We start from the raw sequence: 46,966 nt of genomic DNA, 5'->3' as shown, positions 1-46,966 counted from the left end.
GGCTGGTAATCGCTGCCGTCGCGGCCCTGAGCCTATTGCGCCAGCGCTCCACCCACGACGGTGCGTCGGCCACCCCCGCGCTGGCAGATAGATAATTCGGATAATAGTTAATTGACATAACTATATGGGCGGCGTAACGTCGCTTCACCGCTACAACAACGAACAAGAGGTGTGTGATGGGCAGCTACGACAACCGCTGGCAAACCGTGACTGTGCAGGTGGAAGACGGCATTGGCTGGGTCACCTTTAACCGGCCCGAAAAACGCAACGCCATGAGCCCCACGCTCAATCGCGAAATGCGCGACGTGCTGGAAACGCTCGAGCAGGACGCAGACGCCCGTGTAGTGGTCCTCACCGGCGCTGGCACCGCCTGGACCGCGGGCATGGACCTCAAGGAATACTTCCGCGAAGTCGACGCCGCCCCGGAAGTGTTCCAGGAACGTATTCGCCGCGACGCTTCGGAGTGGCAGTGGAAGCTGCTGCGCATGTATAGCAAGCCCACCATCGCGATGGTCAACGGCTGGTGCTTCGGCGGTGGTTTCAGCCCGTTGGTGGCCTGCGACCTGGCCATCTGCGCCGACGAGGCCACCTTCGGCCTGTCCGAAATCAACTGGGGCATCCCGCCCGGCAACCTGGTGAGCAAGGCCATGGCCGATACCGTAGGCCATCGCCAGGCGCTGTATTACATCATGACCGGGAAGACCTTCGAGGGGCCTGAAGCCGCCCGTATGGGCCTGGTGAACAAGAGCGTGCCACTGGCACAGCTGCGCGAGGAAGTGATCCTGCTGTGCCAGGACCTGCTCGACAAGAACCCAGTGGTGCTGCGGGCCGCCAAGAACGGCTTCAAGCGCTGCCGGGAATTGACCTGGGAGCAGAACGAGGATTACCTGTACGCCAAGCTCGATCAGGCGCAGTTGCGCGACCCTGAGCGCGGCCGTGAGCAGGGCCTCAAGCAGTTTCTGGATGACAAGAGCATCAAGCCGGGCCTGCAAGCGTACAAGCGGTAAAGCGAGGAGGGCGCCCCGAGCGCCCGGCCGCTGGCGATTCCCGACAACGATAACAAAGAGGAATGTCCATGTTCGAAGTGCCCCTGCTGATCGGCGGCCAGGCCCGCCCGAGCAGTGATGGAAAGACCTTCCAGCGTTGCCACCCGGTCACGGGCGAGGTGGTGTCGGTGGTGAGTGCCGCCACGCTGGAAGATGCGGACGCAGCCGTCGCGGCCGCCAGCCAGGCATTTGCAACCTGGTCGGCGCTGCCCCCTGGCGAGCGCCGTGCGCGGTTGCTTCGGGCGGCGGACGCCCTGCAGGCGGCCCAGCCACAGTTCATGGCGCTGGCTGCCGAAACCGGTGCCAAGGCCGACTGGTTCGGCTTCAACGTGAAGCTGGCCGCCAACATGCTGCGTGAAGCGGCTGCCATGACTACCCAGATCCAGGGGCAGGTTATCCCTTCGGACGTGCCCGGCAGCCTCGCCATGGCGCTGCGCCAACCGGTAGGCGTGGTACTGGGCATCGCCCCCTGGAACGCGCCGGTAATCCTGGCGACCCGCGCGATCGCCATGCCCCTCGCGTGCGGCAACACCGTGGTGCTCAAGGCCTCGGAAGCCAGCCCCGGCACTCATCGCCTGATCGGCCAGGTGCTTCACGAAGCAGGGCTGGGCGATGGCGTGGTGAATGTGATCAACAACGCCCCCGCCGATGCGCCGGCCATTGTCGAGCGGCTGATCGCCAACCCGGCGGTGCGGCGCATCAATTTCACCGGCTCCACGCGTGTAGGCCGGGTAGTGGGCGAACTGGCGGCTCGGCACCTCAAGCCGGCGTTGCTCGAGTTGGGTGGCAAGGCGCCGCTGCTGGTGCTGCATGACGCCGACCTTGACGCCGCTGTCGATGCGGCCGTGTTCGGCGGGTACTTCAACCAGGGGCAGATCTGTATGTCCACCGAGCGGCTGGTGGTGGACGAACGCGTGGCCGATGCATTCGTGGACAAGCTGGCGGGCCGTTTGCGTGGCTTGCGGGCAGGTGCGCCCGAGGACACTCAGTGCGCCTTGGCCTCTATGGTGGATACCGCCTCGGCCGAGCGCGTGGCGGGCATGGTCAGCGAGGCGGTGGCCCAAGGGGCCGTTGCCATATTGGAAGGCAGCCGCGACGGCAGCGTGCTGCAGCCCAGCCTGCTGGATCGGGTAGAGCCGCACATGCGGCTGTACCACGAAGAGTCGTTCGGGCCGGTGACGGTGGTTATTCGGGCGGCAGGCGATGAGGCCCTGCTGGCGGCCGCCAACGATTCTCCGTTTGGGCTTAGCGCCGCTATTTTCAGCCGCGATGTCACCCGCGCCCTCGCGCTGGCGCAGCGACTGGAATCGGGCATCTGCCACATCAACGGGCCCACGGTGCACGACGAAGCGCAGATGCCCTTCGGCGGTGTGAAAGCCAGCGGCTACGGCAGCTTCGGTGGCCAGGCAGCGGTTGAGCAGTTCACCAAGTTGCGCTGGGTCACGGTGCAGCACGGCCCCCGCCATTACCCGATCTGAGCCCTATTAAGCGCCGCCTGGCCGGGCCGGGCGGCAGCAGAGGTAGCGAAAAATGGACAGTTCCGTACTGGGCGCCCCACAGGCGCTCCAGGCGCCGCTGCGCGCAGTTGCCATCGGCCAGCCGGGCGTCAGCGTTCGGCGCGAAGGCGACACCTTGTATCTACATTCCACGCAAGCCCTGGCACCTTACCCGCAGCGGCTGATGGAGCGCCTGCGGCATTGGGCGCAGGGAGCGCCCGAGCGCACGTTCGTGGCCCGCCGCGACGCTACTGGCGCCTGGCAGCGCATTACCTATAGCGGCATGCTGGAACGGGCCCGCGGCCTGGGTGCCTGGCTGTTGGAGCAGAACCTGGGGCCGGAGCGTCCGCTGGTGATTCTCTCCGGCAACGACCTCGAGCATGTGGTGCTGGCCACGGCCGCGCTGTATGTCGGCGTGCCGTATTGCCCGGTGTCGCCGGCGTATTCGCTGGTTTCAAAAGACTATGGCAAGCTGCGGCACATCGTGGAAACCCTTCAGCCGGGGCTGGTGTATGCCGCAGACGGCGCCTACGAAGGTGCTGTCAGCGCCGTGATCCCCGAAGGCGTGCCGGTGATTCTCGGGAAGGGGCAGCTCGCTCATCGCCATACCTTGGAGTTTGACAATCTGGAGGGCGATAACGACCTCTCGAGGGCTGACGCGGCATTCAACGCGCTTACCGCCGAACACATCGCCAAGTTCCTGTTCACCTCCGGTTCCACGCATTTGCCCAAGGGGGTGATCACCACCCAGGGCATGCTCTGCGCCAACCAGCAGATGCTGTTGCAGACCTTTCCTGCCTTTGCCGAGGAGCCACCGGTGCTGGTGGACTGGCTACCCTGGAACCACACCTTCGGCGGCAGCCATAACGTGGGCATCGTGCTCTACAACGGCGGCACCCTGTATATCGACGATGGCAAGCCCACCCCGCAGGCGTTCGAGCACACCCTGGCGAACCTTCGCGAGATCTCCCCTACGGCGTACCTCACCGTGCCCAAAGGCTGGGAGGAACTGGTGAAGGCACTGGAAATCGACCAGGCGCTGCGCCAGCGTTTCTTCGCTCGGATCAAACTGTTCTTCTTTGCCGGGGCCGGCTTGTCCCAGGCCATCTGGGATCGCCTGGACCGGGTGTCCATCGCACATTGTGGCGAGCGGATCCGCATGATGGCCGGGCTGGGCATGACCGAAACCTCGCCGTCCTGCACGTTCACTACCGGGCCCCTGTCGCTGGCCGGGTATGTGGGGCTGCCCGCCCCGGGTTGCGAAGTGAAACTGGCCCCGGTAGACGGCAAGTACGAGGCCCGCTTTCGCGGCCCCCATGTGATGCCGGGCTACTGGCGGTCACCGGCGCAGAGCGAGGCGGCGTTCGACGAGGAAGGCTTTTACCGCTCTGGCGATGCGTTGCGCCTGGCCGACCCCGCCGACCCGCAGCAAGGCCTGATGTTCGATGGCCGAATTGCCGAGGACTTCAAGCTGAGCTCAGGCGTATTTGTGAGCGTCGGGCCGTTGCGTACGCGGGTGATCCTCGAGGGCGCGCCTTATGTGCTGGACGTGGTGGTGCTGGCGCCGGATCGGGAGCAGCTGGGGCTGCTGATTTTCCCGCGAATGCCCGAATGCCGGGCGTTGGCCGGGCTGGCTGAGGGGCGGCCGGACGAAGAAATACTGTGCAGCGCGCCGCTGCGCCAGTGGTTGGCCAACCTGTTACAGCGGCTGAACCGCGACGCCACCGGCAGCGCCAGCCGCCTGGCCTGGGCGGCTTTTGCCAGCGAACCGCCGTCGATCGATCGCGGCGAAATCACTGACAAGGGCTCGATCAACCAGCGGGCCGTGCACGAGCATCGCGCCCTTTTGATCGACGCCTTGTACGCCGGGGAGCACCCGCTGAGAGTCGAGCCTGTGTAAAGCGCACGCGGCTTCCCTGGCTACGCCAGGTCCCACAGGGTCCGAGCCAGGCGTGACTGCGTATAGGCCAGGCCTGCGAATTACGCGGCGTACACCTTGCGCAGCAAACCCAACAGCTGCGCACGTTCGCTATCGGTGAGGTTCGCGGTGGCGGCGGCATCGCTTCTGGCAGCGACCTCTTGCAACTCGCCCAGCAGCGTTTCGCCCGCCTTGCTCAGGTACAAGCCATACGAGCGTTTATCTGCCTTGCTGCGGATACGCGCTGCCAGGCCCATGGCCTCTAGCTTGTTAAGAAGAGGCACTGCCTGGGGCGGCTCGATGGCCAGCCCACGGGCAAGTTCTGCCTGGGTAATTCCTGGTGCGTCGTGAATGATCGCCAAGGCGGAGAACTGCGCCGGGCGCAAGTCATAGGCCGCAAGCTGCTCTACGAAGTGCTGGAATACCTGAATCTGCGCGCGCCGCAAGGCATAGCCCACGAGGTCATCGAGGCCGGGCACGGCGGAGGTGAGGGTGGGGGCAATAGCGTCAGCAGTCATGGGGCCAGGCTCGGGAAAACTCGTTATGGAGTGTAACGGATTTCCCCTGTATCCGCGCAAGCACTGGCGCCGGGAGTAAAAGCGGTTACCCTTGGGCACAGCATTTTCATCGGGAGCCCTCGCCATGCCGGATTCACTCTTGCAGCGCCTGAACATCACCGTGCCGATCATCCAGGCGCCCATGGTAGGCGTCTCCACGCCGACATTGGCCGCCGCAGTGTCCAATGCCGGCGGGCTGGGGTCGCTGGGGCTGGGCGCCAGCAGTTCCGAGCAGGCTCGTGCGATGATCGCCGAGGCTCGCGCGCTCACCTGCGGGCCGTTGAACCTCAACCTCTTTTGCCACGCACCTGCCCAGGCGCAACCGGAGGTGGATGCCCGATGGCTTCAAGGCCTGGTGCCTTTGTTCGCGGAATTCGGGGCTACCCCGCCCGCCACCATGAAGGAAATCTACCGGACCTTCGTGGGCAACCACTCCATGCTGGAGGTGCTGTTGGACGCACGCCCGGCGGCGGTGAGTTTCCATTTCGGCCTGCCGGGTGCCGAGGCGATCGAAGCGCTGAAAGCAGTAGGTGCCGTTCTGCTGTGCTCGGTCACTTCGCTGGAAGAAGCCGAACAGGCCGTGGCAGCGGGCGTGGACGCGTTGATTGCCCAAGGTTACGAAGCCGGCGGCCACCGTGGGGTTTTCGACCCTGCGCGGGATACCCAGTTAGGCACGTTGGCGTTGGTCCGCCTGCTTGCCCAGCGAGTGAACCTGCCGCTGATAGCAGCGGGTGGGATCATGGACGGCGTAGCCGCCCGCGCCTGCCTTGACCTTGGCGCTAGCGCCGTACAGCTGGGTACGGCGTTCATTCGCTGCCCTGAATCCGCCGCCAGCCCGGCCTATCGTGAGGCGCTGGTGGGGCCGCGAGGCCACGATACCCGTATTACCGCGGCCATCTCCGGCCGCCCGGCGAGGGGCCTGGTAAATCGCAACTTCACCAGCCTGGGTAGCACCGGCATTCCGGATTACCCGCTGGCCTACGACGCCCAGAAAGCCCTCGCCGCTGCGGCTGCCGCCAAAGGCAGCGGTGCCTTCGCGGTGCAATGGGCAGGCCAGGGCGCACCGCTGGCGCGAGCGATGCCGGCGGGCGAGTTGGTAAGGGTGTTGGTAGAAGAGATGTGGCAGGAGGGTAACCCTGTGGTCATAGCCCAGAGCGTCAGCTCATAGCGAGCAGGCGTGTATCGAGCGCGAAGCGTTCCTGGGAAACCAGTTTGAATTTGCCGGCAGCGAGCTCGCAACTCAGGAGCAGGTTCCAGGAGTGACGCGTGACAGCTGATGGAAGCAGAACGAATTCATGTTTGCTAGAAGTGCATCACCAAATTGCTGTTGACGCGTAAACCACGCGGCGACCGGGTGGGTTCCACCGCCCCCCAGTAACTTGAGCACCGATACCGCTCTTGCATGGCTTTTTCAGCCAGTCCTCGGCGAGTTGCTGTGTACCGAACACACGAGTGGCGTGCTCCAGGGTGTGGGCATACTGGAACGCGACGGTACTCTGCTGTTGATTCAGCCGAACAGCCTCGCCCCCTTTGGAAAGACGTTGGACAGTCCTGAGCGGCTTGCCCGTAATACGTTGAACCAGCCCATGTTCCATATAGAGCTGCGACGTGGAGAGCATATTGCGCACGTCGGTGAGGCTGAATCCTTCCTTGGTGTACTGGATGATGGCCTGACGGGTGTCGCCGCTTCGTCCATGAAGCAAAAGCTCCACCGGGTTTTTGCCGACCCGTTCCGTTCGGCTGCGAGCTGAGGGGTCAACTCTGCTGGTTTTCGACGCCGGGGTGCTGTTTCGCATGAACAGGTGCCTCGTTACGACATCTGACGCGATCATAACGCCAGATGGCAGAGCGGGAAGCCTAGATGTGTAACAGCGCCTGTAGTGATGTGGGCAGATCTGCAATTGATCCATTTACCCACCTCACCCACCCAAGGTAGCATCGCCCTGCAAACACCCCGCGCGATGCCTCCCATAATAATCAGACCGCACACGTGCTCTGGCCCATGGTCCATAGCGGCGTGCGCGTGCCCAGGCGTTGGGCGATCTTGTTCCGTCGTTCCGTACCGGCACTCCGCTGGGCGGGCCCTGATTCAGAGTGAGTAACATGAGTTCACAGGCAACGTCCGGCTCCGACAGCTGGCTGGGGGTTATCGCCCTGGCGCTGGGGGCATTCATCTTCAACACCACCGAGTTCGTGCCAGTGGGGTTGCTGTCCGCCATCGGTGGCAGCTTCGAGATGACCACTGCCCAGGTCGGGTTGATGCTCACGGTGTATGCCTGGATCGTGACGGTGATTTCCCTGCCGATCATGCTGCTTACTCGTAACATCGAGCGGCGACGGTTGTTGGTGATCATCTTCGGCCTCTTCGTGGTGTGCCACCTGTTGTCGGCGTTCGCCAACAGCTTTGCGATGTTGCTGGCGTGCCGGATCGGTATCGCCTTCGCTCATTCGGTGTTCTGGTCCATCACCGCGTCGCTGGCGGTAAGGGTGGCACCGCCCGGGCGCCAGGTGCAGGCCTTGGGGCTTTTGGCCACCGGCACGTCGTTGGCCATGGTGTTGGGTATTCCCCTGGGCCGGGTACTGGGCGAGGCCTTTGGCTGGCGCACTACCTTCGCGGCAATCGGCATAGCCGCCTGCGCCACCTTGGTGGTGCTGGTGCGCGCGTTGCCAGCGCTGCCCAGCCAGAATTCCGGTTCGCTGCGCAGCCTGCCGGTGCTGTTCAAGCGGCCAGCGCTGATGCTGCAGTACGTGCTTACGGCGCTGGTAATCACCGCCCACTTCAGCGCCTACACCTATATCGAGCCGTTCGTGGCGCTGGTGGCTCAGCTGCGTGGTGAAACCACCACGGGTTTGCTGCTGGTATTCGGCGGTGCTGGCATCCTCGGCTCCCTGCTGTTCAGCCGCTACAACAACCGCTTCCCGCGTGGGCTGCTGCTTACGGTCATCGGCGGCCTGGCGGTGTGTTTGCTGGCGATGGCGCCGGTGGCGGGCACCTTGCCGTTGCTGGCCTTGCAGAGCGGCCTTTGGGGAATATTCATCATGTGCTTCGGGCTGGTGCTTCAGGCTCGCGTACTGAACCTGGCACCGGATGCCACCGACGTGGCCATGGCCTTGCATTCGGGCATCTACAACATCGGCATTGGCGGCGGCGCCCTGCTGGGCAGCGTGGTTACCAGCCAGCTGGGTGTTGCCCATGTAGGGCTTGTGGGCGGTGCGCTCGCCGTGGGTGGGCTTGCACTGTGCGCATGGGCTACCCGGCGATATGGCGTACCCGTGCCGCAACCGGGCGCCGCGCCGGTCGCCTTGCACTAGGGTGTGGTTTTTTTTCTTCGACGCTGGCGCCTTGGCGCGGCCCCGCTACCGTGTAGGCATAGTCGGCGTTGAAGGAGAACAGCATGCAGCTTCACGGCAAGACCGCCCTGGTCACCGGGTCCACCAGTGGTATCGGCCTGGGCATTGCCCAGGTATTGGCAAAGGCCGGGGCCAGGCTGGTCCTCAATGGCTTCGGTGACCCGCAGCCCGCACTCGAACAAATAAGGGCGCTCGGCGCCGAGGCCATCCACCACCCGGCGGATGTAAGTAAGCCGCAAGATATTGCCGCGCTTATTGAAGCCACCGAAGCGGCCTTCGGCGGCGTTGACGTCCTGGTGAACAACGCTGGCATCCAGCACGTGGCCCCGGTGGAGGAGTTCCCCGTAGAGCGCTGGGACGCCATTATCGCGATCAACCTCTCCTCGGTGTTCCACGCCACGCGCCTATGCCTGCCCGGCATGAAAAGCCGCGGCTGGGGGCGCATTGTGAACGTCGCCTCGGCGCATGGCCTGGTGGGTTCAGCCGGCAAGTCGGCGTACGTGGCCGCCAAGCATGGCGTGGTAGGGCTTACCAAGGTAGTGGCGCTGGAAACGGCGCAACTGAACATCACCTGCAACGCTATCTGCCCGGGCTTTGTGCTCACGCCGCTGGTGCAGCAGCAGATCGATGCCAACGCGGCCAATGGCTTGACAGCGGAGCAGGCGAAAGCGGAGCTGTTGTCTGAAAAGCAACCGTCGCTGGAGTTTGTGACCCCTGAGCAGCTTGGCGAGCTCGTGGCCTTTCTGTGCAGTGACGCCGCCCGCCAGGTACGCGGGGCGGCCTGGAGTATGGACGGCGGCTGGACAGCCCGATAACGGTGCTAGCGCCTTTGCGCCCGGTTCGCTGAAACATTTTGATGCTACCTGCCGGCAAACGGCTCATCTTTCGCGCCGCGCTGCCGATCAACAGGCATCAAGAAGGAGCTTCGCATGCAACTCAACCGGTTTCGTATCGCCACCCGTGCCTTGGTCAGCTTTGGCCTGATTGCATTACTGATGCTCGCGTTCGGGCTGTTTTCCATTCACCAGATCACGCGCATGCGTGAAGCGGTGGTGTACACCGAAGAAACTTCGCACGCGGGCACCCGTTATATCGCGCAGATTCGTGATAACCAGTTGGGCATTCGGGTAATCACCCTGCGCATGATGATGAACCGCGACCCCGCTGTGCTTAAGCCCACTGTGGACCGGCTGTTGTTCCTGCGCGGCGAACTGGACAAGTCCATGGCTGCGTACCAGACGGTGAAGACGCCCGCGGCCAGCGAGGCCTTTGCGCAGATGCAGCAAGTGGTGGCGGGTTACAACACCCAGCTGGATGCTTATCAGCGCTTGTCTGAAGCCAACGACACCGACGGCATGCTCAAGGTGCTCAATGGCCCTATCCAGGATGCATCCAACAAAACCGGCGACCTCTTCAATGCGCTGGTGAAAATCAACGCCGACAATGCGGCGCGCTTCACCGAGCAGGCCCGTGCGGATTACGACGTGGCGGTCCGCGCCACCGTTATCGCGCTGGTAGTGGTGTTTGCCCTCACCGTATTGCTGGCGTGGCTGCTGACCCGCAGTATCGTGCGGCCGCTGAACCATGCGATCGACGTGGCACGGCAGATTGCCGATGGCCGCCTCACCGCAGCGATCCAGCCCGAGGGCGAGGATGAACCGGCGCAGTTGCTGCAGGCGCTGGCAGTGATGAAGCAAAGCCTGATCGACACCTTGCGGTTGATCGGCGATTCCTCGCACCAGTTGTCCGCGGCAGCAGAGCAGATGACCGCCATCACGCACCAGACCGCCAACGACTTGGGGCGCCAGCATCAGGAAGTGGAGCAGGCCGCCACGGCAGTGACGGAGATGACCACCGCCGTAGAGGAAGTGGCGCGCAATGCCACGTCCACCGCCGATGCCTCCGAGCACTGCGCGAAGTCCTCGCAGCAGGGTCGCCAGCGCGTGGACACCACGTTGCAGTCGATCCAGCGCATGAGCCAGAACGCGGTCAGTGCCTCGGGGCAGGTGCGTGAACTGGCGGGGCGCTCGCAGGAAATCGGCAAGGTGCTGGACGTGATCCGTGGCATCGCCGAGCAAACCAACCTGTTGGCCCTGAACGCGGCCATCGAGGCGGCTCGGGCAGGCGAGGCAGGCCGTGGCTTTGCCGTAGTAGCAGACGAAGTGCGCGCGCTGGCCGGGCGCACCCAAGCCTCCACGCGGGAAATCGAAGAAATGGTCGGCGCGATCCAGGCAGGCACCTCTACGGTGGTGGCCACCATGGAAGCCAACCAGCAGCAGGTGCAAACCACTATGCACGAGGCCCAGGTTGCCGGTACCGCCCTGGACGAGATGGCCAAGGCCGTGGGCGAGATCCACGAGCGCAACCTGGTGATCGCCAGCGCCTCGGAGGAACAGGCCTCGGTGGCGCGGGAAATCGACCGCAACCTGGTCAACATCCGCGACTTGTCGGTACAAACGTCCGAAGGCGCCGCGCAGATCGACGCGGCCAGCCAGTCGCTGTCTACCCTGTCGCACCAGCTGCAGGCCATGGTGGCGCGCTTCCATATGTAGCCATAAGGCTATTCCTGGCCGGCATCGGAGCAATGAAACCTTTCCATTTCATTTCTTCGACGCCGGCTTCTATGCTCAGGCTCCCTTCACCCACGGAGCATCGGCATGGTCGACAATCATTTCACCCTCTACGTGGATAGCCGCTTCACCAGCCCCTTCGCCTTGTCCGTGTATGTAGCGTTGCAGGAGAAGGGCCTGGCGTTCGATACCGTCACCGTAGATTTGGCCGCAGCCGAGAACGTGACTGGCGCGTTGGCCGAGCGCCTGCCAACCCGTCGCGTGCCTACGTTGGTGCATGATGGCTTTGCGCTGGCTGAATCCACCGCCATCACTGAGTACCTCGACGAACTCTTTCCGCAAGTGCCACTGTACCCGGCCGACCCTCAATCCCGTGCCCGCGCGCGACAGGTACAGGCCTGGTTGCGCAGCGACCTGGCGGCGCTGCGCCAGGCGCGGCCTACCGAGGTGATTTTCCGAGGCGAACGGCGAGGGCCGTTGTCTGCGGATGCCCAAACGGCGGCCACCAAGCTGATCGCTGCCGCCGAAGCCCTGTTGCCGCTGGGTGCGAGCCACCTGTTCGGCCAATGGAGCTTGGCCGATGTAGACCTGGCGCTGATGCTCAACCGCCTGGTAAGCCATGGCGACCCGGTGCCTGAACGGCTGCGTGCGTATGTGCTGGAGCAATGGCAGCGGCCTTCGGTACAAGCCTGGTGCGCCCTCGGTGCCTGAAGCATATGGTTATGCATTAAGGGTATTTAAATTTCGGTTCTTATGCTTCTAAGCTGGCGCCGCCCGCAGCGAGCGTGGCGGCGCGCTCGGCGCCTCTCATTCCACTACCCAAGAGAGCACCCATGGCTTCGGTACGTTCTATTGCCCTGCTGGCCGCTGTGATCGGCGGTATTACTGCCCAAGGCGTGCAGGCGGAAGGCAAGATCAGCATCGCCCAGCAATTGGGCATCGGTTACCTCATCCTGGACGTGATGCGCGACCAGCACCTGATCGAGAAGCACGGCAAGGCCGAAGGCCTGGACATCAGCGTGGACTGGAGCAGCATCTCGGGCGCCACCGCCATGAACGAGGCGCTCCTGGCCGGTGCGCTGGACGTGGTGTCTGCAGGCGTGCCGCCGATGCTCACCGTATGGGACCGCACCCGCGGCAAGCAGAACGTGAAGGCCATTGCGTCCCTGGGCTCGATGCCCAACTACCTCCTGAGCAACCGACCCGAGGTGAAAACCCTGAAGGACTTCACCGACCAGGACCGCATCGCTGTGCCGGCTGCCGGGGTGGGGTTCCAGTCCCGCACGCTGCAGCTGGAAACCGCCAAGGTCTTTGGCAAGGACGACTTCAAGCGCTTTGACAACCTGTCCATCAGCCTGCCGCACCCGGACGCCACGTCGGCCATGATTTCGGGTGGCCTGGAGATCACCGCGCACTTCTCCAGCCCGCCGTTCCAGTACCAGGAGCTGGAAAACCCCAAGGTGCACAAGGTGCTCAGCTCCTATGCCATCCTCGGCGGCCCGGCCACGTTCAACGTGCTCTACACCACCCAGAAATTCCACGACGAAAACCCCAAAACCTACAAGGCGTTTTATGCCGCGCTGGTAGAGGCCTCGCAGATCATCAAGGCAAACAAACCCGCCGCTGCACAAACCTACCTGCGGGTAGAGCAATCGAAGCTGCCGTTGCCGTTCATTGAGAAGATCGTTCAGGACCCTGAAATCGACTTCACCGTGGTGCCGCAGCGTACCTATATCTATGCCGAGCAGTTGCAGGAACTGGGCGTTCTGAAGAACAAGGCGGCCAGCTGGAAGGATTACTTCTTCGAGGAAGCCCATGGCGACGCCGGCAGCTGACCGTGATCGGCTAGGTGTGAGTCGCCAGCCAGTGGTGGATCATGCCGCTGAGGCGCTCGCCGGAAAAGCTTGGGAAATGCCCCCCGTGTACCGTTCGCACCGGCAAGGCGGCAAGCCGTTCCAGGCTCTGGCGGTATGCGTCCAGGTTTGAATGGTAGGCATCCTCGATCAGCGGGCCGTCATAAATGATGTCACCGCTGAACAGGGTGCCCGTGCTGGCTTCAAACAGGCTGATGCCTCCGGGCGAATGCCCCGGTGTGTGGATCACTTGAAGCACCCGATTGCCCAGGTCAATCACGTCACCGTCCTCGATCAGCCGCGTTGCTGGCGCTGCCCGGACCCGATACTCCGCATAACACAGTGGGCAATCCGGGTGCGCCTCGAACATCTCGTCGCCTATAAAGCTCGATGCCAGGGTGGCGTCATTGGTGGGGTTTGCAAGAATGTGCGCTTCGGCAGGATGCACCAGCCGCTCGGGGAATTCATGGTGGCCAGCGATGTGGTCAAAATGGGTATGGCTGGCCACGGCCAGCAACGGGCGCTCCGTGAGCCACGGCAGCTGCTCGCGCAGGCTGACCACGCCGGAGCCTGTATCCACCAGCACGTCCCGGTCCCGACCGCTCACGTGCCACAGGTTACAGCGATAGAATGGCCGCACCCAAGGCTCGTGAATCAGCTTCACACCGTCAGCCTTGCTGATCACTTCGAACCAGCTGTCACGCGTTACGATCTTCAAGGGCACACTCCGCAGATCAATGCTGTGAGGCGGTTTCGCCCGCCGTGTCGGGACGCTGGCCCGCCCAGGCCACCGCGCACAGAATCAGCCCTCCGCCAGCGACCATTGCCAGGGTAGGGCGGTCACCGAACAGCAGCCAGGCGCCCACAATGGCATACACCGGCTCCATGGCAATCACTACAGCGGCGGTGTTGGCGCTTACCACCTTGAGCGAGCCAATGAACAGGGTATACGCCACCCCGGTGCATAACACGCCCAGCCCGGCCAGTAGCAGCCAGTCCTTGGCGCTCAACAGGCCCCATTGATCGCCAGCGAAGGGTAACAGCGCAAGCACGATGCCTACCATTTGCCACACGCTCAGGTGCAAGCCATCGGCCTGGAGGTTCATGCGTTTGTTGGCGATGGCGATACCCGCGTAGGTGGCCCCGCTGAGCACGCCCCAGCCAAGCCCGGCAAGCGCGTTGTGGCTGGCGCCGCCGGCGGGCCCGACGAGCATCAGCCCCAGGCTGGCCAGGCCGATGATTGCCCAGTCCTTGCCGGCCATAGGGTGAGAAAACAGCAGGCGCTCACCCAGTGCGGTGAACGCCGGGAACGTGGCGAAACCCAAGGTGGCGACGGCAACCCCGCCTACCTGAATGGCAACGAAGAATAACAGCCAGTGCACGGCGAGCGCGGTACCCAACAGCACCAGCTTTACGCTGTCCCGGGGGGGCAAAGCGTGCCAGGGGGCGCTGCGACGCCAGGCACACAGGGGCAGCAATACCGCAAGCGCAAAGGCCGCACGGCCAAGCACGATCATTACCGGGCTGGCGCTGAGCGCCTGGCCGAACAGCGCCGACAGCCCGTAGAGCAGGGCGGCGGCATGTAGCTGCGCAAAGGCGTGGGACCGCTTCATCGAGAGCCCGCAAGACAGCCGCCCCCGCAGGGGCGGGAAGTGGAGTTACAGCAGGCCTTCTTCTTTCATCGCCTGCTGGACGGAGGGGCGCTGGCTCAGCCGCTGGTGGTAGGCCACTACGGCAGGCCATGGGGTGAGGTCGAATTTCGCCCGGCCGGCCCAGTTCAGCACGGTGAACAGGTAGGCGTCGGCCACGCTGAAATCAGTGAGCACAAACTCCCGTCCTTCCAGTTGCTTCTCCAGCCAGTTCAGGCGCTGGCCCAACAGCCCTGTCATTACCTCACGCCATTCCGGCGTTTGTTTCGGGTTGAAGAACGAGCCCATCGTTTTGTGCAGCTCGGTGGAAACGAAGCTCAACCACTCTTGCAGCTTGTAACGCTCGGCGGTACCGGCGGCCGGCGCCAGGCCGCGATCCGGGTGCTGGTCGCCCAGGTACTGCAACACCACCTGCGCTTCGGTCAGTACGCTGCCGTCGTCCAACTGCACGGCGGGTACGTAGCCCTTGGGGTTGATGTCCAGGTAATTCTCGCCGGTGTCCGTTTGCTTGGTGGCACGGTCCACTTTCACCAGGGTGACAGGCGTAGCGGTTTCGCACAGCACGATGTGAGGCGCCAGGGAACAGGCACCAGGCAGGTAGAACAGTTTCATGGCAAATCCTTGTTATGGGCGGTGCCGCGCGCGGCGGCGGGAGTGCTCGAGGCACAAGGGAACGCGCTGCCTTTGGCGAACTCTCAGCAACGAGGCCTTTTTTCTAGCCAGGAGCCCCATGAACATAGCGATCGATGAAGCGCATATCAATACAGCGGACCTGCGAGGTGCCGTTGAGTTGTGGCTGGTGCCGCCCGGGGCGGACCCTGAAGCCAGCGTGCACCCCAGCGGCCAGTGCCTGTGGCGGGGCCGGCCGGTGGTGAGCCATGACATGCTCAGCGAAGGCACCCACGAGCAGAACGTGCGCCGCGTGTGGTTGCGGGTTGCTCAGCCCGAGGCGCCGGAAACCGCAGCGCGTATCCGCCCTCTGGTAGAGCAGCGGCTGATGGAGCAAGGTTTGGAAGGGGAGTTCTTTCCCGCCGACGTAGCCGGCTGACCGGGCGGGCCTCAGCTCAAAGCTGTGGGACCCGGCGCAGCCGGGGAATACCCTTCAGGCTTCAAAACCTCATTGCAATCCCCAAAGCATTCGCGAGCTACCGCCCGCTTCCCACATCTTGTGGGAAGCCATTTGCCGTTTTGGTCCTGGCTCGTGAAGCATCAGCTGCGTCAATTCAGATAGTTGAATCAACCTCTCCCGCCGCAAATCAGGGCGCCATGATCCTCGCAAGTTCGCCGCGCTGCTTGAGCTGCTCGAACGCTTCGGTGGCGCGGCGCACCACGTCGTCGGGCGTGCCCAGGCTGAATGCCAGGTAGGCGTGGGCGGTGATCTGTTCCAGGGTCATCACCGGCTCGAGCGTGTAGAAGGGTATGTGCAGCTGCTCGCAGAACCGCCGGGCGTCGCGCGGGGAGAGCGGCACGAAGTCCACCTGGCCCGCCAGCAGCTTGCGCAGGTTATCCATGGGAGATGCCGAGATCACCAAACGGGTGAAGCCTTCGTTGCGCAAATATTGGTGACGGACGTCGTCCCGCACCACGCCCATGTTGAAGGCCTTGACATCGGCCAGTTCGTGCACATCCAGGCCGTCGTGGCCCTGGAGTTTGTAGAGCACGGTCTGGATTTCCTCGAACTCTCCCACCCACCTGAACAACCGCTCACGCTCCTGAGTGCGGATGATCGGATAGATCAGCACATCCGGCTCGGCCAGCGCAATGTCGTAGGCACGGGCCCATGGGTAGATCGCCATGGCGTAATCGGTAAGGCCGGCCTGTTTGAGGGTGGCCATCACCACTTCGGACGCAGGGCCGGCGACGCGGCCGTTTTCGAGGTAGCTGTATGAAGACTCCTCGGTGATCGCTTCCAGGCGCGCGGCCTCGGCGTGGCCGGCGGTCAATACCAGCGCAAGCCCGACCAGGCCTTTGCGCAAGCGTGATGTGATCATTCGCATACTCGGTTGCGGCCTCCATTCTTGGCCCGGTACAGCGCCTCGTCGGCGCGGTGCAGGAGTTGATCGAACACAGTCATCGCCGACGGCTCGAGCTCGGCGATGCCAATGCTTACGGTAAGGTACGGGGAGATGGGCGAGGCGCCATGCGGGATCTGCCGGGCCGCCAGTGCCTGGCGCAGGCGTTCCCCCGCCTGGCGCGCATGCGCGGCATCGCTACCGGGCAGCAGCACCGCGAACTCTTCACCACCCAGCCTGGCAATCACTTCGCCGCTGCGCATGAACAGGGCTTTCATGGTGTCGGCAACCAGGCGCAGGCAGACATCGCCGCCGCCATGGCCGTGGGTATCGTTGTAGCGCTTGAAGAAGTCCACGTCACACATCAGCACGGTAAGCGGGCGACCACTGCGCAGTGCGCGGTTGAATTCGGCATCTTTGAGCTCATCGAAATAGCGGCGGTTGGCAAGGCCCGTGAGCGGGTCCAGCCGGGACAGGCTCTGCAGCTGTTCATTCGCGGCCACCAGTTCGGCGGTGCGCTGTTCCACTTCCAGCGCCAGGTGATCACGGCTGGCGGCCAGGGCCAGTTCGGCCTGATGCTGCAATTCCAGGTATTGCGCCATGTTGTCCTGCAAGGCGTTGATGCGAACGGTCAGCAGGTCAAGCTCGTCATTGCGGTTGCCGAGGCGCCCCAGCCGCAGCCGCTCGGCAAGGTTGGCGGGGGTGAGCCGTTCGAGGTGGTGGGCAATATGGCGCACGTGCACGGTCACCAGGCCGTTGAACATCAGCATGGTGATGCCGGCCAGCGCCAGGGCCTGGATGATCTGGGTGAGCATGATGGTCCACACTTCTTTCCACAGGCGCTGCCGCAGCAGGCCTGGGTCGCCTTCGATCACCAGCGTGCCCACCGGCTGTACGGCGCCGGGGTAGGGCGAAACGGTCAGGGCCCGGGTCAGAACAGGGGCCGGGCCGGTACCGAGGAACCCTGCGCGCTCGCGCACCAGCACTTCTTCGGCCCGCTCCGGGCGCGGAATGCGTAACGTTACCCGGCCCACTGGCGCCGCCTCGACCACGCTTTTGAGCTGCGCTTCGAGGCTGTCGCGGTCCATTTCCCAGATTGCCTTGGACAGCGAACCCTGGAACACCTGATCGATCAGCGCCAGCTCGCTGTTCATGGTCTGTACGCCGCTGTTCCAGGCAAACCAGGTGCGCACGCACACCGTGGCGAAGGTAAACACAAGGCAAAACACCAGGGTCGCCACCACTAGCCGATGAGCCAGCGGGCGTTCGGCGTTCATGCTGGGGTGCGTGGGATCGTCGTAATGGTCTGTGTTCAAGGGGCTAACCACTTGTGCACGATGGCGTCGTAGCGGCCGTCGCTGCGCAGCCGCTGGAGGGCCGCGCGAAAGGCGTCTACTGTTTGCGGCGGCGTGGCAAGGCTGAAGGCGGCGCTGAAGCCACCGTCTTCGAGCTCCGGCAGCTCAAGGCTGCGGTGCAGTACCGCTGCGGCGTCGTCGCCCGCGTTACGAGCGGTGTAGGCCGCGTTGAGCTCGTCGGAAATCCACAACGCCACATGGCCGCGCTTGAGCTTTTCGTAGTTGAGCGCGTAGTGGTTGCTCTGCTGAAGGGTCTGGCCGATCTCGAAGTGGTGGCTCAGCAGGAACTGCTCGCCCACATCCTGGTTGACCGTGGCGATCTGATAACGCTTTTCCAGGGCCTCCTGCAGGCTGGTCAGGTCCACCGGCCGCGCCTCGCTGGAGAACAGGAACCAGCGCGTGGGTGCGATGGGGCCAGCCCATTGGAATAACGCTTCGCGTTCAGGCGTGCGGGTGATGGAGTAGATCATCACATTGTCGGCATGCAGGGCGAGGTCATAGGCCCTTGCCCAGGGCATGGCCTGGATCCGTGGCGCAATGCCCATTTCCTTGAATACCGCTTCCACCACCTCGGTGCTCAACCCGGTGATATCCGTGCCAGACGTCATGTTATAGGGTGGCAATTCCTCGGTGACCACCTGCAACGGCCCGGCCAGGCTCGGCAACGCCGCGCACAGCAGCGCGGCCGCGAATGCGGCGCGTAATCCGCGCAAGGGCCAGGCAGTGGGCATGATCGCTCTCCGTCACCGGGGTGGAAGGGGTGTGCCTAGGCTATCGGCATCCGGCCGCGCAACTTGACTGTTTACCTGCCCCTGCGTCAACAGGCCCGGCGCATGATGGTAAACTTCGCCACCCGGATATCGAGAGGCCCGACATGACCGAACCCGTTCGCTTGACCCAGTACAGCCATGGCGCTGGTTGTGGCTGCAAGATCTCGCCAAAGGTGCTGGAAGTGATCCTGGCGGGCAGTGGCGCGCAGAACCTCGACCCGGCGCTGTGGGTGGGCAACGCCTCTCGTGACGATGCTGCCGTTTACGGCATCGATGCCGAACGCGGCGTGGTGTCCACCACTGATTTCTTCATGCCCATCGTAGACGACCCATTCGACTTCGGGCGGATCGCTGCCACCAATGCCATCAGCGATATCTACGCCATGGGCGGCACACCCTTGATGGCGATCGCCATTCTCGGCTGGCCGGTCAACGTGCTGGCCCCGGAAATCGCCCGGGAGGTGATTCGCGGTGGCCGCGCAGTGTGCGACGCCGCGGGTATCACCCTGGCAGGGGGGCATTCGATCGACGCGTCCGAGCCGATCTTCGGCCTTGCAGTCACCGGGCTGGTCGAAAAGGCACACCTCAAGCGCAATGACACTGCGACCCTGGGCTGCCAGCTGTACCTGACCAAGCCTCTGGGCATCGGCATCCTCACTACCGCGGAAAAGAAAGGCCTGCTGCGCGAGCAGGACATCGGCCTGGCGCGAGACTGGATGTGCACCCTCAACAGTGCCGGCAGCCGATTCGCCCGGCTGCCCGGCGTACAGGCCATGACTGACGTCACCGGTTTCGGCCTGCTGGGCCATCTGCTGGAAATGGCCGACGGCGCTGGCCTTACTGCCCGGCTCGATGCCCAGGCGGTGCCTCGCCTGCCAGGCGTCGAACACTACCTGGCCCAAGGCTGTGCGCCCGGCGGCACGCTGCGCAATTTTGACAGTTATGGCGAGGGGGTAAGCCCCATGAGCGAAGACACCCGCCTGCTGCTGTGCGACCCGCAAACCAGCGGGGGGCTGCTGGTGGCCGTGGCCCCGGGGGCGGACGCCGCGTTTCTTGCCTGTGCCGCAGAGCTGGGGCTGGCGCTGCAACCGATTGGCGTGATGGTCGACCGCGCCGCCCACGCGGTCGAGGTGCTCTGATGGCCGAGAACACCGCCGACTTCCAGCGCTTGTTCCTGGAAGGCGTGCCGATGATGGACGTGCGCGCGCCGGTCGAATTCAACAAGGGTGCGTTCCCAGGCGTGGTGAACCTGCCGCTGATGAACGACCGCGAGCGCGAGCGGGTGGGTACTGCCTACAAGCAGCACGGGCAGCAGGCGGCCATCGAATTGGGCCACACGCTGGTAGCCGGCGAACTCAAGCAGGCGCGCATCGAGGCCTGGGCGCGCTTTGCCCGGGAGCATCCCGAGGGCTACCTGTATTGCTTCCGCGGGGGCTTGCGCTCGCAGATCACCCAGCAATGGATCAAGGCCGAAGCCGGCATCGAGTATCCACGGGTGTTGGGCGGCTACAAGGCGCTGCGCACCTTCCTCATCGACCAGACCGAAGAGGCCGTGGCCACCTGCGACTTCGTGTGCCTGGGCGGCATGACCGGCATCGGCAAGACCGAAGTGCTGGCCCAGCTGAACAACGCCGTGGACCTTGAAGCGCTGGCCAACCATCGCGGTTCCGGTTTCGGCAAGCGCGCCACGCCGCAGCCGGCACCGATCGCCTTCGAAAATGCCTTGGCCGTGGACATCCTCAAGCGCCGGGCCCGCGGGCAGCAGGCTTTCGTGGTAGAGGACGAAAGCCGGATGATCGGCAGCTGCGCCTTGCCGCTGTCGCTGTTCCGGCGTATGCAGCACAGCCCGCTGGTATGGCTGGAGGACAGTCTTGAATCCCGTGTCTCGCGCATCCTTCGCGACTACGTGGTGGACCTGTGCGCCGAGTTCGTGGCCCTGCACGGCGAGGAAGCGGGCTTGCTCGCCTTCGCCGACAGGCTCCGGCAAAGCCTGGCCGGGATCGCCAAGCGCCTTGGCGGTGAGCGCTATCAGCGCCTGGCTGCCATCATGGACGCCGCGTTGGCTGAGCAGGGCAACGATGGCGAGGTGACTGGCCACCGTGGCTGGATCGAAGGGTTACTCAACGAGTACTACGACCCCATGTACGCCTACCAGCGCGATGCCCAGGGGGACCGGATCGAGTTCGCCGGGGAACGCGAAGCGGTGATCGAGTACCTTCGCGCCCGGCGGTAGGCCTGGGAACCCAGGGTTACAACACCGCCAGCGCCACCAGCCCCCATACCGCGCCAAACACCATTACCAGCCCGCCGACGGTCCACAGCACGCGGGCATCGAAGGATTTGCGCAACATCAGCAGCGACGGCAGGCTCACGCTGGGCAGCGTCATCAGCAGTGCCACCGCCGGTGCGGTGCCCAGGCCCAGGGCCATCAGCGTTTGTACGATCGGGATTTCCGCAGCCGTGGGGATCACGAACAGCGTGCCCACGATGGCCATGGGTACCAGCCAGCCCAGGCCTTCGCCGAAGCCGCCTTCCACGTGAGGGAACAGCCATACCCGCGCCGCGCCCAATACCAGCACGGCCAGCACATACACCGGGATGGTGCTCCAGAACAATTGCCACAGGCTGACTGCCCAACGGCGCAGCAGGCTACCTTCCGGCTCGGCCGAAGCCGCCTGCACGGCATCCACCGCAGGCTCGGGCAACGTATTCGGGCTGGACAGGCGTTGGGCAATCAGCGCCACGCCCAGCACCAGCACCACGCCACCCACCAGGCGCAGCGCGGCAAAGCCCCAGCCCAGCACGAAGCCCATGAACACCAGTGTGGCCGGGTTCAGCACCGGGTTGGCAATCCAGAAGGCCAGCGCCGCGCCTACCGATACCTGCTGCTTGCGCAGCCCGGCGGCCACTGGCGCGGCGCAGCAGCTGCACATCATCCCCGGCAATGCGAACAACCCACCGCGCAGCGTGGAACCGAACCCCGCCTTGCCGAACGCGCGCAGCAGCCAGTCCCGGGGAATGAGCACCTGCAGCAGCGAGCCGAGGATCACCGCCAGCACCGCGGCTTTCCAGATCGCCAGGAAGTACACTTGGGCGTACGCCAGCGCGGCGGCCAACGGCGCAACCTGATGGTCGTCGATGATCGATGTGCCAATGCTGTGGTTCTGCGCTGCCACGAAGGACTTCAGGTAATACGGCGACCACTTCACGTAGTACAGGCCCAACACAGCGACCAGAACGAAAAGCAGAGGTTTCCACCAGAAAGACCAGCCGCGGGGCTGGGAGGGCGAAGGCAGGCTGTGCATGGCAAAGGTCCGAATGAAAAACTGCCGCATGATACTGGCTCGGCGGTGCTCAGGGACAGCACCTGTGGGCGCGCCGCGCCGACCGGTAGACCGCGCCATGGAGCGGCAGCCTTTCAGCGGGGCCGTCTGGGGCGGGCGTTTGGTCAAGACGGCGGAACCCTCGCCGAGGGGTGTACGTCTGCACATTACACTCACTACCAGAGGCGAATCGTATGACTGACACTTCCGACGCCCCCGAAAACGGCACCGACACTCATGGCAGCCCCGGGCAGCCGCCGTTCGCACCTTCCCGCCGGCGGTTACTGCAAGGCGCCGCGCTGACTGCCGCCGCCGCAGGATTGGCGGTGCCGGTCATGAGCGAAGCGGCTACCACCGGCAGCGGCGCCCCGGCCCCATTGAGCAACCCGCAGAACGCTTATCCCAAGCCACCGTTCAAGCAGCAATCGCAGCCTTGGCCAGGCCTTGCCGGCAAGATGGACCCGCGCCCGGACCACGGCGAAACCAGCTATCGCGGCAGCAACCGCCTGCTGGGCCGAAAGGCGCTGATTACCGGGGGCGATTCAGGGCTGGGGCGGGCGGTGGCGATCGCCTTTGCGCGTGAAGGTGCAGACGTAGCGATCAACTACCTGCCCGCCGAGGAGGAAGACGCACAGGAAGTGATCAAACTGGTGCGGGAGGCGGGCCGCAAAGCGGTGGCCATTCCAGGAGACCTGCGAGACGCCGCGTTCTGCCGCAGCCTGGTGGACCAGGCCATCAAAGGCTTGGGCGGGCTGGACATACTGGTGAGCAACGCCGCGCGGCAACACACGCAGGAGTCGATCCTGGACATCAGCGACGAGGACTTCGACTGGGTGGTGAAAACCAACCTCTATGCGATGTTCTGGCTGACCAAGGCGGCCATACCGCACCTGCCTGAAGGCAGCGCCATTATCACCACCGCCTCGGTCAATGCCTTCGATCCGTCGGCCAACCTGCTGGACTACGCGATGACCAAGGCCGGCATCGCCAACTTCACCAAAGGCCTGGCCAAGCAGTTGATCAGCAAAGGCATCCGGGTGAACGCGGTAGCTCCAGGGCCATTCTGGACCCCATTGCAAGTGAGCGGCGGGCAAACCATGGAAAACCTCAAGGGCTTTGGCGGCGACACCCCGCTCAAGCGCCCGGGCCAGCCGGCCGAAATTGCGCCTTTATACGTAACCCTGGCTTCCACCGAAGCCAGCTACGTTACTGGCCAGGTGTTCGGTGCCTCGGGCGGCAAGGGCCAGCCCTGAGCAACGCCACGTCAGGCCTGTCAGCGCCCTGGCAGCATGCCCTTGAGTACCCCGTCACGGTCGATGAAGTGGTGCTTGAGGGCAATCAGCCCGTGGCCAGCGACCAGCGCGCCGCACGCCCAGGCCACATAGGTATGGAACAGCTTCACGTAGGGGGCGACACCGCCGTGCTCGCCGGTAAGCGGCGGCAGCTGGAACAACCCCAGCACCATGATCGGCCGACCAACCACCGAGCTCCAGAGCCAGCCGGAGATCGGCAGGGCCAGAAGCGCCACCGCATACAGCACCATATGACCATGGCGGGCAGCCCTGCGCATCAAGGGCGACAGGTTGCCGGGCAGGGCAGGGGCGGGGTGAGTGAGGCGCCAGGCCACCCGCAGCACAACGAGGAACAACAGCGTGCTGGCGATCGCCTTGTGCCAGAAGGTGATCTGGTGATCTTCATTGATCGCATGCCAATGCACGGCTGAGAACCCCAGCACCCAGGCACTTATCCAGATACCGGCCATGAGCCAATGCAGCCACTTGGCCGTGGCGGTGTAATGCTGGGGGGCGTCGTGCATGGTGACCTCGCTGTCGCCAAAGAAGGCGCCCGTGCCATACCTTGCCGCTCAAGGTATGGCCAATGGCCGCGCCGCTAGTTAAGCACACTGCGAGGTAACGTGCAGCGCCTCCTCGGGCTGAGTGTCTACGGACTCATAGGGCAGGCCCACGTAGTTCTCGGCGATGGTCTGGCGACCGGCTTCGGAGCTGACGAAGTAGTCCAGTTCGGTTGCAGTGATGCGTTCGCTGAACGCATCGGCGCCGGGGAAACGGTGCAGCATGGAGGTCATCCACCAGGAGAACCGCTCGGCCTTCCACACACGCCGCAGGCAAATCTCGGAATAGCGTTGCAGCAAGTCGGTACGGCCTTCCTGGTACACCTTCACCAGGATGTCGAACAGGGTGCTCACGTCGCTGGCCGCCAGGTTCAACCCCTTGGCGCCGGTGGGTGGCACGATGTGCGCGGCGTCGCCCACCAGGAACAGCTTTCCGTATTGCATAGGCTCGACCACGAAGCTGCGCAGCGGCGCGATGCTCTTTTCAATCGAAGGACCCGTCACCAGCTTGCTGGCGAGGTCTTGCGGCAGGCGGGCCTTGAGCTCGTTCCAGAAGCGCTCGTCGGACCAGTCCTCGACCTTTTCCTCGGCATCCACCTGCACGTAGTAACGGGTACGGGTTGGCGAGCGCATGCTGCACAAGGCAAAGCCGCGCTCATGGGTGGCATATACCAGCTCTTCGTTGACCGGCGGGGTATCGGCCAGGATGCCGAGCCAGCCGAACGGGTACACGCGCTCGAAGGTCTTGATGGCATCGGCGGGGATGGATTGCCGGGCAACGCCGTGGAAACCGTCACAACCAGCGATGTAGTCGCAATCGAGGCGGTGGGTTTCGCCATTGTGCTCGTAGGTCAGCCATGGGCGCTCGCCCTTGGCGTCATGGATCTGAACGTTGCTGGCCTGGTACACCGTTGTGGCGCCTGCCGCCTCGCGAGCCGCCATCAGGTCGCGGGTCACTTCGGTCTGGCCGTAGATCATGACCGTCTTGCCGCCGGTCAAGCCTTTGAGGTCGATATGCACCCGGCGCCCGCTCAAGGCCAGCTCGAAACCGTCGTGCACCAACCCCTCGGCGTCCATCCGTTCGTGAACGCCGGCCCTGCGCAGCAGTTCAACCATGCCTTGTTCCAGCACCCCGGCGCGGATGCGGCTGAGTACGTAGTCAGGGGTTTGCCGTTCGAGGATGACGTTGGGAATGCCAGCGCGATGAAGAAGCTGGCCGAGCAGCAGGCCCGACGGGCCAGCGCCGATGATTGCGACTGGAGTATGCATGGGGCGTCTCTTATGGTTATTGTGTTTGGAATGCCTGTATTTTTCGTTGCTCCGTTTGTGGCGCACAGGTGAAAACGGCTAAATAACCGGTACTTTTGAGTAATTCGTTCGATTATCGAACCTTCGAGGCCTCCCGTGCGCGTGCCCCCGCCGAACGCCGTTCCCACTTTCAAACTGTACGGCGCCGGGCTCGACTGGCCCATCGCCGACCTTTTGCACTGCGAAACCATCTCCAGCCGCAGCCGGGTGTTCCATTGGGAGATCCGCCCGCACCGGCATGCGGATCTCTATCAGCTGCTGTACCTGCACCGAGGCGAGGCCCAAATCGAAGTGGAAGGTCAGCGCCAGACGGTGCGCCAGCCTACCTTGCAGTTCCTGCCACCGCTGGCCGTGCATGGGTTTCGCTTCAGCGAGAATGTCGAAGGCTACGTGGTGACCCTGGCCGCCCCCTGGATCGACCAGCTTCGCGCCCAGGCAGGGATGGGGCAGGACCTTTTCAAGGCGCCGGTGCGGCTGTTGGCCGGGAATGAGCGTAGTTATCTGTATAGCCTGTTCAGCGCCTTGCAGCGTGAATACGAAGGGCCGCAGCCAGGGCGCGAGCAAATGTTGCACGCACTGGCCAATGTGGCGCTGATCTGGCTGGGGCGGCGGATCCAGCAGCACCGCGCCGCGGGGCAAGCGCCGGAGCGGGGCAGCAACGTACTGGCGCGCTATCAGCAGCAAGTAGAGGCGACTTTCCGGGAACAGCCCAGCGTGGAACGGCTCGCCCACCGGGTGGGCGTGTCGGTGCCGCAGCTCAACAGCCTGTGCCGCCGCCTGGCGGGGCAGTCACCGCTGCAGATCATCCACCAGCGCATGCTGCTCGAAGCCAAGCGCAACCTTACCTACACCAGCATGACCATCAACCAGATAGCGGACAGCCTGGGCTTCGCCGACCCGGCGTATTTTGCGCGGTTTTTCCGGCGGCTGAGCGGGCAGTCACCGCGCAGTTTTCGCGACGGCCTGGGGTTGGGCCGCGAAGCGGCGGGCGGAGACAATGAAGCCGCCGGGAGCCCGTAGATCACTTCAGCCGGTCGAGAATCCACTCCACGAAGGAGCGAACCTTCGGCACCTCGGCAGCGTGCTCGGAGAAGGCAATGAAATGCGAGCCGTTGCTGGGCATCGCCGCGGGCACCGGTGCCACCAACTTGCCGCTGGCCAGCTCGTCCTCCACCAGGTAACGCGGAATCAACGCCACGCCGCAGCCGGCAATCGCGGCGTGGATGCACATGTAAAAGGTGTCGAAGCGCGGGCCGTGGTAGCTGTTAGGCGAGTGCAGCTGTTGGGCCAGGAACCACTCATGCCAGGCCTCGGGGCGAGATGTGCATTGCAGCAGCACAACGGAGGTGAGGTCCGAAGGCTCGCTCAGCGCATGCTCGGCCATCAGGTCGGGCGCGCACACCGGGATCACTTCCTCGCCAAACAGCGGCAGGCAGGTAGCACCGGGCCAAGTGCCTTGCCCGAAGAAAAACGCGATATCGGCCCGGGACTGGGACAGGTCGAAGGGCTCCAGGGCGTTGCTGATTTCCAGGTGGATCTGCGGGTAGCGTTTGCCGAAGCCTTTCAGGCTGGGGATCAGCCAGCGGGCGCCGAACGTGGGCTGGGTAGCGACCCGCAGCACCTCGGTTTCCGCCCCGTAGGAGAGGATGTAACGGCTGGACATGTCGATCTGGGTGAGGATCTTGTTCACTTCGGCCAGGTACAGCGAGCCGGCGGGGGTGAGCTGCAGCCGGCGACGCACACGCTGGAACAGGTGATGGCGCAACATGTCCTCGAGCTGGGCCACCTGCTTGCTCACGGCGCTTTGGGTGAGGTGCAGTTCCTGCGCGGCGCGGGTGAAACTCAGGTGGCGGGCTGCGGCTTCAAAGCACTGTAGCGCGGTCATCGAGGGCATGAGGCGGCGGGACATGGCCGGGTCCTTTTGGGCAACTGCCTGGCACCTTGTACAGGCGCCCTGGGTGGTACGAAGCGCGCAATATACGGGAACGCAAACGCTGTCGCCACGCCGCCTGGACCGCTTCACGGTTTGGCCAACAGGCGTGGGCGTAGTAAAGTCCGCGCTTTCTGACACTGATTTCACAGGGCAGGGCGCGGCGTTGTGGTGCACAATGCCGGCCCGCCGATCGCTAGCAGGTTTATGTACATGTTCAAATCCATCGCCGTCGCTATCCCGGGAAAAGGGGTTGTGCTGGCCTTGATCGTGGCCGGCGCCGCGGGCTGCTCCTCGCAAAAGCCCGCCATCTACGAGCATGAGCACTTCGACGACTCGGGCACGTTCTCGCGCAGCTACCCGGTGAGTGACACGGCTTCGTGCGAGGCCGCCCGGCGCGCGTTGCTCAGCCAGGGCTACATCATCACCAGCAGCGACCCCAAGCTGGTCAGCGGGCACAAAAGCTTCCAGCAGAACGGTGACACCCACCTGGAAATTTCCTTCAACGTGGTGTGCGCGCCTGACAGCGACAGCGATCGCAGCTCCACCATGTTCGCCAACGCTTTGCAGGACCGTTACGCGCTCAAGAAGGTGAACAATTCGGCCAGCCTGGGCGTGGGGGTGCTGGGGTCGGTGTCCATGCCGATCGGCTCTACCGATGACTCGATGGTGAAGGTTGCCAGCGAAACCGTGGCAGCCACTCAGTTTTACGAGCGCTATTTCGCGCTGGTGGAGAGTTTCCTGCCCAAAGCCGCGCGTGACGCCGCGCACATACCGGACAAGCCCAAGGGCGAGCTGGGCATTCCGGAACCATCGGCACCGGCGCCCGAACCTGCCGCCGCACCGCAACCCGCTGCTGACGCCCAGCCCACGGTGCCTGCCGAACCCCAGCCGGCCGCCATTCCGCCTGCGGCCCCGCAAAGCTCTGAACCCGTGGCGCCGCCTGCCGAGCAAGCCCCGATCGTGCCTGAAACCAGCGAGCCCGCGCCGGTTCAGTGATCGGCTTGCCGGGCCTGCCTGCAGGCGCGCCGATAGGCACCCGGCGGTTGCCCGGCCCAGCGCTTGAATGCACGCTGAAAGGCCTCTGCCGAAGTAAATCCCAACAGCCAGGTGATCTCGCCCAGGCTCAGCTCGGTGTCGCGGATATACGCCAGTGCCAAGTCACGGCGGGTCTGGTTGAGGATTTCCCGGAAACCTGTGTTTTCCTCGGCCAGCTTGCGCCGCAGTGTCCAGGGCGGCAACTTCAGCCGCGCGGCCACCTGCTCGAGGTCCGGCTCGCGGCGCCCTTCAAGCAGCGGCCCCAATAGCCCGGCGATCTGTTCGGTGAGGCTTCGAGTGCGGGTTTGCCGGGCCAGGGCTTCTTCACACAACCCGAGCAATTGATGCCAGGTGCTGGGGCAGTGCTGTGGGTTGCGCAGCGACAACACAGGCTGGCTCAGCCGCAGGCGGTTAACGCCGGCGGCAAATTGGGGAGGCATTTCGCTGAGCCCTTCATATGCGGCCGCGTAGGCCGGCGCCTCGAACTCGATTTGCAACTGCTGCGCGCGTATCGGCTGCCCGGCAACCGTGGACAGTTGACGCAGCCAGCCGCTGAGCAGTGAATCCACCACAAAGCGGTTGAAGTCGTTATAAGGGCTGATGGAGTAGAAATTCAGCCAGGCGCCCCGGGCGTCTTCCTCGAAACTCGACTGCCCGCGGTAATTATTGCCGTACAACGGCTCGAAGCGGATCAGCGCGCGGGCGGCCTCTCGAACGTTCGGCGCCTGGGCTGCAGTTACCCCGGCCAGCCCGGCCTGGGCTGGGTGCGCCGCGCCGCCCATTGCCAGGCCCAGGGCCGGGTTGCCCGTGAGCTGAATGGCGGCGTGCCCCAACCGCATGTAGCGGGCGATCGACAGGGTAGCGTTGGGCTGTGCCAGGCGTGCCGGGTCAAAGCCGTACTGTTCCAGCAACGAGGCAGGATCGTGGCCCTGCTCGCGTACCGCCGCGGCCATCGCCTGCAGGAAGCCTACCGACACCTCGCCCAGGCGCAGGTGCCCGGCCTTCATAGCCACAGGTTGAACATCCCGGCAGCCTCGCCGTGCGCATGCGGCCGGCCACGATGCCCCGCCTGCCAGCTGTAGCCCTCGCCGGTGCCCACGTGGCTCCAGAACCGCCCGTGCAGGTAAACCACCATGCCGGCGGGCGCTATGCCATCAAGCGTTGCGGGGGGCGGGGCAGGCCCTTCGTCCACGGCATGAGCGCTGAACGCCGGGACCGCCAGGGCCCTGGCCCCTGTGGCCTGTACCAGTGCCTGTGTTTCCGGCGCGGCGGCATCTTCACCCAGCGCTACGGCCACCGGGCCGGCAGGCGTTTGCACAACCTGCACGGCCGGCGCGTCACCGGCGGTGATAAAGCGACGGAAGTGCACGCGGTGTTGCCTCAGCGGCGGCGCCAGCGGCTGGCCGTCGCTGCCAAACACTACGCTTGCGTTGTAAAGGGGGCCATCACCGATCACCAGCTTGCCATCGCGCACGCTCGGCTCTGGCAGCACAATGGAACCGGCCACCAAGGTAATGCCGAACTGCCGGGCCAGCCCACCGAACACCCGCTGGTAGTCCTCGGCCATGCGTGGCGCTTTCATTCGCAACTGGGCTTCGCTGAAACGGTGCCGGCCATGGCCGCCCAGCCAGGCCTGGAGGAAGGGCAACGGGTTACTCAAGGTGAACCAGCCACTGGCGCCTTTGAGCTCGTCGGCCTGGTACACCTCATCCTTCTCGCCACTGAGCCATAGCCAGGTACCGATGTGCTCCGGCAGTACCACGATCGTACGCGGGCCCAGCAGGCCTTGGGCGCGGGCCTGGCGCAGGTAGGCTTCGAATTTGAGCTGCAGGCGGCGTGCGTCCTGATAATCCGCCGGGGCCATGCGCGGTTGCAGCCCCAGCAGGTTGCCCGCCGCACCGGGGCTGCCTTGATCCAGCAGCACTTCGATGCGCAGGTCCGACAGGTAATGCGCCACGGGCCTTTGTGATGCCCACCAGGCATAGGTGGCGACGCCTGCGGCGAGCGCGGCGGAGCAGAAAAGTAGAGCGAGTTTGCGCACGAGATCGACGTTATACAGGTCATTGAAAGGGCAATGTTACCTTAGCGAACGCGATAGCGACGAACCGGTTTAAGCGCAGGGGTTCCGGGCGGGCGCAAGAAGGGCCCTACCAACCCGGGCCGCTCGCGCGCCTCATGCTTGATAGGCAAGTGCCTCAGGCGGGCCAGCGCGAGGCCCTGATCACCTGGCAGAAATTACCCGGTGCGAAGCCCGGTTCCTTGTCCGCGATCACGTCAGCCTTCACGTTGCCGAAGGTGGTGTGCGGTTTGTGCCGGATGCCTTCATAAAAGGCCTGGATAATCTCTTCCTTGAACCGGGGGCCACGCGGATGGGCCTGTACCACCGCCTCCCGCTCGGCCTCGCTGTATTGATCGTAGGCCATGCCCAGTACGTCCATTTCAACGCCGGCGGTCACCAGGGCGATTACCGGATGCATATGTTCCGGAATGCCTGGAGTGGTATGCAGCGCAATCGCCGCCCACACCGTGTCGATGTCCTGCTGGCTCACCCCATGCGCCGTCAAAAACGTGGTGGCTGCATTGGCGCTGTCCACTTCGAACCGGTAACACGCGCTCGAGTGTTGGTGGGTAAGGCCCAGGTCATGGAACATGCAGGCGCAATACAAGAGCTCAGGGTCGAATGCCAGCCCGCGCTTGGCCCCAGCCATGGCTGCAAAGTGGTACACGCGGCTCGAATGATGGAAGAGCAGGGGCGAGGCGGTATCGCGCACCTGTTCGGTGATTGCGCGGGCGATGGCGCTGTCCGGTACGCGGGCGATGTTCGATTCAGTGCTCATGGTGCTCTCCGAGGGGGTGTGCATTCCATTTTCAGGTACCATGGCAATGTCCGCTATCGGCGCTAACAGCCAGATCCTGCCATTTGCGTTCATAACCTGCCTTGGGGAGCTGCCTTGAGAGTTGCACTGATCGCCTTGCCTGATGTCCAGCTGCTGGATGTTTCCGGGCCCCTTGATGTGTTCGCTCAAGCCAACGTCGAATCAGGCCGGGCTTTCTATGAATTGCACGTGCTGGGCTGCGGCGCCGGGCCTGTTCGCAGCAGCTCGGGGGCGCGGTTGCTTACCGACGGCGTGCTGGGCGGCGCCACGGGCACGTTCGACACCGTGCTGGTAGCGGGCGCACCGGGGGCCCCGCAACTGCGCCTCAAGCCTTCCCTGCTCGACGGTTTGCGGCAGCTGGCCGGCGCCTCGCGGCGCTTTGGCTCGGTATGCACCGGCGCGTTCCCATTGGCCCAGGCCGGGCTGCTCGACGGGGCGCGGGTTACCACTCACTGGGCCGTCGCCGACGCCTTGGCCCAGCGCTATCCCGAAGTGGTAGTGGAAGCCGATGCGCTCTACGTATGCGACGGCAAGCTTCGCACGTCGGCAGGCGTGACTGCAGGGCTGGACCTGGCGCTTGCGCTGGTGCAGGAAGACCTGGGCCGTGAAGTGGCGGCCAGGGTAGCGGCGCAGCTGGTGATGTATTTCAAGCGCCCGGGTGGCCAGCTTCAATTCAGCCGCAAGGGCGAAGCGCAGTTGGCGGGCCGTAGCGTGCTGCAGGAAATCCAGCGATGGGCGGCGGCCAACCCCCAGGCTAATCTCGGCGTTGCGGCGCTCGCCGAGCGCGCGGGCATGAGCGCTCGGCATTTCGCCCGGCTGTTTCATGCCGAGGTGGGTATTACCCCTGCCGCCTGGGTAGAGGCAGTACGCATCGAGGCGGCCCGGGCACTGCTGGAAGAGGGCAGCGCCGCGCCAAAGACGGTCGCCGCCCGCTGCGGGTTCGCCAATGCGGATACCCTGCGCCGCACCTTCGTGAAACACCTGGGCGTGACCCCCTCGCAGTACCGGCGTGGCCATACAACGGCATAGGCGGCAGGGCCCGTTTCGCCTCGCCCGGTCAGTTATCCGCCAGCAGGCAACACCGCACCTCAACCCCCTTGCCCTCGCGCAACGGCTGAGGTTTTTCGCAGCCCGGGTGGGCATGGGCGCAGCGGTCCAGGAAGAAACACCCCGTCGGCAAATGCCGGTTGCCTGGCAGTTCGGTGCGTTGAGAAGCAGCGTCGCCCTCCAGAGGCTTGCCCAGGCGAGGCACCGCATCGAGCAGCAGCTGCGTGTAGGGGTGCTGCGGCGTATCCAGCACCGTGGCCGCGTCGCCCACCTCCACGATCTGCCCCAGGTACATCACCGCCACCCGGTCGGCCAGGTGGCGCACCACCGAGACGTTGTGGGAGATCAGGATAAAGGTCAGGCCGCGCTCGCGTTGCAGCCCGGCCAACAGGTTGAGGATTTGCGCCTGGACGGAAATGTCCAGCGCCGAAGTGGGCTCGTCCAGCACGATGACGTCAGGGTTGGAAGACAAGGCCCGGGCAATCGCAATGCGTTGGCGCTGGCCGCCGGAGAACTGGTGAGGGTAGCGGTCCAGGGATTCCGGGCGCAGGCCCACCTGTTCGGCCAGTTGTTCGGCGATGGCCCTCAGCCGCGCGGCCCCTGGGCGCTGCCTCACCGTCAATGGTTCGGTAATGATCCGCCATACCGGCAATCGCGGGTCGAGGGACGATTGCGGGTCCTGGAACACGATCTGCGTGCGGTGCCGACGCTCGTCCTGGTTGTTCCAAACGTAGCGCAGGGTGCCGCTGCCCGGCTGCAGCAAGCCCATCAGCAATTGGGCCAGGGTGCTCTTACCGCAACCGGACTCCCCGACAATGCCCAGGGTTTCACCCGCGCGCACCTCCAGGTCGATGCCGTTGAGGGCGTGGGCGTAGCCTTTCGAACGGCCTAGCCAGTCTCGCCCGATGGCGTAGCGCACATGCACGTCGTGCAGCGCCAGCAGCGCAGGCTTGGGGTTTGTCAAAGCATTCATGGCTGGGGCTCCTGCGCCTGCAGCCAGCAGGCGCTGAAGTGAGCGGGGGAATCAGCGGGCATCAACGCCGGGCGTTGCTCGCAACGGGGCATGCGGTACGCGCAGCGGTCCTTGAAGGTACAGCCGGTGGGCAGGTGCGCCAGGTTGGGCACCTGGCCGCGGATGGTGTCCAAGTCTTGCCCGGGTACCGCTCGCTCCGGCAGGCTGGCCAGCAGGCCCTGGGTGTAAGGGTGTCCCGGGCTGGCCAGCACTCGGCCGGTAGGCCCCTCTTCGACGATGGCGCCGGTATACATCACATACAGGCGGTCGCAGAACTGCGACACCAGCGCCATGTCATGGGTAATCAGCAGGATTGCCGTGCCACGCTGGCGGGCTTTTTCACGCAGCAGCAGAAGCACCTGCCGTTGCACAGTGACGTCCAGCGCGGTGGTGGGCTCGTCGGCGATCAGCAGTTTGGGGTCACAGGAAAACGCCAGGGCGATCATGATGCGCTGGCGCATGCCACCGGAGAGTTCGAAGGGATAACGGTCCAGCACCTGTTCGGGGTCGGCGATGTGCATGTCGCGCAACAGCTCCACGGCCTTGGCCCTTGCCTGCTGCTTGCCCAGTGGCTGGTGCCGGCGGATCACGTCCAGCAGTTGCTGGCCGATGCGTCGGGTGGGGTTCAGGGCCGTCATCGGTTCCTGGAAGATCATCGCCGCTTCGCGCCCGCGCACCTCGCCCAGCTGGCGTTCACTCTGGCCCAGCACATCGTGCCCCAGCAACTGCACCGAGCCCCGGGTGACCCGGTAGCTGCCCTCGGGTAGAAGCCCCATGGAGACCATCGCCGTCACGGATTTGCCGGAGCCCGACTCACCCACCACGCCCACGATTTCCCCGGGCTGCACGCACAGGGTTACCCCGTTGAGGGCTTTGGCAGTGGTGCGGAAGCCGGGAAATTCCAGGTCCAGGTTTTCAATGGTCAATACGGCCTGGCCCATCCTATTTCCCCTTCTGCCGTGGATCGAGCAGGTCTCGTACCCCATCGCCGAGCAGGTTGAAGCCGATCGCGGTGATCAGGATCGCCACGCCGGGGAAGGTGGAGTACCACCACTGGTCGAGAATGAAATTGCGCCCGCTGGCCACCATCACACCCCATTCGGCGGTGGGCGGTTGAGCGCCCAGGCCAATGAAGCCCAGCGCCGAGGCCATGAGGATGGCGTTGCCGATGTCCAGGCTGAACTGCACCAGCAGCGGCGGCATCGCATTGCGCGCCACGTGCCAGTGCACCTGGTGCCAGCGGCTTGCGCCGAACGTTTGCGCTGCCTGCACGTAGGCCATCTGCCGGATGCTCAGCGCCTGGCCCCGGGCCAGCCGTACATAGAAAGGAATGCGCACCAGCGTAATCGCAAGCATGGCGTTGAACAGGCTGGGGCCCAGCGCGGCGGCCAGCGCCATGATCAGCACCAGCGAGGGCACCGAAAGGATGATGTCCATGATGCGCATGATCACGCGGTCGAATGCCCCGCCGATCACCCCTGAAAAGCAGCCCAGCACCCCCCCGATGGCACAGGAGGAAAACGCGACGAACAGGCCCACGCCCACCGATTGCCGGGCGCCGAAGATAACCCGGCTGAACAAGTCCCGGCCCACTTCGTCGGTGCCGAACCAATGCAGCGCGCTGGGCGCCTGCAGCCGTTCGGTGAGTTTCAAGGCGTTGGGCGAATAGGGGCTGAGCCAGGGCGCGGCGACGATGCAAACGAGCACCAGCACGGTGATGATCAGGCCGGCCAGCATCAGCGGGCTGCGGCCCACCCGGTACGCCAGCCAGGCGAGCTGCTCGCGCAGGGGGTTGGGCGTTGCGATGGCTGTGGTCATTCACTTCACCTTGGCGATACGGGGGTCGGCCAGCCGGTACAGCAGCTCGATAAGCCGGTTGAGCAGCACGTAGATAAACGACACGAGGATGGCGAAGCCCATGACTGCCGGGAAATCCAGCGCCTGGATGGACTTGACCACGTAGGCGCCCATGCCGGGCCAGGCAAACACGGTTTCGGTCAGCACCGCGCCGTACAACAGGTCGCCGAGCGCCAGGCCCACCACGGTGATGGACGGGATCAAGGCATTGGGCAGGGCATGGCGCAACACCACCGTCGCTTGCGAGAGGCCGTATGCGCGCGCAGTGCGAATGTAATCCTCGCCGAGCTGTTCGAGCATGGCGCCACGGATCTGCCGGGTGATGACGCCCAGGTTGACGAAAGCCAGCGTGGCCGTGGGCAGCAACATATGCCGCGCGGCATCGACGAACGTGGCCCACTGGCCCGCCAGCAGGCTGTCGAACAGATAGAAACCGCTGACGGTGGGCGGTGCCTCCACGCCCTGGCTCAACCGTCCGCCACCGGGCAACCAGCCGAGATGGCCGTAGAACAGCACGATCAGCCCCAACCCCAGCCAGAAAGCCGGCGTGGAGATACCGGCCACGGCCAGCGTGCGGGAGATGTGGTCGATCGCCCGGTTGTTGTACACCGCCGAAAGCACCCCAAGCGGCACACCCACGGCAATGGACAGCAGCATGGCGGCCATGGCCAGCTCCAGGGTTGCCGGGAAGAATAGCTGCAGGTCTTCCAGCACGGGGCGGTGAGTGCGGATCGACTGCCCCAGGTCGCCCTGGAGCAGATCCCCCATGTACCGCAGGTATTGCTGGTACAACGGCAAGTCCAGCCCCAATTGTTGGCGGATGCTGGCGACGATCTCGTCACTGGCGCGTTCACCCGCGATCAGCCGGGCCGGGTCGCCAGGGATCAGGTGCGAAATGATAAAGGTGATCACGGACACCCCGATCACCACGATCAGGATGTCCGTCAGTTGCCTGCGCAGCAGGTTCATAAAACCCATGGTTACCTCATGTTTGCGCACCGTTGCGGGCGCCGCAGGCTGTTACTTGGACATCGCCGTGAAGTCGAACACCTGCTCGAGCATGGGGTTGAACACATACCCCTTCACTTGCTCGCGCATGGGCACGGTGTAGGCCTTCTGGTAGAGGTAGGCATAGGCACTGTCGCCGATCACGATTTTCTGCGCCTGCTGGTACAGCGCCTTGCGCTGCTCCACGTCGCTGAGGCTGGCGGCCTGGCGCACCAGCTCGTCCACTTTCGGGTTGCTGTAGAAGGAACGGTTACCAGCCAGGCCCGCATTGGTGCTGTCGAACCAGAAGTTCATGAACATGTAGGGGTCGGCGAAGTCGGGGCTCCAGTTGCCGATCGCCACGTCGAAGTCACCGCTGCCCAGGCGCTCGCGCAGGGTAGCGTTGGCCAGTTTCTCCATGTTCAGGTGCACGCCAAGGGTTTCCAGGCCGGCCTGCAACGTGAGGCCGATGGGCTCCCAGGCCGGGTCTTTGTCGGAGTACACGAACTGCAGCTGGCTGATCTTCTTCGGCGCCTTGGCCAAGGCGGCCTGGGCGCCTTCAAGGTTCTGCCTGGGCACTGGCAGGCTGGCGTCATAACCCCACATACCTTCGGGGATCGGCCCGTTCATCAGCTTGCCTTTGCCCATCGCGATACCCTCGGCAATGCCTTGGTAGTCCAGTGCATCGACGATGGCCTTGCGGGCGTTCGGGTCATTCAGCGGGGCGCGCTTGTTGTTGAGGTAGAGGTAAGTGACCCGAAGGGAAGGGTAGGCGGTGGTGACGAAGCCTGGCTTCTTGGCCAGCGCTTCCACCTGGTCTTCCGGCAGGTCCTCGATGATGTCCAGGTCGCCCTGTTCAAGTTGCAGGCGGCGCACCGAAGGCTCGGCGATGATGCGGATCACCACTTTTTTCAGCGTAGGGGCGGCGCCGGCATAGTGCGGGTTGGGTTCCAGTGTCAGCGACTGGCCCTTTTGCCAGGCGGCAAGGCGGTACGCACCCGAGCCTGCCGTGTGGCCGGCCAGCCAGGCGTTCGGGTCGCTCTCGCGGGTAGCCACAGCAGGGTTCACGACACTGGCGCCATTGTGGGCCAGGGCGAAGAGGAACGGTGCGAAGGGTTTTTTGAGGGTGAAACGTACGGTGTGCGGGTCCACCGCCTCAACGGTCATGTCTTCGGGGAAAATGCTCGACGGGCCCTGCTTGAGCTTCATCAGCCGCTCGACCGAGAATTTCACCGCCGCGGCGTTCACCTCGGCACCGTCATCGAAATGGTTGCCGGGCTTGAGGGTGAAGGTCCACACCAGGTTATCCGCTGAAGCCGACCAGTTGGCGGCGAGGTCGCCTTCCACCTCGGTGCTGCCTTTGCCGTTCTCCACTTTGTAGCGCATCAGGCGTTGGTAGGCGGGGTAGGTCACGGTCCAGTCGTTGTTGTCGAAGGTCACCCCGGGGTCCAGCGTCTGCGGGTCGGCGGGCTTGCCGATCATCAAGGTGTCGGCTGCCACGGCGGCATTGGCCGGTTGCCACGCACCAAGCCCCAGCGCCGCGCCAAGCAGCGCCATGCCACAGGTTGAGAACAGCGATTTACGCAAAAGGTAAGACATGCCGGTTCCTCGATTTTTTGGTGGTTTTCTGGGTATTTCGGCAGCTTTCAGCGAACGGGTACGAGCAGGTGGGTGCCGGGGTTCATTTGCCTCGGTCACGGGCGGGTCAGGCCAGAAGAGCAGCCAGCGCGGCCTCGCTCAGGTGGTGATAGTCAATGAGCGGATAGCGCTCCGCGGCGGGTAATTCGAAATGCCACCACTCACTGGCTATGGGAGCGAAACCCGCACCCATCATGATCCCCAGCAGCAGCAAGCGGTTGCGTTGAACAGCAACAGGAAGGTGCGGGTTGAACGGGTGCGACAGCTCGCGCATGTCGTCGAACCCGGTGCCCATGTCCAACGCCACGCCGTGTTCATCGAGCAGGGTGACATCCACGGCTACGCCACGGCTGTGATGCGAACCCAACGCAGGGTCGCGCACATATTCGCCGTCAGGGAAGGCACGCCACAGCAATTGTTGGGCATAGGGCGGGCGGTAGGCATCCAGCAACTGCAGCCGGTAGCCTGCCAGCCGTGCCAGTTCGCTGGCCTTGACCAGGCTGGCAGCGGCGTCCCGGTGCAGCAGGCATTCGGGGGCCTGATAAATGACACGGCCTGCCAAATTGTCAGCCGTGGCGTATACGAGGTTGATGCTCACCCCGTAGCCTTCGGCGTCGATGGGAACAAGATCAGGATGGACCACAAAAGCCTCGTTATTCATCAGTGAAAGGGTTGCGGCGGCGTTCATTCGAACTGGCCAAAGCGTTGCTGCAGGTGGCGGTTGCGCGCAAGGCGATCATCCAGGGCGCCCCCATAACGTTCCGCGACCGCCGACACCAGCAAGTTGAGCAGCGCCGCCAGCGGGGCCAACGAGTCCCAGAACTGGCCAACGTCGAGTTTGAGTTGCAGCAGGTCGGCGGGAAAGTCCCGGGCCCAGGGGCAGTGGTAATCGGTAATCAGGGCAAATGGAATGCGGGCCTCGCTAGCCGCCTCGCATAACGTACGGGTTACGCTGGAATAGGCGCGAAAGTCCGCCAGCACGATATAGGCGCGCTCGAAGCCGGCGTTGAGCATGTCGGCATAAGTGCCCGACAAGCCATCCACATAGAACGCCCGGGGGCGGATGTACTCGAGCAGGCTGTGGAAGCTGCCCATTACCCCACGCGTGGTCTGAATGCCGGCGATGAACACCGCATCGGCGCTGTGCAACTGCTGCACGGCGCTGGCGAAGGCGGGGCCACGGGCGAGGGCATACACCGCTTCCAGCGCAACCTTTTCCAAGGCCAGCGAGCGGTCGAGCGCGTCCTCCTGGCCCTGTTGCTGGCGGAAGGCACCCAAACGGTCGCCCAGGCGCCAATCACCGCCGCCTTCTCGCAGGCTGTGCTTTACGTCATCCAGGTTGCGATAGCCCAGGGAACGCAGCACGCGCCCGACCGAAATCCCGGTGGTGCCGGCTTGCTGGGCGATGCTGTCGGCGGTCTCGAAGGGCAGCTTTTCTGCATTGGCAAGCAGGTAGCCCGCCACGCGCTTTCCGGTCGGGGTGAGCTCGGCAAATGAGGCTTCCAACGTCTCGAAAAAGCTGGCTTGGGTCACAGTGATGTCCCGGTTTGGTTATCGAGATCACATTCCTTGCAGCAATGTTTTGAAACTAACATCGCCCAGCGGCGTGGAACAAGTTGAGCCGGGCTGGGATGTCGCGGCTGCGCTTAGGGTGTCGTTTTTGTCGTAACTCACCGTGCCTCGGCGTGCCCGTTTAAGGCCGAGGCGCAAATAAAGATTGAATAATCACATAAAGTGTTATTTAAATAACACAAATTGGAATGGCCCCGGGCACCTGCCGGGGCGTGTGAGGCCTCATAACAATGAAAAAAATCGCAGTCATCGGCAGCAACATGGTCGATCTGGTGACCTACATCGACCGTATGCCTGCCCAGGGCGAAACGCTGGAAGCGCCACGTTTCGCCATGGGATGTGGAGGCAAGGGCGCCAACCAGGCGGCGGCCTCGGCGTTGCTGGGAGGCAATGTGCTGATGGTCACCAAAGTGGGTGACGATGCCTTTGCCGATAACACCCTGGCCAATTTTCAGCGCCTGGGCATCGATACGCGTTTTGTGGAACGTGTGCCTGGGGTGTCCAGTGGCGTTGCGCCCATCTTTGTTCAGGACAACGCCCACAACAGCATTCTGATCGTCAAAGGCGCCAACGCTCATCTGAGCCCTGCCGACATCGACCGTGCCGAGCCTGCGTTGCGCGAATGCGCGCTGATCGTGTTGCAGCTGGAAATCGAACTGGCCAGCGTTTATCACGCCATCGATGTTGGTCATCGCCTGGGCATCCCCGTGCTGCTGAACCCCGCGCCCGCGGTGGCAGGGCTAAGCCCGGAGCACCTGGCCAGGCTGGATTTTCTGGTACCCAATGAAAGTGAACTGGCGTTGCTCAGCGGGCAAACGGTAGACAGCCCGGAGGCTGCATCGCGCGCCGCCCGCGCGCTGATGGCCAACGGCGTACGCCACGTGATCGTAACCCTGGGTGAACATGGCGCGCTTTACGTAGGCGAAGAAGGCGAATGGCGGGTGCAGGGCCATTGCGTGGACGCGCGCGACACCTCCGGTGCCGGGGACGCCTTTATCGGTTGCTTTGCCCACCATTGGAGCCGCGACGGCGATATCCGCAAGGCAATGACCCAGGCGGTGGCCTATTCCGCCTGTTCCGTTACAGGCCTGGGCACTCAGTCTTCCTACCCTGACGCAGAGAGTTTCGCGCGCTTCGCCGCTGCGCTTGGCGCCTGACCTGAACCGCCTTTCCAACCCACGTGCTACTTCGCGGAGAACAATAATGAACAAGCCTGCGTTGCAACCTTCACCGGACGGGTTCTACCTGAACCGTACGCCCTGGTTCGCCTTCTTTCTGCTGTGCTGCATCTTCGCCCTCTGGGCGGCAGCGGCCAGCATGAACGACGTGCTGATCGCCCACTTCAAGAAAGCGTTTCTGCTCAGTGATTTCCAGACCGCGTTCGTGCAGTCGGCGTTCTACCTCGGCTACTTCTTCGTCGCCATACCCGCAGCCCTGGTGGTACGCAGGTTCAGCTACAAAACCACCATCCTGGTAGGCCTGGTGCTGTACATGCTCGGCTGTTCGCTGTTCTTCCCCGCGGCGTCCATGGCCAAGTACGGCATGTTCCTGCTGGCGCTGTTCGTGATCGCGGCAGGGCTGTCGTTTCTGGAAACCGCGAGCAATACCTACTCCACGTTGATGGGGCCACGCGAATCGGGCACTCGCCGCTTGAACATCTCCCAGACGTTCCACCCGTTCGGCGCCATGGCCGGCGTATACGTGGGCAGCTTCGTGATGTTCAAGGACACCGACGCCACGCGTGAACAGCTCGCGCAAATGTCGGCTGCCGATGCCGCCGCACAGCAACTGCAGATGATCCAGTCCACGCTGCTGCCGTACCAGTGGATGATCGCCGTATTGGCCTTGATGTTCGTGCTGATCGCAATCACCCGTTTCCCGGCCTGCAAAGGCAACCGCAGCCACACCGCCGACAAGCGCACAACCGGTGCCGGCAAGGCCACTATCGGGCAAAGCCTGGCACGGCTGCGGCGCAATCCGCGTTTCTGCTTCGGGGTGCTCGCGCAGTTCCTGTATGTAGGCGCTCAGGTAGGGGTGTGGAGTTTCACCATTCGCCTGGCCATGCAAATGGGCGGCATGAACGAGCGAAGCGCGTCGTGGTTCCTGCTCACCACCTTCGCCGCGTACTTCGTGGGCAAGATGATTGCCAACCTGCTGATGCGCAAAATGCACCCGGCCAGGGTGCTGGCCATCTACGGCGTGCTGTGCATTGTGCTGCTGGCCTACACCATTCTGGTGCCGAACATCACAGCGGTGTACGCCGCCGTGGGTGTGAGCATCTTCCTGGGGCCGTGCTGGCCGACCATCTATGGCCTGACCATCGACGGCCTGGGTGAGGACACCGGGGTGGGCGGGTCGCTGCTGGTCATGAGCATCGTCGGTGGGGGTGTGATCCCTATCTTCCAGGGCCTGCTAAGCGATGCCAACGGGGGCAACATGCAGATCGCCTACAGCGTGCCGCTGCTGTGCTTCGTGGTCATCGTGGCCTATGCCATGCGTTGCCTGCGCCAGCCCACGGTTCAGGTCGCCAGCGCGGCGACGGCGGTGGCGCAATGAGCCGCCTTGCCCTACGCCTGCCGCTGTATCAACACACCTGGGGCGACGCCGCCCGGCCGGTGCTGGAAGCCGAGGGTTTCAGCGCCCACGCCTGGACTTACCCCAGCGGCGTGAAGGCCTTGTCGCTGGAAAACGCTCGGGGCCGGCTGGTGGTATTGCCATGGCAAGGCCAAATGATCTGGGCCGCCGAGTTCGACGGCCATAACCTGACCATGCGCAACCTGTTCGAACAGCCGCGGCCCACGGCCACCATCCTGGGCACCTATGGGTGTTTCATGTTCCACGCCGGGCTGCTGCGCAATGGCTGCCCCACGCCTGAGGACGATCATCCGCTGCATGGCGAAATGCCCTGTGCGCCCATGGACCGCGCTTGGTTGGAGGTAGGTGAAGACGAGCAGGGCGCTTACCTGCGGCTGACAGGTGATTACGAGTATGTGCAGGGGTTCGGTGATCGCTACCGCGCCAGCCCCAGCGTCACGTTGCGGCCCGACAGCGGGTTGTTCGAGATCGGCATGCAGGTACTCAACCGCGCCGGCAAACCGATGGACCTCATGTACATGGCCCATATGAACTATGCCTACGTGGCGGGTGGGCGCTTCAGTCAGCCCCGTGGTTATCAGGGCCAACGCATGCGCGCCAGCGTGCCGGCCCATGTACGGCCCACCGCGGACTGGACGGCGTACATGGCCACGCTTACCGAAGACCCTTCAAGGCTTCACATGCTCGATTCCCCCGGCGTGTACGACCCGGAGATCGTCAGCTTCTTCGACGGCGTAGGCACCGACGAACAGGGGCAGGCGCATTTCTTCCTGGAGCACCCCGACGGTGCGGCCTTTTATACCCGCTACAGCCCTGAGCAGTTCAGCCATGCGGCCCGCTGGGTGTTGCACAACGCCGACCAGCAAGTGGCGGCGTTCGTCCTGCCGGCGACCTGTGAGCCTGAGGGCTACCTGGCCGAGCGGACCAGGGGAAATGTGCGCAGCCTGGCGCCGGGCGAATTGGCCAGCTTCAGCCTGCTCACCGGCTACCTCAGCCCCAGTGAGCGGCAGGCCCTGCAGCCCTGAGCAGTCAGGTCACCAATTGCGCGCCGCTGGCCTCGATAGCGTCGCGGTAGGCGCGGGGGATTTTCTTGTCGCTGACTACGCAGTGGAAGTCGCTCAGCGCGCCGAAATGCGCGGTACGCACGGCGTCGAACTTGGAGTGGTCGGCCAGCAGCATGGATTGGCGCGCTTGCCGCATCACCTGCTGCTTGACTGCTACCTCATGCAGGTTGAAGCAGGTCACCCCCAGGTCAAGGCTTACGCCGGCTGCCGAGACGAAGGCCCAGCTCAGCCGAAGCTCGTCAAGAATGCTGGCCTCGGCCGTGCTTTCGAACACCTGGTTTTCGCGGTGCAGGGTGCCGCCGCACAACACGATGTTGCACTTGGGCTTTTGCTGGAGCTTGAGCAACACGTTGAGCGAGTTGCACACCGCCGTAAACGGAAGGTCATCGGCGATGAAGTCGATGACGAAAGGCACCGTAGTGCCGCAGTCGAAGAACACGGTATCCCCGGGCTGAATGAATTGGGCCGCGAGTTTGCCGATCCGCCGCTTTTCTTCCACATGGCGGGTGCCTTGTTCGGTTACCCGGTAGTCGCCGGGCTCGGGGTCGTCATGCGCCCGCGTGATATAGCCGCCGAGCAGGCGCAGTTGATCGGGATGACGGCCGAGGTCCCGGCGCAGGGTCATTTCCGACACCTCGAGCAGGGCTGCCATTTCACGCAGGTGAATGGCTTTCTGATCTTGCAGGGCCTGCTGGATCAGCTTGATCCGGTCAGCTTTTTTAACGTCCATCGAGCATTCCAGCCATACGTCAATTGTGTTGTAATGCTAACACTTTATGTTATTTAAATAACGCGATACGCATCGCCTTGAAACAGGAACCCGTGATGACCCAGCGCTCTTCCGCGGCATTGGCCAAGATGATCGACCACACCTTGCTGGCAGCCGATGCCAGCCGTGCGCAGATTGCCACACTTTGCGACGAAGCCCGAACTCATGGCTTCTATTCGGTGTGCGTAAACCCAGGCAATGTGCCTTACGCCGCGCAATGCCTGGAAAGCGCCGATGTGAAAGTATGCGCCGTGGTGGGCTTCCCGTTGGGCGCTACGCTGACCGCCAGCAAAGCCTTCGAGGCGGCTCAAGCCATCGCGGCGGGCGCAGGCGAGATCGACATGGTGCTTAACATCGCCTGGCTCAAGGACGGGCTGTTCGACGCAGTGCGCGACGATATCGCGGCGGTGAGTGAAGCCTGTGGCAATATTCCGCTGAAAGTCATCCTGGAAACCTGCCTGCTGGACGAAGCGCAAAAGGTGCGCGCGTGCGAGATCTGCCGTGACCTGGGCGTAGCCTTCGTAAAAACGTCTACAGGCTTTAGCCGCAGTGGCGCCACGCTGGAAGACGTAGCCCTGATGCGCAGGGTTGTAGGCCCCGACATTGGGGTGAAGGCCTCGGGCGGCGTTCGTGATGCGGCGACGGCGCTGGCGATGATCGAGGCGGGTGCGACCCGGCTGGGCACAAGCTCCGGTATTGCGATCGTAACGGGCGGAACAGGCCACAGCAGCTACTGATACCGTTCCTGCTGGCGGGGAGGGGTGCGCGATCCGATCAATGACTTGTCATTTCAGGTCATTGAGCCCCAGCCCCGTGGTCTTTACTGTCGCATCATTGCCGTAGGCGCCGTGTTGAGCTGCCGCGGTTTCCTGATGCTGGAGTGAACCATGACCACCCAACCCTATCCGCACCTGCTCGCCCCGCTGGACCTGGGCTTTACCTCCCTGCGTAACCGTACCCTGATGGGCTCCATGCACACGGGCCTTGAGGAAGTGGCGGGAGGCTTCGAGCGGATGGCGGCTTACTTCGCCGAGCGCGCCCGCGGCGGTGTCGGGTTGATGGTCACCGGTGGTATCGCACCCAACCCTGAGGGCGGCGTATACAAGGGCGCCGCCAAGCTGAGCACGCCCGAAGAGGCCGAGCGCCACCATCTAGTGACCGAGGCGGTGCACGCCGAAGGCGGCAAGATCTGCCTTCAGATTCTCCATGCCGGCCGCTATGCTTATAGCCCCAGCCTGGTAGCGCCCAGCGCTATCCAGGCGCCGATCAACCCGTTCAAGCCCCACGAGCTGGACGAGGCGGGTATCGAGAAGCAGATCGCCGACTTTGTGAACTGTGCCCGGCTGGCCCAGCAGGCCGGTTACGACGGCGTCGAAATCATGGGCTCCGAAGGCTACTTCATCAATCAGTTCCTGGTGGCCTGGACCAACCACCGCACCGACCGCTGGGGCGGCAGCTACGAGAACCGCATGCGCCTGGCGGTAGACATCGTGCGCCGGGTTCGCGAAGCCGTTGGCGAGCGGTTCATTATTATCTTCCGGCTGTCCATGCTGGACCTGATCGAAGGCGGCAGTGACTGGAGCGAAGTGGTGCAGCTGGCCAAGGCCGTAGAGGCGGCCGGTGCCACGCTGATCAACACCGGCATCGGCTGGCACGAAGCGCGTATCCCCACCATTGCCACCAAGGTGCCGCGTGCGGCCTTCGCCCGGGTCACCGCCAAGCTGCGCGGCGCGGTGAAGGTGCCACTCATCACCACCAACCGCATCAATACGCCTGAGGTGGCCGAGCAGATCCTGGCCGAAGGCAATGCGGACATGGTCTCGATGGCCAGGCCGTTCCTTGCAGACCCGGCCTTTGTCGCCAAGGCGGCCGAGGGCAAGGCAGATGAAATCAACACCTGCATCGCCTGCAACCAGGCCTGCCTGGACCACACCTTCGCAGGCAAGCTCACCAGTTGCCTGGTGAACCCGCGCGCGTGCCATGAAACCGAGCTGCTCTACCTGCCCACCCAAACCCAGCGCCGGGTGGCAGTCGTTGGCGCCGGCCCGGCCGGCCTGGCGGCGGCGACCGTTGCGGCCGAGCGCGGCCATGCGGTGACCTTGTTCGACAGCGCCAGCGAGATCGGCGGCCAGTTCAACGTGGCCAAGCGCATTCCGGGCAAGGAAGAATTCAACGAAACCCTGCGTTACTTCGGCCGCAAGCTAGCCACCACCGGCGTAAATGTTCGGCTGGGCCAGCGGGTGGGCGTGGCTGAGCTGGTGGAGGGCGGCTTCGATGAAGTGATCCTGGCGACGGGCATCGTGCCGCGTATCCCGCCGATTGCCGGTATCGATCATCCCATGGTGCTCACGTACCTGGACGTGCTGCTGGGGCGCCGCTCCGTGGGCGAGCGGGTCGCGGTCATCGGCGCGGGCGGTATCGGCTTCGATGTAAGCGAATTCCTGGTGCACCAAGGTACGGTAAGCAGCCTGAACCCGGATGCGTTCTGGCGTGAGTGGGGCATCGACCCGGCGTTGGAAGCCCGTGGCGGTGTGGCCGGGGTTCGCGGCGAAGTAAGCCCGCCAGCGCGCCAGGTATGGCTGCTGCAACGCAAAGCCACCAAGGTAGGCGATGGCTTGGGCAAGACCACAGGCTGGATTCACCGCGCAGGCCTGAAGAGCAAGCGGGTGCAAATGCTCAATTCGGTGGAATACCTGAAAGTAGACGATCAGGGCCTGCACATTCGCGTTGGCGACGGCGAGCCGCAGTTGCTGCCGGTGGATAACGTGGTGGTGTGCGCCGGGCAGGACCCGCTGCGCGAGCTGGAACAAGGGCTGCGCGATGCCGGCGTGGCGGTGCACCTGATCGGCGGCGCTGACGTGGCTGCCGAACTGGACGCCAAGCGCGCCATCAACCAGGGCTCGCGCCTGGCGGCTGCCTTGTAATGCTGGAAGGCGTTGCGCCGCCGCTCCAGCCGCTGCGCCTGCCGTGGCTGGAAGCGGCCGGGGTAGAGGTGGGGGTGCTGCGCCTGGACCTCATCGATCCACTGGTCAGTGGCAACAAGTGGTTCAAGCTGCGCCCGTGGCTTGAGCTCGCGCGGCAGCAAGGCGCGCCAGGGCTCGTCAGCCTGGGCGGGCCTTGGTCCAACCACCTGCACGCATTGGCCGCCGCGGGCTATCGCGAAGGGCTTGCAACCGTGGGCCTGCTGCGCGGCGAGCCACAGCGAACCGCAACCACCGATGACCTGCAAGCCATGGGTATGGTCTTGCATTGGCTGGGATATGGCGGCTATCGAGCGCGCCATCAGCCAGGTTTTTGGGCGCCATGGTTGGCCCAATACCCCGGCTTTCTCGCTATACCCGAAGGCGGTGCCTGCGAGCAGGGCATGCGCGGGTGCATGGTGTTGCTCGAGCTGGTCGAACCCGGCCTGGCTGCGCTGGGGTGGAACAGCTTCGATGCCTGGTGGCTCGCCGCGGGCACCGGTACCACGGTGGCAGGCCTGGCTCAGGCCGAGGCTGGCCATCGGCTGGTGCATGGCGCGC

General features: G+C 64.2%; 44 protein-coding genes and 1 pseudogene (1 of these 45 only partly in view). 22 read left to right on the top strand and 23 right to left on the bottom strand.

Annotated features, from left to right (window positions below):
• The first annotated feature begins 176 nt into the window (after nucleotides 1-176).
• From G7016_RS12520 to G7016_RS12510, 3 genes are all read left to right on the top strand, one after another.
• A complete protein-coding gene (locus tag G7016_RS12520; RefSeq protein ID WP_181114565.1) occupies nucleotides 177-1,007 on the top strand; it encodes a p-hydroxycinnamoyl CoA hydratase/lyase in 831 nt (276 codons plus the stop codon).
• A 68-nt stretch (nucleotides 1,008-1,075) separates the two neighbouring features.
• Nucleotides 1,076-2,524 carry an aldehyde dehydrogenase gene (locus G7016_RS12515; protein WP_181114563.1) on the top strand — a complete coding sequence of 483 codons (1,449 nt, stop codon included), beginning with the start codon at nucleotides 1,076-1,078 and terminating at the stop codon, nucleotides 2,522-2,524.
• A gap of 52 nt (nucleotides 2,525-2,576) precedes the next feature.
• Nucleotides 2,577-4,442 (top strand): feruloyl-CoA synthase, encoded by a 1,866-nt coding sequence (locus tag G7016_RS12510; RefSeq protein WP_181114560.1) that lies wholly within the window; start codon nucleotides 2,577-2,579, stop codon nucleotides 4,440-4,442.
• Between the two features lie 80 nt (nucleotides 4,443-4,522).
• Here G7016_RS12510 and G7016_RS12505 read toward each other — a convergent pair whose 3' ends face one another.
• On the bottom strand, nucleotides 4,523-4,978 hold the full coding sequence (locus G7016_RS12505; RefSeq protein WP_181114557.1) for a MarR family winged helix-turn-helix transcriptional regulator: 456 nt from the start codon (nucleotides 4,976-4,978) through the stop codon (nucleotides 4,523-4,525).
• Nucleotides 4,979-5,102: 124 nt separating this feature from the next.
• Between G7016_RS12505 and G7016_RS12500 the strand changes: the two genes are divergently transcribed.
• Nucleotides 5,103-6,185 carry an NAD(P)H-dependent flavin oxidoreductase gene (locus G7016_RS12500; RefSeq protein ID WP_181114554.1) on the top strand — a complete coding sequence of 361 codons (1,083 nt, stop codon included), beginning with the start codon at nucleotides 5,103-5,105 and terminating at the stop codon, nucleotides 6,183-6,185.
• Here the strand turns inward: G7016_RS12500 and G7016_RS12495 are convergent.
• Nucleotides 6,175-6,465 (bottom strand): annotated as a pseudogene (locus G7016_RS12495) (RES family NAD+ phosphorylase). The gene G7016_RS12500 and the pseudogene G7016_RS12495 sit on opposite strands and share 11 nt — an antisense overlap.
• 655 nt (nucleotides 6,466-7,120) lie before the next feature.
• Here G7016_RS12495 and G7016_RS12490 point away from each other — a divergent pair.
• The 5 genes from G7016_RS12490 (at nucleotide 7,121) to G7016_RS12470 (ending at nucleotide 12,773) form a co-directional block, all read left to right on the top strand.
• A complete protein-coding gene (locus tag G7016_RS12490) occupies nucleotides 7,121-8,329 on the top strand; it encodes a sugar transporter (RefSeq protein WP_181114552.1) in 1,209 nt (402 codons plus the stop codon).
• An 83-nt stretch (nucleotides 8,330-8,412) separates the two neighbouring features.
• Nucleotides 8,413-9,183: a 3-hydroxybutyrate dehydrogenase gene (locus tag G7016_RS12485; RefSeq protein ID WP_181114549.1), complete on the top strand. Its 771-nt coding sequence runs from the start codon at nucleotides 8,413-8,415 to the stop codon at nucleotides 9,181-9,183.
• A gap of 114 nt (nucleotides 9,184-9,297) precedes the next feature.
• Entirely contained in the window at nucleotides 9,298-10,920 is a 1,623-nt protein-coding gene (locus G7016_RS12480; RefSeq protein ID WP_181114546.1) for a methyl-accepting chemotaxis protein, read from the top strand.
• Between the two features lie 105 nt (nucleotides 10,921-11,025).
• A complete protein-coding gene (gene yfcF / locus G7016_RS12475) occupies nucleotides 11,026-11,649 on the top strand; it encodes a glutathione transferase (RefSeq protein WP_181114543.1) in 624 nt (207 codons plus the stop codon).
• Between the two features lie 122 nt (nucleotides 11,650-11,771).
• Nucleotides 11,772-12,773 (top strand): ABC transporter substrate-binding protein, encoded by a 1,002-nt coding sequence (locus G7016_RS12470; protein WP_181114541.1) that lies wholly within the window; start codon nucleotides 11,772-11,774, stop codon nucleotides 12,771-12,773.
• A 10-nt stretch (nucleotides 12,774-12,783) separates the two neighbouring features.
• Here the strand turns inward: G7016_RS12470 and G7016_RS12465 are convergent, their stop codons facing one another.
• Genes G7016_RS12465 through gstA form a run of 3 tightly spaced genes read right to left on the bottom strand, consistent with a single transcriptional unit; the run spans nucleotide 12,784 to nucleotide 15,052 of the window.
• The gene (locus G7016_RS12465) at nucleotides 12,784-13,509 is read right to left on the bottom strand and encodes an MBL fold metallo-hydrolase (RefSeq protein WP_181114539.1); all 726 of its coding nucleotides are present in this window, start codon (nucleotides 13,507-13,509) and stop codon (nucleotides 12,784-12,786) included.
• A 16-nt stretch (nucleotides 13,510-13,525) separates the two neighbouring features.
• Nucleotides 13,526-14,404: a DMT family transporter gene (locus tag G7016_RS12460; protein ID WP_181114537.1), complete on the bottom strand. Its 879-nt coding sequence runs from the start codon at nucleotides 14,402-14,404 to the stop codon at nucleotides 13,526-13,528.
• Nucleotides 14,405-14,449: 45 nt separating this feature from the next.
• Nucleotides 14,450-15,052: a glutathione transferase GstA gene (gene gstA, locus G7016_RS12455; RefSeq protein WP_181114535.1), complete on the bottom strand. Its 603-nt coding sequence runs from the start codon at nucleotides 15,050-15,052 to the stop codon at nucleotides 14,450-14,452.
• A gap of 118 nt (nucleotides 15,053-15,170) precedes the next feature.
• On the opposite strand from gstA, the gene G7016_RS12450 reads away from it, so the two are divergent.
• The gene (locus G7016_RS12450) at nucleotides 15,171-15,488 is read left to right on the top strand and encodes a hypothetical protein (RefSeq protein WP_181114533.1); all 318 of its coding nucleotides are present in this window, start codon (nucleotides 15,171-15,173) and stop codon (nucleotides 15,486-15,488) included.
• Between the two features lie 208 nt (nucleotides 15,489-15,696).
• On the opposite strand, the gene G7016_RS12445 is transcribed toward G7016_RS12450, so the two are convergent.
• From G7016_RS12445 to G7016_RS12435, 3 genes are read right to left on the bottom strand one after another with little or no spacing between them, the layout of a single operon-like run.
• Nucleotides 15,697-16,431, bottom strand: coding sequence for a substrate-binding periplasmic protein (locus G7016_RS12445; protein ID WP_181114531.1), 735 nt, complete (start codon nucleotides 16,429-16,431; stop codon nucleotides 15,697-15,699).
• The gene (locus tag G7016_RS12440) at nucleotides 16,428-17,768 is read right to left on the bottom strand and encodes a GGDEF domain-containing protein (RefSeq protein ID WP_258195159.1); all 1,341 of its coding nucleotides are present in this window, start codon (nucleotides 17,766-17,768) and stop codon (nucleotides 16,428-16,430) included. Before G7016_RS12440 ends, G7016_RS12445 begins: the two co-directional genes overlap by 4 nt.
• The gene (locus G7016_RS12435) at nucleotides 17,765-18,538 is read right to left on the bottom strand and encodes a substrate-binding periplasmic protein (protein ID WP_181114529.1); all 774 of its coding nucleotides are present in this window, start codon (nucleotides 18,536-18,538) and stop codon (nucleotides 17,765-17,767) included. The genes G7016_RS12440 and G7016_RS12435 overlap by 4 nt, the downstream gene beginning before the upstream one ends.
• A 143-nt stretch (nucleotides 18,539-18,681) precedes the next feature.
• On the opposite strand from G7016_RS12435, the gene selD reads away from it, so the two are divergent.
• Together selD and mnmH are read left to right on the top strand one after the other, a co-directional pair.
• Nucleotides 18,682-19,716 (top strand): selenide, water dikinase SelD, encoded by a 1,035-nt coding sequence (gene selD / locus G7016_RS12430; RefSeq protein WP_181114527.1) that lies wholly within the window; start codon nucleotides 18,682-18,684, stop codon nucleotides 19,714-19,716.
• On the top strand, nucleotides 19,716-20,810 hold the full coding sequence (gene mnmH, locus G7016_RS12425) for a tRNA 2-selenouridine(34) synthase MnmH (RefSeq protein WP_181114525.1): 1,095 nt from the start codon (nucleotides 19,716-19,718) through the stop codon (nucleotides 20,808-20,810). The genes selD and mnmH overlap by 1 nt, the downstream gene beginning before the upstream one ends.
• Nucleotides 20,811-20,826: 16 nt before the next feature.
• Here the strand turns inward: mnmH and G7016_RS12420 are convergent, their stop codons facing one another.
• Complete coding sequence (locus G7016_RS12420) at nucleotides 20,827-21,882, bottom strand: permease (protein ID WP_181114523.1); 1,056 nt, start codon at nucleotides 21,880-21,882, stop codon at nucleotides 20,827-20,829.
• 353 nt (nucleotides 21,883-22,235) lie between these two features.
• Between G7016_RS12420 and G7016_RS12415 the strand changes: the two genes are divergently transcribed.
• Nucleotides 22,236-23,153, top strand: a complete 918-nt coding sequence (locus G7016_RS12415; protein ID WP_181114601.1) for an SDR family oxidoreductase — start codon at nucleotides 22,236-22,238, stop codon at nucleotides 23,151-23,153.
• A 20-nt stretch (nucleotides 23,154-23,173) separates the two neighbouring features.
• On the opposite strand, the gene G7016_RS12410 is transcribed toward G7016_RS12415, so the two are convergent.
• Together G7016_RS12410 and pobA are read right to left on the bottom strand one after the other, a co-directional pair.
• Nucleotides 23,174-23,716: a cytochrome b gene (locus G7016_RS12410; RefSeq protein ID WP_181114521.1), complete on the bottom strand. Its 543-nt coding sequence runs from the start codon at nucleotides 23,714-23,716 to the stop codon at nucleotides 23,174-23,176.
• A gap of 78 nt (nucleotides 23,717-23,794) precedes the next feature.
• Nucleotides 23,795-25,021 carry a 4-hydroxybenzoate 3-monooxygenase gene (gene pobA / locus G7016_RS12405; protein WP_181114519.1) on the bottom strand — a complete coding sequence of 409 codons (1,227 nt, stop codon included), beginning with the start codon at nucleotides 25,019-25,021 and terminating at the stop codon, nucleotides 23,795-23,797.
• A 135-nt stretch (nucleotides 25,022-25,156) separates the two neighbouring features.
• Here pobA and G7016_RS12400 point away from each other — a divergent pair, with 135 nt between their 5' ends.
• Nucleotides 25,157-26,080 carry a helix-turn-helix domain-containing protein gene (locus tag G7016_RS12400; RefSeq protein WP_308812160.1) on the top strand — a complete coding sequence of 308 codons (924 nt, stop codon included), beginning with the start codon at nucleotides 25,157-25,159 and terminating at the stop codon, nucleotides 26,078-26,080.
• Nucleotide 26,081: 1 nt separating this feature from the next.
• On the opposite strand, the gene gcvA is transcribed toward G7016_RS12400, so the two are convergent.
• A complete protein-coding gene (gcvA, locus tag G7016_RS12395) occupies nucleotides 26,082-26,969 on the bottom strand; it encodes a transcriptional regulator GcvA (protein ID WP_181114517.1) in 888 nt (295 codons plus the stop codon).
• A gap of 234 nt (nucleotides 26,970-27,203) precedes the next feature.
• Here gcvA and G7016_RS12390 point away from each other — a divergent pair, with 234 nt between their 5' ends.
• Complete coding sequence (locus G7016_RS12390; protein ID WP_181114514.1) at nucleotides 27,204-27,989, top strand: DUF2242 domain-containing protein; 786 nt, start codon at nucleotides 27,204-27,206, stop codon at nucleotides 27,987-27,989.
• On the opposite strand, the gene G7016_RS12385 is transcribed toward G7016_RS12390, so the two are convergent.
• The 3 genes from G7016_RS12385 to G7016_RS12375 all read right to left on the bottom strand — a co-directional run bounded on the left by G7016_RS12385 (nucleotide 27,983) and on the right by G7016_RS12375 (nucleotide 30,865).
• A complete protein-coding gene (locus G7016_RS12385) occupies nucleotides 27,983-29,035 on the bottom strand; it encodes an AraC family transcriptional regulator (protein ID WP_181114597.1) in 1,053 nt (350 codons plus the stop codon). The genes G7016_RS12390 and G7016_RS12385 overlap by 7 nt on opposite strands.
• Nucleotides 29,032-30,069 carry a carbon-nitrogen hydrolase family protein gene (locus G7016_RS12380; protein ID WP_181114512.1) on the bottom strand — a complete coding sequence of 346 codons (1,038 nt, stop codon included), beginning with the start codon at nucleotides 30,067-30,069 and terminating at the stop codon, nucleotides 29,032-29,034. The genes G7016_RS12385 and G7016_RS12380 overlap by 4 nt, the downstream gene beginning before the upstream one ends.
• Nucleotides 30,070-30,223: 154 nt before the next feature.
• Nucleotides 30,224-30,865: an HD domain-containing protein gene (locus G7016_RS12375; RefSeq protein ID WP_181114510.1), complete on the bottom strand. Its 642-nt coding sequence runs from the start codon at nucleotides 30,863-30,865 to the stop codon at nucleotides 30,224-30,226.
• Nucleotides 30,866-30,979: 114 nt separating this feature from the next.
• Between G7016_RS12375 and G7016_RS12370 the strand changes: the two genes are divergently transcribed.
• Complete coding sequence (locus tag G7016_RS12370) at nucleotides 30,980-31,933, top strand: GlxA family transcriptional regulator (RefSeq protein ID WP_219854643.1); 954 nt, start codon at nucleotides 30,980-30,982, stop codon at nucleotides 31,931-31,933.
• A 28-nt stretch (nucleotides 31,934-31,961) separates the two neighbouring features.
• Here the strand turns inward: G7016_RS12370 and G7016_RS12365 are convergent, their stop codons facing one another.
• From G7016_RS12365 to G7016_RS12335, 7 genes are all read right to left on the bottom strand, one after another.
• Complete coding sequence (locus tag G7016_RS12365; RefSeq protein WP_181114508.1) at nucleotides 31,962-32,924, bottom strand: ABC transporter ATP-binding protein; 963 nt, start codon at nucleotides 32,922-32,924, stop codon at nucleotides 31,962-31,964.
• Nucleotides 32,921-33,904 carry an ABC transporter ATP-binding protein gene (locus G7016_RS12360; RefSeq protein WP_181114506.1) on the bottom strand — a complete coding sequence of 328 codons (984 nt, stop codon included), beginning with the start codon at nucleotides 33,902-33,904 and terminating at the stop codon, nucleotides 32,921-32,923. The genes G7016_RS12365 and G7016_RS12360 overlap by 4 nt, the downstream gene beginning before the upstream one ends.
• A gap of 1 nt (nucleotide 33,905) precedes the next feature.
• Nucleotides 33,906-34,781: a D,D-dipeptide ABC transporter permease gene (ddpC, locus tag G7016_RS12355; protein ID WP_181114504.1), complete on the bottom strand. Its 876-nt coding sequence runs from the start codon at nucleotides 34,779-34,781 to the stop codon at nucleotides 33,906-33,908.
• Nucleotides 34,782-35,798, bottom strand: a complete 1,017-nt coding sequence (locus G7016_RS12350; protein ID WP_181114502.1) for an ABC transporter permease — start codon at nucleotides 35,796-35,798, stop codon at nucleotides 34,782-34,784.
• Nucleotides 35,799-35,840: 42 nt separating this feature from the next.
• Nucleotides 35,841-37,406 carry an ABC transporter substrate-binding protein gene (locus G7016_RS12345; protein ID WP_181114500.1) on the bottom strand — a complete coding sequence of 522 codons (1,566 nt, stop codon included), beginning with the start codon at nucleotides 37,404-37,406 and terminating at the stop codon, nucleotides 35,841-35,843.
• A 106-nt stretch (nucleotides 37,407-37,512) separates the two neighbouring features.
• Nucleotides 37,513-38,088 carry a D-alanyl-D-alanine dipeptidase gene (gene ddpX, locus G7016_RS12340; protein WP_308812159.1) on the bottom strand — a complete coding sequence of 192 codons (576 nt, stop codon included), beginning with the start codon at nucleotides 38,086-38,088 and terminating at the stop codon, nucleotides 37,513-37,515.
• A 41-nt stretch (nucleotides 38,089-38,129) separates the two neighbouring features.
• Entirely contained in the window at nucleotides 38,130-38,978 is an 849-nt protein-coding gene (locus tag G7016_RS12335) for a MurR/RpiR family transcriptional regulator (protein ID WP_181114498.1), read from the bottom strand.
• Nucleotides 38,979-39,247: 269 nt separating this feature from the next.
• Here G7016_RS12335 and rbsK point away from each other — a divergent pair, with 269 nt between their 5' ends.
• Genes rbsK through G7016_RS12320 form a run of 3 tightly spaced genes read left to right on the top strand, consistent with a single transcriptional unit; the run spans nucleotide 39,248 to nucleotide 42,637 of the window.
• A complete protein-coding gene (rbsK, locus tag G7016_RS12330) occupies nucleotides 39,248-40,174 on the top strand; it encodes a ribokinase (RefSeq protein ID WP_181114496.1) in 927 nt (308 codons plus the stop codon).
• A gap of 46 nt (nucleotides 40,175-40,220) precedes the next feature.
• Nucleotides 40,221-41,573 (top strand): L-fucose:H+ symporter permease, encoded by a 1,353-nt coding sequence (gene fucP, locus G7016_RS12325; protein WP_181114494.1) that lies wholly within the window; start codon nucleotides 40,221-40,223, stop codon nucleotides 41,571-41,573.
• Nucleotides 41,570-42,637, top strand: a complete 1,068-nt coding sequence (locus G7016_RS12320) for an aldose 1-epimerase family protein (RefSeq protein WP_181114492.1) — start codon at nucleotides 41,570-41,572, stop codon at nucleotides 42,635-42,637. Before fucP ends, G7016_RS12320 begins: the two co-directional genes overlap by 4 nt.
• Before the next feature lie 4 nt (nucleotides 42,638-42,641).
• On the opposite strand, the gene deoR is transcribed toward G7016_RS12320, so the two are convergent.
• Complete coding sequence (gene deoR, locus G7016_RS12315) at nucleotides 42,642-43,406, bottom strand: DNA-binding transcriptional repressor DeoR (RefSeq protein ID WP_181114490.1); 765 nt, start codon at nucleotides 43,404-43,406, stop codon at nucleotides 42,642-42,644.
• A 95-nt stretch (nucleotides 43,407-43,501) separates the two neighbouring features.
• Between deoR and deoC the strand changes: the two genes are divergently transcribed.
• The 3 genes from deoC to G7016_RS12300 all read left to right on the top strand — a co-directional run.
• A complete protein-coding gene (gene deoC / locus G7016_RS12310; protein WP_181114487.1) occupies nucleotides 43,502-44,182 on the top strand; it encodes a deoxyribose-phosphate aldolase in 681 nt (226 codons plus the stop codon).
• Nucleotides 44,183-44,332: 150 nt separating this feature from the next.
• Nucleotides 44,333-46,369, top strand: a complete 2,037-nt coding sequence (locus G7016_RS12305; protein ID WP_181114484.1) for an NADPH-dependent 2,4-dienoyl-CoA reductase — start codon at nucleotides 44,333-44,335, stop codon at nucleotides 46,367-46,369.
• Nucleotides 46,369-46,966, top strand: the 5' portion of a protein-coding gene (locus G7016_RS12300; protein ID WP_181114482.1) for a 1-aminocyclopropane-1-carboxylate deaminase/D-cysteine desulfhydrase. Its footprint extends 296 nt past the window's final position; only the first 598 of its 894 coding nucleotides appear in the window; its start codon is at nucleotides 46,369-46,371; its stop codon lies beyond the right edge, outside the window. Before G7016_RS12305 ends, G7016_RS12300 begins: the two co-directional genes overlap by 1 nt.

It is taken from the genome of Pseudomonas japonica (genome assembly GCF_013522925.1).
GTDB lineage: Bacteria > Pseudomonadota > Gammaproteobacteria > Pseudomonadales > Pseudomonadaceae > Aquipseudomonas > Aquipseudomonas japonica_A.
Note: the sequence above shows the minus strand (reverse complement) of the source record. Positions and strands in the feature narration are given on the sequence as shown.

Excerpts from the sequence above, each read along its gene's own strand:
- G7016_RS12460 (WP_181114537.1), bottom strand. The coding sequence starts at position 14,404 with ATGAAGCGGTCCCACGCCTTTGCGCAGCTACATGCCGCCGCCCTGCTC.
- G7016_RS12485 (WP_181114549.1), top strand. The coding sequence starts at position 8,413 with ATGCAGCTTCACGGCAAGACCGCCCTGGTCACCGGGTCCACCAGTGGT.
- pobA (WP_181114519.1), bottom strand. The coding sequence starts at position 25,021 with ATGCATACTCCAGTCGCAATCATCGGCGCTGGCCCGTCGGGCCTGCTG.
- gstA (WP_181114535.1), bottom strand. The coding sequence starts at position 15,052 with ATGAAACTGTTCTACCTGCCTGGTGCCTGTTCCCTGGCGCCTCACATC.
- rbsK (WP_181114496.1), top strand. The coding sequence starts at position 39,248 with ATGAAAAAAATCGCAGTCATCGGCAGCAACATGGTCGATCTGGTGACC.
- deoC (WP_181114487.1), top strand. The coding sequence starts at position 43,502 with ATGACCCAGCGCTCTTCCGCGGCATTGGCCAAGATGATCGACCACACC.
- G7016_RS12375 (WP_181114510.1), bottom strand. The coding sequence starts at position 30,865 with ATGAGCACTGAATCGAACATCGCCCGCGTACCGGACAGCGCCATCGCC.
- G7016_RS12345 (WP_181114500.1), bottom strand. The coding sequence starts at position 37,406 with ATGTCTTACCTTTTGCGTAAATCGCTGTTCTCAACCTGTGGCATGGCG.
- G7016_RS12390 (WP_181114514.1), top strand. The coding sequence starts at position 27,204 with ATGTTCAAATCCATCGCCGTCGCTATCCCGGGAAAAGGGGTTGTGCTG.
- G7016_RS12480 (WP_181114546.1), top strand. The coding sequence starts at position 9,298 with ATGCAACTCAACCGGTTTCGTATCGCCACCCGTGCCTTGGTCAGCTTT.
- G7016_RS12490 (WP_181114552.1), top strand. The coding sequence starts at position 7,121 with ATGAGTTCACAGGCAACGTCCGGCTCCGACAGCTGGCTGGGGGTTATC.
- G7016_RS12350 (WP_181114502.1), bottom strand. The coding sequence starts at position 35,798 with ATGGGTTTTATGAACCTGCTGCGCAGGCAACTGACGGACATCCTGATC.
- fucP (WP_181114494.1), top strand. The coding sequence starts at position 40,221 with ATGAACAAGCCTGCGTTGCAACCTTCACCGGACGGGTTCTACCTGAAC.
- G7016_RS12510 (WP_181114560.1), top strand. The coding sequence starts at position 2,577 with ATGGACAGTTCCGTACTGGGCGCCCCACAGGCGCTCCAGGCGCCGCTG.
- G7016_RS12415 (WP_181114601.1), top strand. The coding sequence starts at position 22,236 with ATGAGCGAAGCGGCTACCACCGGCAGCGGCGCCCCGGCCCCATTGAGC.
- G7016_RS12365 (WP_181114508.1), bottom strand. The coding sequence starts at position 32,924 with ATGAATGCTTTGACAAACCCCAAGCCTGCGCTGCTGGCGCTGCACGAC.
- selD (WP_181114527.1), top strand. The coding sequence starts at position 18,682 with ATGACCGAACCCGTTCGCTTGACCCAGTACAGCCATGGCGCTGGTTGT.
- G7016_RS12320 (WP_181114492.1), top strand. The coding sequence starts at position 41,570 with ATGAGCCGCCTTGCCCTACGCCTGCCGCTGTATCAACACACCTGGGGC.
- G7016_RS12360 (WP_181114506.1), bottom strand. The coding sequence starts at position 33,904 with ATGGGCCAGGCCGTATTGACCATTGAAAACCTGGACCTGGAATTTCCC.
- ddpC (WP_181114504.1), bottom strand. The coding sequence starts at position 34,781 with ATGACCACAGCCATCGCAACGCCCAACCCCCTGCGCGAGCAGCTCGCC.
- yfcF (WP_181114543.1), top strand. The coding sequence starts at position 11,026 with ATGGTCGACAATCATTTCACCCTCTACGTGGATAGCCGCTTCACCAGC.
- G7016_RS12420 (WP_181114523.1), bottom strand. The coding sequence starts at position 21,882 with ATGCACAGCCTGCCTTCGCCCTCCCAGCCCCGCGGCTGGTCTTTCTGG.
- G7016_RS12515 (WP_181114563.1), top strand. The coding sequence starts at position 1,076 with ATGTTCGAAGTGCCCCTGCTGATCGGCGGCCAGGCCCGCCCGAGCAGT.
- G7016_RS12450 (WP_181114533.1), top strand. The coding sequence starts at position 15,171 with ATGAACATAGCGATCGATGAAGCGCATATCAATACAGCGGACCTGCGA.
- mnmH (WP_181114525.1), top strand. The coding sequence starts at position 19,716 with ATGGCCGAGAACACCGCCGACTTCCAGCGCTTGTTCCTGGAAGGCGTG.
- G7016_RS12500 (WP_181114554.1), top strand. The coding sequence starts at position 5,103 with ATGCCGGATTCACTCTTGCAGCGCCTGAACATCACCGTGCCGATCATC.
- G7016_RS12445 (WP_181114531.1), bottom strand. The coding sequence starts at position 16,431 with ATGATCACATCACGCTTGCGCAAAGGCCTGGTCGGGCTTGCGCTGGTA.
- G7016_RS12385 (WP_181114597.1), bottom strand. The coding sequence starts at position 29,035 with ATGAAGGCCGGGCACCTGCGCCTGGGCGAGGTGTCGGTAGGCTTCCTG.
- G7016_RS12470 (WP_181114541.1), top strand. The coding sequence starts at position 11,772 with ATGGCTTCGGTACGTTCTATTGCCCTGCTGGCCGCTGTGATCGGCGGT.
- deoR (WP_181114490.1), bottom strand. The coding sequence starts at position 43,406 with ATGGACGTTAAAAAAGCTGACCGGATCAAGCTGATCCAGCAGGCCCTG.
- G7016_RS12520 (WP_181114565.1), top strand. The coding sequence starts at position 177 with ATGGGCAGCTACGACAACCGCTGGCAAACCGTGACTGTGCAGGTGGAA.
- G7016_RS12305 (WP_181114484.1), top strand. The coding sequence starts at position 44,333 with ATGACCACCCAACCCTATCCGCACCTGCTCGCCCCGCTGGACCTGGGC.
- G7016_RS12435 (WP_181114529.1), bottom strand. The coding sequence starts at position 18,538 with ATGCCCACTGCCTGGCCCTTGCGCGGATTACGCGCCGCATTCGCGGCC.
- G7016_RS12505 (WP_181114557.1), bottom strand. The coding sequence starts at position 4,978 with ATGACTGCTGACGCTATTGCCCCCACCCTCACCTCCGCCGTGCCCGGC.
- G7016_RS12410 (WP_181114521.1), bottom strand. The coding sequence starts at position 23,716 with ATGCACGACGCCCCCCAGCATTACACCGCCACGGCCAAGTGGCTGCAT.
- gcvA (WP_181114517.1), bottom strand. The coding sequence starts at position 26,969 with ATGTCCCGCCGCCTCATGCCCTCGATGACCGCGCTACAGTGCTTTGAA.